At 36.4% G+C, this 57,671-nt stretch carries 61 protein-coding genes (1 of these 61 only partly in view); 7 read left to right on the top strand and 54 right to left on the bottom strand.

The window, feature by feature from the left end; all coding sequences use genetic code 11:
* The 27 genes from H624_RS0103255 to H624_RS0103385 form a co-directional block, all read right to left on the bottom strand.
* On the bottom strand, window positions 1-961 hold the 5' portion of the coding sequence (locus H624_RS0103255; protein WP_026866313.1) for a biotin--[acetyl-CoA-carboxylase] ligase. Its footprint begins 2 nt before the window's first position; 961 of the gene's 963 nt are visible here — the first part of the coding sequence; its start codon is at window positions 959-961; only part of the stop codon is in view: it crosses the left edge, with 1 base visible at window position 1.
* On the bottom strand, window positions 942-2,129 hold the full coding sequence (locus H624_RS0103260) for a CCA tRNA nucleotidyltransferase (protein ID WP_026866314.1): 1,188 nt from the start codon (window positions 2,127-2,129) through the stop codon (window positions 942-944). The genes H624_RS0103255 and H624_RS0103260 overlap by 20 nt, the downstream gene beginning before the upstream one ends.
* Entirely contained in the window at window positions 2,122-3,270 is a 1,149-nt protein-coding gene (gene bshA, locus H624_RS0103265; protein WP_026866315.1) for an N-acetyl-alpha-D-glucosaminyl L-malate synthase BshA, read from the bottom strand. The genes H624_RS0103260 and bshA overlap by 8 nt, the downstream gene beginning before the upstream one ends.
* A gap of 126 nt (window positions 3,271-3,396) precedes the next feature.
* Window positions 3,397-4,092 (bottom strand): zinc metallopeptidase, encoded by a 696-nt coding sequence (locus H624_RS0103270; protein ID WP_026866316.1) that lies wholly within the window; start codon window positions 4,090-4,092, stop codon window positions 3,397-3,399.
* Window positions 4,093-4,147: 55 nt separating this feature from the next.
* Window positions 4,148-4,729, bottom strand: coding sequence for a DUF1405 domain-containing protein (locus H624_RS0103275; RefSeq protein WP_035855865.1), 582 nt, complete (start codon window positions 4,727-4,729; stop codon window positions 4,148-4,150).
* Window positions 4,730-4,783: 54 nt separating this feature from the next.
* The gene (locus H624_RS11560) at window positions 4,784-5,584 is read right to left on the bottom strand and encodes a menaquinol-cytochrome c reductase cytochrome b/c subunit (RefSeq protein WP_051220459.1); all 801 of its coding nucleotides are present in this window, start codon (window positions 5,582-5,584) and stop codon (window positions 4,784-4,786) included.
* 18 nt (window positions 5,585-5,602) lie between these two features.
* On the bottom strand, window positions 5,603-6,277 hold the full coding sequence (gene qcrB / locus H624_RS0103285; RefSeq protein ID WP_026866318.1) for a menaquinol-cytochrome c reductase cytochrome b subunit: 675 nt from the start codon (window positions 6,275-6,277) through the stop codon (window positions 5,603-5,605).
* An 11-nt stretch (window positions 6,278-6,288) separates the two neighbouring features.
* Complete coding sequence (locus tag H624_RS0103290; protein WP_026866319.1) at window positions 6,289-6,789, bottom strand: QcrA and Rieske domain-containing protein; 501 nt, start codon at window positions 6,787-6,789, stop codon at window positions 6,289-6,291.
* Window positions 6,790-6,933: 144 nt separating this feature from the next.
* Window positions 6,934-7,362 (bottom strand): DUF2487 family protein, encoded by a 429-nt coding sequence (locus H624_RS0103295; RefSeq protein WP_026866320.1) that lies wholly within the window; start codon window positions 7,360-7,362, stop codon window positions 6,934-6,936.
* A gap of 5 nt (window positions 7,363-7,367) precedes the next feature.
* Window positions 7,368-7,844 carry a YpiB family protein gene (locus H624_RS0103300; RefSeq protein ID WP_026866321.1) on the bottom strand — a complete coding sequence of 159 codons (477 nt, stop codon included), beginning with the start codon at window positions 7,842-7,844 and terminating at the stop codon, window positions 7,368-7,370.
* Window positions 7,825-9,096 (bottom strand): tetratricopeptide repeat protein, encoded by a 1,272-nt coding sequence (locus tag H624_RS0103305; protein ID WP_026866322.1) that lies wholly within the window; start codon window positions 9,094-9,096, stop codon window positions 7,825-7,827. Before H624_RS0103305 ends, H624_RS0103300 begins: the two co-directional genes overlap by 20 nt.
* A 1-nt stretch (window position 9,097) precedes the next feature.
* Window positions 9,098-10,387 carry a 3-phosphoshikimate 1-carboxyvinyltransferase gene (aroA, locus tag H624_RS0103310; RefSeq protein WP_026866323.1) on the bottom strand — a complete coding sequence of 430 codons (1,290 nt, stop codon included), beginning with the start codon at window positions 10,385-10,387 and terminating at the stop codon, window positions 9,098-9,100.
* On the bottom strand, window positions 10,384-11,430 hold the full coding sequence (locus tag H624_RS0103315; RefSeq protein WP_026866324.1) for a 3-dehydroquinate synthase: 1,047 nt from the start codon (window positions 11,428-11,430) through the stop codon (window positions 10,384-10,386). Before H624_RS0103315 ends, aroA begins: the two co-directional genes overlap by 4 nt.
* A 1-nt stretch (window position 11,431) precedes the next feature.
* Window positions 11,432-12,598, bottom strand: coding sequence for a chorismate synthase (gene aroC / locus H624_RS0103320; RefSeq protein ID WP_026866325.1), 1,167 nt, complete (start codon window positions 12,596-12,598; stop codon window positions 11,432-11,434).
* 75 nt (window positions 12,599-12,673) lie between these two features.
* Complete coding sequence (gene ndk, locus H624_RS0103325; RefSeq protein WP_026866326.1) at window positions 12,674-13,120, bottom strand: nucleoside-diphosphate kinase; 447 nt, start codon at window positions 13,118-13,120, stop codon at window positions 12,674-12,676.
* 62 nt (window positions 13,121-13,182) lie between these two features.
* Window positions 13,183-14,136, bottom strand: a complete 954-nt coding sequence (locus tag H624_RS0103330) for a polyprenyl synthetase family protein (RefSeq protein ID WP_026866327.1) — start codon at window positions 14,134-14,136, stop codon at window positions 13,183-13,185.
* Complete coding sequence (locus H624_RS0103335; protein WP_026866328.1) at window positions 14,133-14,834, bottom strand: demethylmenaquinone methyltransferase; 702 nt, start codon at window positions 14,832-14,834, stop codon at window positions 14,133-14,135. The genes H624_RS0103330 and H624_RS0103335 overlap by 4 nt, the downstream gene beginning before the upstream one ends.
* Window positions 14,834-15,340: a hypothetical protein gene (locus tag H624_RS0103340; protein ID WP_026866329.1), complete on the bottom strand. Its 507-nt coding sequence runs from the start codon at window positions 15,338-15,340 to the stop codon at window positions 14,834-14,836. The genes H624_RS0103335 and H624_RS0103340 overlap by 1 nt, the downstream gene beginning before the upstream one ends.
* A 55-nt stretch (window positions 15,341-15,395) precedes the next feature.
* On the bottom strand, window positions 15,396-15,668 hold the full coding sequence (locus H624_RS0103345; RefSeq protein ID WP_026866330.1) for an HU family DNA-binding protein: 273 nt from the start codon (window positions 15,666-15,668) through the stop codon (window positions 15,396-15,398).
* Between the two features lie 116 nt (window positions 15,669-15,784).
* Complete coding sequence (locus H624_RS0103350; RefSeq protein ID WP_026866331.1) at window positions 15,785-16,504, bottom strand: hypothetical protein; 720 nt, start codon at window positions 16,502-16,504, stop codon at window positions 15,785-15,787.
* The gene (locus H624_RS0103355) at window positions 16,497-16,685 is read right to left on the bottom strand and encodes a DUF2768 family protein (RefSeq protein WP_245570564.1); all 189 of its coding nucleotides are present in this window, start codon (window positions 16,683-16,685) and stop codon (window positions 16,497-16,499) included. The genes H624_RS0103350 and H624_RS0103355 overlap by 8 nt, the downstream gene beginning before the upstream one ends.
* A 32-nt stretch (window positions 16,686-16,717) precedes the next feature.
* Window positions 16,718-17,770, bottom strand: a complete 1,053-nt coding sequence (locus H624_RS0103360) for an NAD(P)H-dependent glycerol-3-phosphate dehydrogenase (RefSeq protein WP_026866333.1) — start codon at window positions 17,768-17,770, stop codon at window positions 16,718-16,720.
* 11 nt (window positions 17,771-17,781) lie between these two features.
* A complete protein-coding gene (der, locus tag H624_RS0103365; protein WP_026866334.1) occupies window positions 17,782-19,095 on the bottom strand; it encodes a ribosome biogenesis GTPase Der in 1,314 nt (437 codons plus the stop codon).
* 102 nt (window positions 19,096-19,197) lie between these two features.
* A complete protein-coding gene (gene rpsA, locus H624_RS0103370; protein WP_051220460.1) occupies window positions 19,198-20,445 on the bottom strand; it encodes a 30S ribosomal protein S1 in 1,248 nt (415 codons plus the stop codon).
* A 67-nt stretch (window positions 20,446-20,512) separates the two neighbouring features.
* Entirely contained in the window at window positions 20,513-21,094 is a 582-nt protein-coding gene (locus H624_RS0103375) for a lysophospholipid acyltransferase family protein (protein WP_026866336.1), read from the bottom strand.
* The gene (gene cmk, locus H624_RS0103380; RefSeq protein ID WP_026866337.1) at window positions 21,095-21,748 is read right to left on the bottom strand and encodes a (d)CMP kinase; all 654 of its coding nucleotides are present in this window, start codon (window positions 21,746-21,748) and stop codon (window positions 21,095-21,097) included.
* Window positions 21,749-21,767: 19 nt separating this feature from the next.
* On the bottom strand, window positions 21,768-22,856 hold the full coding sequence (locus H624_RS0103385) for a LysM peptidoglycan-binding domain-containing protein (RefSeq protein ID WP_026866338.1): 1,089 nt from the start codon (window positions 22,854-22,856) through the stop codon (window positions 21,768-21,770).
* Window positions 22,857-23,034: 178 nt separating this feature from the next.
* Between H624_RS0103385 and H624_RS0103390 the strand changes: the two genes are divergently transcribed.
* Window positions 23,035-23,289, top strand: a complete 255-nt coding sequence (locus H624_RS0103390; RefSeq protein WP_026866339.1) for a ferredoxin — start codon at window positions 23,035-23,037, stop codon at window positions 23,287-23,289.
* 56 nt (window positions 23,290-23,345) lie between these two features.
* Here H624_RS0103390 and H624_RS0103395 read toward each other — a convergent pair whose 3' ends face one another.
* The 9 genes from H624_RS0103395 to H624_RS0103435 all read right to left on the bottom strand — a co-directional run bounded on the left by H624_RS0103395 (window position 23,346) and on the right by H624_RS0103435 (window position 31,825).
* A complete protein-coding gene (locus H624_RS0103395) occupies window positions 23,346-23,909 on the bottom strand; it encodes an ECF transporter S component (protein WP_245570577.1) in 564 nt (187 codons plus the stop codon).
* Window positions 23,906-25,600: a HAMP domain-containing sensor histidine kinase gene (locus H624_RS0103400; RefSeq protein WP_026866341.1), complete on the bottom strand. Its 1,695-nt coding sequence runs from the start codon at window positions 25,598-25,600 to the stop codon at window positions 23,906-23,908. Before H624_RS0103400 ends, H624_RS0103395 begins: the two co-directional genes overlap by 4 nt.
* Window positions 25,597-26,307, bottom strand: a complete 711-nt coding sequence (locus tag H624_RS0103405) for a response regulator transcription factor (RefSeq protein ID WP_026866342.1) — start codon at window positions 26,305-26,307, stop codon at window positions 25,597-25,599. The genes H624_RS0103400 and H624_RS0103405 overlap by 4 nt, the downstream gene beginning before the upstream one ends.
* An 18-nt stretch (window positions 26,308-26,325) precedes the next feature.
* Window positions 26,326-27,531, bottom strand: coding sequence for a c-type cytochrome biogenesis protein CcsB (ccsB, locus tag H624_RS0103410; protein WP_026866343.1), 1,206 nt, complete (start codon window positions 27,529-27,531; stop codon window positions 26,326-26,328).
* Between the two features lie 10 nt (window positions 27,532-27,541).
* Window positions 27,542-29,206, bottom strand: a complete 1,665-nt coding sequence (locus H624_RS0103415; RefSeq protein ID WP_051220461.1) for a cytochrome c biogenesis ResB family protein — start codon at window positions 29,204-29,206, stop codon at window positions 27,542-27,544.
* Window positions 29,207-29,216: 10 nt separating this feature from the next.
* On the bottom strand, window positions 29,217-29,747 hold the full coding sequence (resA, locus tag H624_RS0103420) for a thiol-disulfide oxidoreductase ResA (RefSeq protein WP_026866345.1): 531 nt from the start codon (window positions 29,745-29,747) through the stop codon (window positions 29,217-29,219).
* 109 nt (window positions 29,748-29,856) lie between these two features.
* Window positions 29,857-30,579 carry a pseudouridine synthase gene (locus H624_RS0103425; protein WP_026866346.1) on the bottom strand — a complete coding sequence of 241 codons (723 nt, stop codon included), beginning with the start codon at window positions 30,577-30,579 and terminating at the stop codon, window positions 29,857-29,859.
* Between the two features lie 5 nt (window positions 30,580-30,584).
* Window positions 30,585-31,112: an SMC-Scp complex subunit ScpB gene (gene scpB / locus H624_RS0103430; protein WP_026866347.1), complete on the bottom strand. Its 528-nt coding sequence runs from the start codon at window positions 31,110-31,112 to the stop codon at window positions 30,585-30,587.
* 2 nt (window positions 31,113-31,114) lie between these two features.
* Complete coding sequence (locus H624_RS0103435; protein ID WP_026866348.1) at window positions 31,115-31,825, bottom strand: segregation and condensation protein A; 711 nt, start codon at window positions 31,823-31,825, stop codon at window positions 31,115-31,117.
* A gap of 21 nt (window positions 31,826-31,846) precedes the next feature.
* Between H624_RS0103435 and H624_RS0103440 the strand changes: the two genes are divergently transcribed.
* Window positions 31,847-32,380: a DUF309 domain-containing protein gene (locus H624_RS0103440; RefSeq protein ID WP_026866349.1), complete on the top strand. Its 534-nt coding sequence runs from the start codon at window positions 31,847-31,849 to the stop codon at window positions 32,378-32,380.
* A gap of 522 nt (window positions 32,381-32,902) precedes the next feature.
* On the opposite strand, the gene deoB is transcribed toward H624_RS0103440, so the two are convergent.
* The 4 genes from deoB to H624_RS0103460 form a co-directional block, all read right to left on the bottom strand.
* Complete coding sequence (deoB, locus tag H624_RS0103445) at window positions 32,903-34,075, bottom strand: phosphopentomutase (protein WP_026866350.1); 1,173 nt, start codon at window positions 34,073-34,075, stop codon at window positions 32,903-32,905.
* A 9-nt stretch (window positions 34,076-34,084) separates the two neighbouring features.
* Window positions 34,085-34,972: a site-specific tyrosine recombinase XerD gene (gene xerD / locus H624_RS0103450; RefSeq protein ID WP_035855877.1), complete on the bottom strand. Its 888-nt coding sequence runs from the start codon at window positions 34,970-34,972 to the stop codon at window positions 34,085-34,087.
* On the bottom strand, window positions 34,965-35,423 hold the full coding sequence (gene fur / locus H624_RS0103455) for a ferric iron uptake transcriptional regulator (protein WP_026866352.1): 459 nt from the start codon (window positions 35,421-35,423) through the stop codon (window positions 34,965-34,967). The genes xerD and fur overlap by 8 nt, the downstream gene beginning before the upstream one ends.
* Window positions 35,424-35,504: 81 nt before the next feature.
* Window positions 35,505-36,050, bottom strand: a complete 546-nt coding sequence (locus H624_RS0103460) for an NUDIX hydrolase (protein ID WP_026866353.1) — start codon at window positions 36,048-36,050, stop codon at window positions 35,505-35,507.
* A 120-nt stretch (window positions 36,051-36,170) separates the two neighbouring features.
* Here H624_RS0103460 and H624_RS0103465 point away from each other — a divergent pair, with 120 nt between their 5' ends.
* On the top strand, window positions 36,171-37,115 hold the full coding sequence (locus H624_RS0103465) for an alpha/beta hydrolase (RefSeq protein ID WP_051220463.1): 945 nt from the start codon (window positions 36,171-36,173) through the stop codon (window positions 37,113-37,115).
* Here H624_RS0103465 and rnz read toward each other — a convergent pair.
* On the bottom strand, window positions 37,066-37,992 hold the full coding sequence (gene rnz, locus H624_RS0103470; protein WP_026866355.1) for a ribonuclease Z: 927 nt from the start codon (window positions 37,990-37,992) through the stop codon (window positions 37,066-37,068). The two genes, H624_RS0103465 and rnz, sit on opposite strands and share 50 nt — an antisense overlap.
* A gap of 95 nt (window positions 37,993-38,087) precedes the next feature.
* Between rnz and H624_RS0103475 the strand changes: the two genes are divergently transcribed.
* Window positions 38,088-38,933 carry a helix-turn-helix domain-containing protein gene (locus H624_RS0103475; protein WP_026866356.1) on the top strand — a complete coding sequence of 282 codons (846 nt, stop codon included), beginning with the start codon at window positions 38,088-38,090 and terminating at the stop codon, window positions 38,931-38,933.
* A gap of 75 nt (window positions 38,934-39,008) precedes the next feature.
* Here H624_RS0103475 and H624_RS0103480 read toward each other — a convergent pair whose 3' ends face one another.
* Window positions 39,009-40,133 (bottom strand): M20/M25/M40 family metallo-hydrolase, encoded by a 1,125-nt coding sequence (locus H624_RS0103480; protein WP_026866357.1) that lies wholly within the window; start codon window positions 40,131-40,133, stop codon window positions 39,009-39,011.
* Between the two features lie 83 nt (window positions 40,134-40,216).
* On the opposite strand from H624_RS0103480, the gene prli42 reads away from it, so the two are divergent.
* Entirely contained in the window at window positions 40,217-40,318 is a 102-nt protein-coding gene (gene prli42, locus H624_RS12540; RefSeq protein ID WP_156889134.1) for a stressosome-associated protein Prli42, read from the top strand.
* Between the two features lie 46 nt (window positions 40,319-40,364).
* On the opposite strand, the gene H624_RS0103485 is transcribed toward prli42, so the two are convergent.
* From H624_RS0103485 to H624_RS0103520, 8 genes are all read right to left on the bottom strand, one after another.
* The gene (locus H624_RS0103485) at window positions 40,365-40,802 is read right to left on the bottom strand and encodes a BrxA/BrxB family bacilliredoxin (RefSeq protein WP_026866358.1); all 438 of its coding nucleotides are present in this window, start codon (window positions 40,800-40,802) and stop codon (window positions 40,365-40,367) included.
* Between the two features lie 76 nt (window positions 40,803-40,878).
* Complete coding sequence (locus H624_RS0103490) at window positions 40,879-42,126, bottom strand: dihydrolipoamide acetyltransferase family protein (RefSeq protein WP_026866359.1); 1,248 nt, start codon at window positions 42,124-42,126, stop codon at window positions 40,879-40,881.
* Window positions 42,127-42,140: 14 nt separating this feature from the next.
* A complete protein-coding gene (locus H624_RS0103495) occupies window positions 42,141-43,124 on the bottom strand; it encodes an alpha-ketoacid dehydrogenase subunit beta (RefSeq protein WP_026866360.1) in 984 nt (327 codons plus the stop codon).
* Window positions 43,117-44,112, bottom strand: coding sequence for a thiamine pyrophosphate-dependent dehydrogenase E1 component subunit alpha (locus tag H624_RS0103500; RefSeq protein ID WP_026866361.1), 996 nt, complete (start codon window positions 44,110-44,112; stop codon window positions 43,117-43,119). The genes H624_RS0103495 and H624_RS0103500 overlap by 8 nt, the downstream gene beginning before the upstream one ends.
* Before the next feature lie 14 nt (window positions 44,113-44,126).
* Window positions 44,127-45,542 carry a dihydrolipoyl dehydrogenase gene (lpdA, locus tag H624_RS0103505; protein WP_026866362.1) on the bottom strand — a complete coding sequence of 472 codons (1,416 nt, stop codon included), beginning with the start codon at window positions 45,540-45,542 and terminating at the stop codon, window positions 44,127-44,129.
* Entirely contained in the window at window positions 45,542-46,618 is a 1,077-nt protein-coding gene (gene buk / locus H624_RS0103510; RefSeq protein WP_026866363.1) for a butyrate kinase, read from the bottom strand. Before buk ends, lpdA begins: the two co-directional genes overlap by 1 nt.
* Window positions 46,618-47,718 carry a Leu/Phe/Val dehydrogenase gene (locus H624_RS0103515; RefSeq protein WP_026866364.1) on the bottom strand — a complete coding sequence of 367 codons (1,101 nt, stop codon included), beginning with the start codon at window positions 47,716-47,718 and terminating at the stop codon, window positions 46,618-46,620. Before H624_RS0103515 ends, buk begins: the two co-directional genes overlap by 1 nt.
* Before the next feature lie 19 nt (window positions 47,719-47,737).
* Window positions 47,738-48,646 carry a phosphate acyltransferase gene (locus H624_RS0103520; RefSeq protein ID WP_035855882.1) on the bottom strand — a complete coding sequence of 303 codons (909 nt, stop codon included), beginning with the start codon at window positions 48,644-48,646 and terminating at the stop codon, window positions 47,738-47,740.
* A gap of 207 nt (window positions 48,647-48,853) precedes the next feature.
* Here H624_RS0103520 and H624_RS0103525 point away from each other — a divergent pair, with 207 nt between their 5' ends.
* Together H624_RS0103525 and H624_RS0103530 are read left to right on the top strand one after the other, a co-directional pair.
* Window positions 48,854-49,114: a DUF2627 domain-containing protein gene (locus H624_RS0103525; RefSeq protein WP_026866366.1), complete on the top strand. Its 261-nt coding sequence runs from the start codon at window positions 48,854-48,856 to the stop codon at window positions 49,112-49,114.
* Window positions 49,115-49,274: 160 nt separating this feature from the next.
* Window positions 49,275-52,697, top strand: a complete 3,423-nt coding sequence (locus H624_RS0103530; RefSeq protein WP_026866367.1) for an LPXTG cell wall anchor domain-containing protein — start codon at window positions 49,275-49,277, stop codon at window positions 52,695-52,697.
* An 88-nt stretch (window positions 52,698-52,785) separates the two neighbouring features.
* Here the strand turns inward: H624_RS0103530 and recN are convergent, their stop codons facing one another.
* The 4 genes from recN to dxs form a co-directional block, all read right to left on the bottom strand.
* Window positions 52,786-54,450 carry a DNA repair protein RecN gene (gene recN, locus H624_RS0103535; RefSeq protein ID WP_026866368.1) on the bottom strand — a complete coding sequence of 555 codons (1,665 nt, stop codon included), beginning with the start codon at window positions 54,448-54,450 and terminating at the stop codon, window positions 52,786-52,788.
* A gap of 14 nt (window positions 54,451-54,464) precedes the next feature.
* The gene (gene ahrC, locus H624_RS0103540) at window positions 54,465-54,917 is read right to left on the bottom strand and encodes a transcriptional regulator AhrC/ArgR (RefSeq protein WP_026866369.1); all 453 of its coding nucleotides are present in this window, start codon (window positions 54,915-54,917) and stop codon (window positions 54,465-54,467) included.
* A gap of 88 nt (window positions 54,918-55,005) precedes the next feature.
* Window positions 55,006-55,794: a TlyA family RNA methyltransferase gene (locus H624_RS0103545; protein ID WP_051220464.1), complete on the bottom strand. Its 789-nt coding sequence runs from the start codon at window positions 55,792-55,794 to the stop codon at window positions 55,006-55,008.
* A complete protein-coding gene (gene dxs / locus H624_RS0103550; RefSeq protein ID WP_026866371.1) occupies window positions 55,775-57,664 on the bottom strand; it encodes a 1-deoxy-D-xylulose-5-phosphate synthase in 1,890 nt (629 codons plus the stop codon). The genes H624_RS0103545 and dxs overlap by 20 nt, the downstream gene beginning before the upstream one ends.
* Window positions 57,665-57,671: the final 7 nt, after the last annotated feature.

Consider the following 57,671-nt stretch of genomic DNA (forward strand, 5'->3'; position numbering starts at 1 on the left):
AAATTTCAATATCTGCACTGATTACCTGATGTATATTTTGTTCTTCATCAATAATGATTAGGTAACCCTCATCATTTACATCAAGTGCCTTACCTTTAATCATACCATTTGAACTGCTAATCTTTAATTGACGATTAAAGATTATGGAATGCTCTATCCATTCATCTCTAATTTCTGAAAAAGAAGTTGACATAAATTTGTTATAGTAAATTTCTATATTCTTAAATAACTCACTTAAAAATGAATCGATATCTAACTGCTTTTCAGATGGTAGTTCAGCATTAAGAGCAGTAGCAGTCGACAATGATTCGATATCTGTTGAGGGTTCAATATTGATACCCACACCACATATAATGGTTTGAACGGTGTCTTCTTCAGAAACAATTTCTGTTAAAAAGCCGCATACTTTCTTATCACTGATATAAATATCATTAGGCCATTTAATTCCACTTTTTAAACCTGTGTTCTTTCTAATCGTTTGACTAATTGCTAATGACATGAATAAGTTGAATGTAATCATATCACTATGTTTTATATTCGGCCTTAAGACGAGTGACATGTAGAGACCAGTTTCTTTAGGAGACAGCCATTGCCTTTTAAACCGTCCCCTACCTTCCGTCTGTGACTCACTTACTATTACTATGTTATCATCATTTTTATGTAAAATGTTAAAGGCTGTATTTTGTGTAGAGTCAACAGTCTTTTTATAGATGAGTTGATCAAATAGTGTGGATTTGTCAATAATCGATAGCAGTTTGGCTTGATTAATATTTTGAGATGCTCCGACTAATGCGTAGCCCTTATTCTGAACAGCTGCTATTTGATATCCCTCATTTTTCAAAGCTTGTATATTTTTCCAAATCGCTGTTCTAGAAACATTCAGTTGTTCTGCAAGTGAATTACCAGAAACAAATGTTTCACTTTGTAAACAATCTAATACTTTACTCTTCGTACTTTGCATGATTTTTCACCCAGTTAATTATTTCGTTTTGGTCATTTTCCAATTGACCGAGCACGACTTGTTTTTCTATCTCTGATAATAGTGTTTTTAACCATGGTCCGCCTTGTCGTTCTAGTACCTGCATTAAAACTCGACCATCAACATATAGGTCACTACGACTGTTTATAACAAGTTTGTCTCTCAGTGTGATGGCATTTAAAAGTATGTCGACTGAATCTGTACTTAGTACGTCATTCTTTTGATTTAAGTGAAGGACTAAATCCATAATTTCCTTGTTATAATAGTAGGCAATTAATTTAGAATTTACATTCATGGACAAGTCATCCATTAAAGATAAGCTATCACGTATCTGATTTTTTAAGTGGTTCGATGGCTTGAGCTCATTTAGGAACCTTAACAAGGATTGGTCATGGTAAACGTGTATTACGAGTGCTTCTTCAATATTTGATACGCATGCACTAAGATATGTGTCTTTATGGACATGCTTAAAGAAAGGGATATATTCCAGTAAGCCAGTTTCAACTATAATATTTTGTGCGGCCGACGGATTTAAGCCTGCATACATTTTCTTAAGTTCTGTAAAAGTACGCTCACTCGCAATATGAGCAAGTAAAGCCTTATTTTTATGAATCGCTGCCTTTACATTTTCAGTTAGTTTAAAGTCTAATTGGGACATAAATCTAACAGCTCTCAGCATGCGAAGTGCGTCCTCACCAAACCGTTCATCTGCCTCGCCTACTGTATTAATAATATTTTCTTCTAGGTCATCTTGACCGTGATAAGGATCAAAGAGTATCATATTTTTCATCATTGCCATTGCATTGATCGTAAAATCTCGGCGACTTAAGTCATCTTGAAGATTTTCTGTGAAGAATACTTTGTCTGGTCGTCTAAAATTACTGTAGGTACCTTCTGTACGGTAGGTCGTTACCTCAAAAGGTGTATCTTCTATTAGAACAACAATCGTGCCATGTTCTTTACCCACATCAATCGTCCGTTCGAATAGCCGTTCAATTTCTTCAGGTAAGGCATTTGTTGTTATATCTACATCGTTAATTGGCCGATTCAATATATAGTCACGCACTGCCCCGCCTACAAAATAGCCTTCATAGTCGTTTTTCTCTAAGATGTCTAAGATCAAGCCTGCCTGCTTAAACAGTTTATTCATGTGCATCACCAGAGATTAAATGGTTATATAAATTCTCATATTGATCAACAATTTCTTCCATATTAAAACGTTCTTTTATATCTTTTAACATAGCACCTTGCATAGTTTTAAATTGGTCTTCATGGGTTAACAATTGAACAATACGGGCTGCTGCTGTTTTATAATCACCAATTTCAACTGTATAGCCTGACTCATTATCTTGAATTACTTCAGATATCCCACCGGCAGTTGAACCTATAGGTACAGCACCACAATACATTGCTTCTAGCATCGCTAGGCCAAAGCTTTCTTTTCTGCTAAGTAAAAGGAAAATATCTGCGAGTTTATAGTAGTCTGTGATATCAGAAACTTGGCCTATGAAATGAACGCGGTCTTCTAAATCTAATGATTTTACAAGTTGTTTTATAGAGAAAAGCTCTGGTCCATCTCCGACATATACTAAGTGACAATCGACTTCTTTTAAAGCTTCGTTAAATGCATATAAGACATGATCGACATTTTTAATCTTTCTGAAGTTTGAACTATGAACAAGCACCTTTGCTTCATCTGGAATGCCGAGCTTAATTTTTGTTTCAGCTTGAATCTCTAAACGACTCTCTGTATTAAAACGAGTATCGTCAACAAAGTTATAGACGGTCTCTATTTTAGTTTTTGGCTTAATAAGGTCATAGGTCTGCTCTCTTAGACTATTCGACACCGATGTCGTTAAATCAGACTTATCAATCCCAAAACGAATCGCATTTACCAATGACATATCGTGACCGAGTACAGTAATGTCAGTACCATGTAAGGTTGTTATTATACCCACATCTTTTTTCTTAGACATTTCACGAGCCAAGATGCCACATACAGCATGAGGAATCGCATAGTGCATGTGAATAACATCTAAATCAAATTCATCTATCACTTCGGAGATTTTACTAGATAAGGTAATGTCATAAGGTGGATACTTAAAGACACTGTAGTCGTTAACTTCTGTCTTATGGGTATATATATTATCGTGGTTTGCTCCAAGTCTAAATGGCACACTGGATGCAATAAAATGGACCTCATGACCTCTATTTGCCATTTGTATGCCAAGCTCTGTTGCAATGATGCCACTCCCACCTACACTTGGATAACATACAATTCCTAACTTCATACCAATGCACCTCAACTACTTATAATTTATATCAGTCTTAATTATAGAGAAAATTTATCGATAAAGGAAACGAATATTACTACAAATAAAAAAACGACCGAATAAACGGTCGTCTATAATCTAATTCTAATTGTTTCTTGCAATCATAATAAAGCGTAGAAGTTCAGCCACAGCGACTGCAGTTGCTGCAACATAAGTCATTGCTGCTGCATTTAACACTTTCTTAGCATGACGATACTCTTTACTATTAACAATATTTAATTCTTCGATTTGATTCATGGCACGTTTAGAAGCATCGAATTCCACTGGTAAAGTCACCACTTGGAATAATACTGCAAAGGCCATTAAACCGATCCCTGACCATAAAAGAATTTCGCCTAGTCCCCCACCTGCTGCACTTTGTGCCGCAGTTAAGATAATACCAGCGATAATTAAGAAATACGAGAAGTTAGAGCCTAATGTCGCTAATGGTACCAGTGCTGAACGGAAGCTTAGGAATTTATAGCCTGTTGCATGTTGAATTGCGTGACCAACTTCGTGTGCGGCAACTGCTGTACCTGCAACACTTGGATTGTCGTAGTTACCTGGAGATAATACGACTTTTTTGTTTTTAGGATCATAGTAATCAGTCAAAGTACCTTGTCCACGTTCGACACTTACATCGTAAATACCATTCTCACGTAAGATATCTTCAGCGACTTGTTTACCAGTCATACCACTAGTCGAACGCACTTTAGAATACTTGTTAAATGTAGATTTAACATTCATCTGTGCAAGCATTGGTACTATCATTAAAATTATAAAATAGATTATCAGATACACATTTGTCCCTCCGTCTTGTTCATAGTTATATTTTACTAAAGTGATTTTACATAAGTCAATTATTACGTCTATCTACAAGCTTCCATAATAGTATAAGCACGATTATTGTTAACCAAAAAGCCAAGTATCCTATTTGATTTGCAAATACATGCAAGTTTCCGTATCTTGGATACTGCATAAAAACATAATCGATGACGTCATTATGAAATAACCATAAGGCAGTCACACCAAAGTGCCAAATTTTTATTTTCATATGGGGAAGAAACAAGAACGCTTGAATCGCCATTGCCAAGTGGGATGCAATCAGCATCAAGCCAACTAATGAGACAAAGCCCATGTCAATAAAGTTCCAAATGTTCATAATCACTGCCCAAACACCATACTTAATCAAGGTTGTAAATGCTAGAGCATCAACCAACCCTGAATGCTTATTAAACAAGATTAAGACAATAAGTACACATAAGAACAAAGTTGCAGTCGGGCTATCTGGTACAAATGGGTAGAAATACCACGGTGTAACGGAAAGTTGTCCACCATACCAAATATAGCCATAGACTGTACCTAAAAAGTTTGAAATCAGCAATAAGACTAAGAATTTTCTGTTAAACATTAAGTTATATATGTAGTTAAATAGCATAGTTTCTCCTACAAGAAGACCCCTCTGTTACCAGAAGGGTCGTTATTATTTGTATTATTCAGCTGATTCTTCAACATTGCTTGCTTCGTCTTTACTTGTTAGTTCAAGTCCAGCAACATATTCAGAAATCGCAGTGATTTCTTCGTCTGTTAATTGACCTTCAAAGGCAGGCATTTCACCACTACCACTTCTAACAAAAGCTTCAACCATTTCAGGTTGTAAATCAGGTTCAATTAAGTTCGGGCCTGATCCACCAGCAAGTTCCCCACCGTGACAACTTGTACAGTTTGTACGGATTAAGTCATTGAAGACAGGATCTTCTGCATCTAAGTTAGAGAAAACAATCTGACCTTGTTGGTTTTGTTGTTCCCAATCATGGTAAGCAACTGATTCCCAAGTTGTGTAGAAGATAATACCTACAGCTATGAGCATCATACCTGTAGCAACTGGACGTTTTTTCCAGTGACGTTCTTTCTTACCGTCAAGCCATGGTGCGAGTAATAGAGCACCGAATGCGATACCAGGAATGATAATCGCACCTACTACGTTAAATGGACCAGACGCATAAGTGTATTTTAAAATCTGATAGAGGAAAAGGAAATACCAGTCAGGTAGCGGAATATAACCTGTATCAGTTGGGTCTGCCATGCGCTCTAATGGTGCAGGGTGTGCAACCGTTAAGCATAGGAAACCGATTAAGAATACTGCACCAGCCATCCATTCTTTAAGAAGGAAGTCTGGGTAGAATTCCTCTGTACGACCAGGGAATTCTGAATAATCACGATTTAATTTTGGTTTGTCATACTTTTGTACACGTGAATCACCTACAAAAGTTAGACCTTTACCGTGTTTCATAAATAGTCCCCCTCCTTCTTATAGTGGTCCTGCAATACCTTGTCTACGTATTAAGATAAAGTGAATAGCCATTAATACAAATAGCGCAGCAGGCAGGAAGAACACGTGGATAGCAAAGAATCTAGTCAGTGTTTGAGCACCGATAATTGTCGCATCACCTGCAAGTAGAGTCTTAATCCACTCACCGATAAACGGAACACTTTCAGCGATATCTAAACCTACTTTAGTAGCGAATAGAGCTTTCATATCCCATGGTAATAAGTAACCTGTGAACGCAAGGCCAAGCATAACTGCGAATAACAGTACACCGACAACCCAGTTTAATTCACGTGGTGACTTGTATGCACCTGTAAAGAATACTCTTAGAGTATGTAGGAACATCATTACTACGACCAAGCTTGCACCCCAGTGGTGCATACCTCTAACAATAACACCAGCTGCAACATCCTGTTGTAGGAAGTAAACAGAGTTCCAAGCGTTAATGATATCTGGTACATAGTACATTGTTAAGAACATTCCAGACAAGATCTGGATTACTGTAATGAAGAACGTTAAACCACCAAAACAATAGACGAAAGCTGAGAAGTGATAGGCAGGGTTAACATGCTCAGGCACTTCGTGATCTGCTACGTCTCTCCAAATTGGTGTGATGTCAATTCTGTCATCAATCCAATCATAAATACGATTCAGCATCAATTACCCTCCTATACTAATTCATTTTCTTTAATTGCACCGATAGTTAAGAATCCGTCAGATTCTCCAACTTCGTACATATCTAAAGGCCCACGTGGTGGTGTACCTGGTACATTCTCACCATTTTTCTCATAGAGCCCGTTGTGACATGGACAGAAGAAACGCTCTGGATTACTTGCATCGCTTGCCCATGATACAGTACAACCCAAGTGCTTACAAACCGGTGATAGCGCGATGATCTCATCGCCTTCTTTGTAAACCCAAGCGAAGTCTGTAACTTCACTCACATACCAGCCATCTGTTTGCTCGAATGTGAAGTCTACACTGACTGGTTCTTCGGTGATGTCAGCAACTTTTACACTTGTTGCAATCATGTCACTTGCAGATGATTCTTTAAATAGTGGATCTAGAGCAAAACGACCCATTGGAAGAATCATTCCTGCAGCCATAAATGAACCCACACCCATTAGAGAATAGTTCAAAAACTGGCGTCTTGTTACTTTTTGCGACATTAGTCTTTCCCCCCTCAAACGCACATACTTTTACAAATAATATAACTAGGACATTTCAATTTTAGCTCATTAAAACTGACTGGTCAATATGGTTTTCAAAGAATTGACACATCTAATAAATAGATTGTGTAATAATACTTCTAATTATTGATTCCATACACCAATAATTTGCTTGATAACAGATTTTACTTCGTCATTGATTATTGAAATTTTCATTTCATTATCCATATCGCTTATTGGAATACTATTAACCCTAATGTGATCCAAACCATCTAACTCAATATCTTGATAAGCAATGCTCACCACATTTTTAAAGCCATATGCTTTTAATTGATCTTTGTAAGCAATAAGGCTCGTATGGTCATCTGTTACAGTTGTAAAAGCAGGTGTAATCATCAATCTACCCTTCAGCTGTTTTTCTAACTGGATGGATATTAATTGCATGAGTTCTAAATTATTAGCATGTGTGAGAACTTCATTATCAAAAGCAATGCTTACCACTGGCACAATTGCAGTATCGATAAACTCAATTTCATCCTTTAAAACGCGAAGATCCTGTGTATTAAATAACACACTGACTACCCTCTTTCTTTTGTTAATTTTTGTAGCTCATCTGTCAGTTCATAAAATCTAACTTCATCTTTAGATAATAAGGCTTGGTCGATTAAATGTTCGAGTTCCTTTATATCTTCTTGAAGAATCTCATCATTTTTTGTTAGTTCTTCAGACCGAATTTGATTATAGCGAATATCATCTGTTGAGAGTATGAATTCTAAATAAAGACCGTCAGTTTTGTTCAAGTTCAATTCATGGAAGATTGTCTCACCATTGTCTGTGATGATACCGTCTTTTTCGAACATTAAGGTTGGTCTATTTACATTTTTTTCTGCAATCCTTAACTTTCTACGTATAGAAGAATCCGTAAAGGAAATATTATGGGTAATCAGTGGGTGAGATTTAATAAAATTCAAGATCCAAACTGCAGTATGGTCCTTAAAATCATAGTTATAGAGACAATAGTTAATAAAATCTTTTTTAAAGCTCGTCTTCCTCACCTGCTATCTGCTCATAATCCATCTGCCAGTCCGGATTGTCAGGTTCTAGTTGCATCAGTTTCTCTAGGATTTGTTTTTTGTCTGGATGATTAATTTCTCTTAAGTAATAGTAATAATCTACATAGAATTCAAGAGAATCATCTAACAGTGCTTGGGCATCCTTGTAGTATTTTAAGGCTTGACTGTCATTTTCATTTTCTGCTTCTATTTTAGCAAGTAAGTAAATCGATTCACCACTTAGGGCATTGATGTCTAAATGTTTAACATAGTCATCGATTGTGTCTGTTTCACCTGTTTTTAAAATACTTTCAAAGAGCATTAGATATGCATCATCGTAGTCTTCATCCAGTTCAGTTGCGATTCTGAAATGTTCAATGGCTTTGTCCGCTTGGTTTTGTCTAAAGTACAAGCGACCAAGATGGAAGTAAATAAGCGAGTTTTTATCATTTTCTTTAAGATAGGTTAAAAGTGTTTCTGTCGCGTCTTCTAAATTATGTTCAGTTTCATAGATGTTCATGAGTAAAATATAGGCATTGATAAAGTACGGTTCATTGTCGAGTACTTTTTCAAGTAAGCTTTTAGCTGCATCGTAATCTTTTAAATTATATTCGAGTAAGGCTTTTTTGTAGAAGTCTTCATTTGAATAATGATCTTCTGAAATACTATCGAAATATGCACGTGCATCTTCAAAGTTTAAAAGATTGACGTTGATATCCGCTAATCTTAAACCAAGTAATATACCATTTACTTCCTCGAGCCCTTCGTTTAAAACATCTTCATAAAATCTGACTGCTTCCTCAAGGTCACCATTTGAGTAGTATAACTCGGCAATTGCAAAGTCGATAATGATGTCATCAGACATATTTTTTGCCTCAAATAACAATCTTAATGCGACGTCGTTTAAGTTCATCTGTTGAAAGATTTCTGACTTCAACATTAGTACTGTTGGCGTTTCAGGGCTAGAGTTAATCAGTTCAAGGGCATCATCAAGGCGCCCTTCACTGATATAAGATTCAACGATATATGAAATGACGTAATCGTCATGGTCTACGTTATTATTTAAATGTAGGAAAATCTGTCTTGCTTGATATTCTAAACCTGCATTTTGTAATGCATCTCCCAAAACAAAGAGTGCTTCTAAAGACTCATCTGAGTGAAATTGGTCTAGACTATTTAAAATATTGTTTAAATCACTTTCAGGGTATGTTCCCTGTCTAAGTTTATCGATTATTTGAAGAATTTCTTCGTGCATATTATCGATCCTCTCGTAAACTATTAAGGTCTTCAAGGAAGCTTGGGAATGACACATCTATGGCACTGATATCATCAATGTTGATTTCTTGATTCGTTGCAATGGCCATAATGATCAGCATCATTATAATTCTATGGTCATGATAACCCTTAAAGATTTCGTTTGCTGTGACTGAGCCATAGCCTGGATTGACTTCAAAACCGTCTTCAAAAGTGTTAATGTCAACACCAAACTTCTTCAATTCATCTTCAACAGCACTAATTCTGTCAGTTTCTTTATAGCGAAGTTCTTCTGCATCTCTAACGGTTGACGTTCCATTAGTAAATGCAGCAAGTACCGCTAAGATTGGAATCTCATCAATTAGACGTGGGATAATTTCGCCATCAATAGAGAATGGTTTAAGATTTTTTGTGTATTTGACATGAATGTCGCCAAAAGCTTCTCCATCTGTCGTTTTCTCATCAATCGTAATATTAGCGCCCATGGTTTTCACAACATCAATAATTCCCGCTCGAGTATCATTTAAGGATACGTTATTAATAGTAATATCAGCACCTGGTGTAATCAAGCCGAGGACGATGATGAAGGCAGCTGAAGAAATATCTCCTGGAACAACGACATCGGATGATGTCAGTGCTTGCCCTCCATTTAGTACTACGGTCTTATCTGCTACATTAATGTCAGCACCAAATTGTGCCATCATTATTTCAGAATGATTTCTTGATGGATGCGTTTCGTGAATAATTGTTTGACCTTCTTGAAAAAGCCCAGTGAATAAGATGGCACTTTTAACTTGTGCTGAGGCAATCGGCATATGATATTCAAGCGGTTTGATTTTAGCTGGTTGAATTGAAATCGGTGGGAACTTATCTTCTTTTAAGTTGATCTTTGCACCCATTTCACTTAGCGGGATGACTACCCTATCCATGGGGCGTTTAGCAATCGTTTCATCACCCTCAATCACTGCATTAATCTGTTCTAATCCTGCGACTAAGCCAGTTAAAAGACGTGTCGTTGTACCGCTGTTTCCTGTGTAAAGAATATCTGATGGAGATTGAAGCGATTGATGACCACTAGAAGTCACTTCAAAGTCAGCTCCGATTCTCTTAACGTCAGCGCCAAGTTGTCTCATGTTTTCAAAAGTTCTTAAAGTATCCGCACTAATCAGAGGGGATTTTATAAAGGTTGTTCCCTCTGCTAAAGCACCTAACATCAAAGCGCGATGGGTAATCGACTTATCTCCTGGAACAGTAATGTTACCGGTAAACTTACTATTTAAAAGTTGTTTCATAGGCACTCCCTTAACTCTAATAAGTATTCTTTTAAGGTCTCTATCTTTAAATCTGTCACAACAAGTTGTGAATCCTGATTAAATAATACGTAACTGATTACACCTGAGAGATGGTTCTTTTTATCTTTTTCAATTAATTTTAGCATAACATCAATTTCCATTTCTTTTAGAAGATGGACCGGATAGCCATGATACTTCATATAGCTATAATAAGCATCTAAATCAAATTGCGTATTATGAACTTTGTTTGAGAGATGGAGACTCGCAATTATACCAAGCATGACTGCTTGCCCGTGTGGAATTTTGTAGCTATATTCTAAAGCATGTCCAAGTGTATGACCAAGGTTTAAAAACTTTCTCCTACCGCTCTCATGCTCATCTTCAATCACAAATTGCATCTTAGTTTGAATACCCTGAATAATATAAGGGGTTAAAGTCTCTACTCGAATCTCATCTTTCGTATCAAGCATTAATTGGTTCGCATCAGCTTCTGAACTTAACAATGCATGTTTAAATACTTCACCAAAGCCACTTAATTTTTCACTTTCACTTAATGAATCTAAAAATTCTAAGTCGTAAATGACAGCCTTAGGTCGATAAAATGCACCGATTAAGTTTTTACCGTGTTTAGAATTAATGGCCGTCTTACCACCAATTGCAGAATCGTGAGCGAGCAGTGTTGTTGGAACGTGAATGTAATCTACACCACGGAGGACCATACTTGCAATAAATCCGCCTGCATCTCCAGTTGCCCCACCACCGATAACGACGAGTAGAGAATTTCTCTTAATATCTCTCTCTAATAAAAGCTCTACTGTTTCCATTAAAGGAGAAGCGTATTTAAACGATTCTCCTCCAGTGACAGTTATAGGGTGCTTGATATTTTTTAATTTACTATTTTTATATAGTGAATAGACGTTCTCATCGATGATATAAAACACCGATTCGTATTGATTAGTCAAAGATTCTAAATGAGTATCTAAGACACCGCGTTCAACATAAATTGGGTAGTTATTTGTTGGATACGTTGTAATGATATCCATATTAAAATTCTCTTAAGCGTTTTTGATAGTCACTTAAGGCAGCTTTTAACTCAGAAAAATCATCACTTGGGAATTTTTCTAGTATGGAATCAGCTACTTCAATCGCAACCATATGTTCTGCAACTATTGATGCTGCTGGTACAGCACTTGGATCACTACGTTCAATCGTTGCAGTAAATGGTTCTTTCGTCTCAATATCCACGCTCATTAAAGGCTTATAAAGTGTAGGGATTGGTTTCATAACACCTCTAACTACGATTGGCATACCTGTTGTCATACCGCCTTCAAAGCCGCCAAGATTATTACTACTTCTGTAATATCCTTCTTCTGTAGAATATTTAATTTCATCTTGAACTTGTGAGCCAGGTGTAGAGGCCATTTTAAAGCCCATGCCAAATTCCACACCTTTAAAGGCGTTAATACTAACAATAGAACGGGCAATTTTTGCATCTAATTTACGGTCATAGTGTACATGAGAGCCGAGTCCAGCTGGTGGGTTTTCAACGATAACTTCTACTACTCCGCCGATTGTATCCCCGTTTTTCTTAGCAAGATCAATTGTCTCTTCTGCGGCTTTAACGACATCTGTCGATACCATACGTACACTGGAGCTATTAGTGTTTTCTACAATTGTATCGAAGTCATAAGAGCCTTCATCTATTACTTTACCAATCTGTGTCACACGAGAAGTAATTTTAATATCTAGACTGTGTAAGAGTTCCTTACATAGTGCACCAACAGCTACGCGTGCTGTCGTCTCTCTTGCTGAAGAGCGCTCGAGTATATTTCTAAGATCACGATGGTTATACTTCATGCCACCGACTAAGTCTGCATGACCTGGGCGAGGTTTTGTTATAACACGCTTCATTTCTTTTTCTTCATCTTCTGAAATAGGTTCTGCACCCATGATGCTGACCCAATGTTTAAAGTCATCGTTATTGATCTCCAACATGATGGGACTGCCGAGTGTTTTACCATGTCTTATACCTGCACCAAACTGGAAGGTATCCTTTTCAATTTGCATGCGACGACCTCTACCGTACCCACCTTGACGTTTAAAAAGTTCCTCTTGCATGCGGTCCTTATCAATTGGAAGATTGGACGGAAAGCCCTCGACTATAGCGCTGACCTTAGGACCGTGTGATTCACCTGAAGTTAAAAATCTCATAGTAAGCACCTCTGTTAATTTTTTTGTATATGAAAAAAAGACTGAGTAATTTCTTACCCAGTCCGATTGATCATTTTAGTAAATCCAAGCGCTATTAGATAGGTTGTAATCAACTAATTCAGATTGGTCAAAGAATAGATTGATTTCTCTTTCTGCACTTTCTGGTGAATCTGAACCGTGTATGATGTTTTTTCCTACAGTTAAACCGAAGTCGCCACGGATAGTACCGGGTGCTGCTTCTTGTGGATTAGTTGAACCAACAACTAAACGTGCTGTTTTAATGACGTTCTCGCCTTCAAGTACCATAGCAAATACAGGACCAGAAGTGATGAAGTCTACTAACTCACCAAAGAAAGGTCTTTCGCTGTGTTCACCGTAGTGTGTTTTAGCAAGCTCATCAGATACTTGCATTAATTTAGCACCAACGATTTTAAAGCCTTTGTTTTCAAGTCTTTCAACGATAGGTCCGATTAGGTTTCTTTGGACACCATCAGGTTTAATCATAAGAAATGTTTTTTCCATTATAATAGCTCCTTAAAAATGTTTTCGTCTTATTTTATCACTATCTATAGGCGGTTTACAAACTAATTACGCCTATTTTTTAACATATCTGCGATTTCTAAAAAATATTCCTTAATTGGAGTCTCAATCTCAGCAACAGCCTCTGTAGCTTGGGTAATGTGATCATGACTAATATCTAAGGCCTTGTTTATGGCATCTGTTTCTAATAGATAGTTTATTAATTTATTGTCATCAGTCTTATAGTTGGAATATGATTCGAGCATCGACTTAAAGGTGGGATCACTGTCCCTTAAAAGTAAGACTGGTAAAGTATAATGACCATTTTTAATATCAGCAAAACGCGGTTTACCGAGCACCTTACTAGATCCTGTAAAGTCTAGACAATCATCAGTAATTTGAAAGCTCATACCGATATGGTAGCCGTATGTGACGAGTTTTGAAATCGTCTCATCATCAACCTTACCTGCATAGGCACCAAGTTCAATACTGAGTACGATTAATAAGGCAGTCTTTCGATATATTTTTTTATAATATTCATCTAAGGTTTGATAAGCATCGAACTGACTATCAAATTGAATCAGTTCCCCTCTAACAATTTCTCGAATTCCTGTGGAATATGTTTCATGAAATTTTGAGCTCTCAATTCTCGCAACAAGTTGTAAGGCAGAAGATAACAAATAGTTTCCTGTATTGACCGCCTGGAAATAGCCGTGATTATGATAGACCGTCGGTTTACCTCGGCGTAAGGCGCTATCATCAATAATGTCATCATGAACAAGGCTCGCCATATGAAGTAATTCTAAACTTGCCCCGGTTTTTAAAACATCACTATATGCATCTGCATCGCCAAGTTGTCCTGATAGAATTGTAAATAAGGGTCTGAGTTTTTTGCCCCCAGAATTAAACAATTCAAAGCTTTGATCGTTGACTAAGATTCCATTAGGCTCAAGCTCTTTCTTTACAATCTTTTTAATTTGAGACAGCTCATCAGACATGAACTTCCTTAAACTTTTCACTCGTCTTCACCCAAAGGTTTATATCCGATGTGGGTTGCGGCAGTGCCAAATGTATGAGGGATTACTTTAACACTGATGTAACCACTATCAAAGAGCATGTCTTTTAATTGAGCTTTTGTTAAAAATTGACTCGTAGACTCGTATAACCATTCATATTCCTTACCACTTCCAGCAATTTTCTGGCCAAGGAATGGCATAATCTTACCAAAGTATATATTAAAGCCAAAGTTCATAAAGGCATTCTCAGGATTAGAAGTTTCTAAAATAACGAGCTGACCACCCGGTTTTAACACTCGGTAAAATTCTTTAATACCAACTGCATAATCCGGGAGATTACGGAGTCCAAAACCGATAGTGATGATATCAAAACTATTATCTTCGTAAGGTAGATTTAAGGCATCACCTTGAACAAGAGAAATATTATTAAACTGAGCTGTTTTTTCATCAGCAACTCTCAGCATATTTTCACTAAAATCAAGGCCGATGACATTGGCATTAGGATTTTCTGCAAGTTGGATTGTCCAGTCGCCAGTACCACAGCAAAGGTCAAGAACTTGTTGATTGTCTTTAACGAAAATCTCCTTATTTGTTTTGTTTCTCCAAATGTTATGTTGATTAAAACTTATGACGTCATTCATGTGATCGTAGTCATCAGAGATTGTATTAAATATATTTTGAATTCTGTTTTCATTTTGCATTAGTCTTCACCTTTAATATTTGTTATGTATGTTAATGCAGTCTTATCGAGTGATTTATAATATTTATCTATCACCTGATAAAGCGTTGATGAGACATAACCATTATCTATTAAATAGAAAAGCGGTGCAAACAACAGATATTTTAATTCATGTTCATCAATCATTCTTGTATTTGCATAGATATCAGATTTTTTTGAGGCAAGGTCCTTTGATATCGTGACCATATCGTAAACGATGTCCATGTGACCACCCTGTGATAAGGCGAAATAGAATTCAGAAAAATAATAATCACCCATCAAAACATGTTTCTCTCGTGCTTGGTTATCTGGTATCATATCGAGCGTATTTAATGCGTATGTAAATAAGAGGACAGCTTCAGCTATATATGTTTCACCGATAATATTATTATCGTCGATAAAGAAGTCTGTGATTTCGTTCGCTTCGAGTGCTTTGACGAGATCGGACAGCGTCTTATAGTCATTTTGCTGTTCCTTTAAATATTTCATAAATATCACCTTATAAATGAATAGACCTAACTCGCGTTAGGCCTAGTAAATGGAATTATTTAACTGCGTCTTTAAGTGCTTTACCAGCTTTAAATGCAGGTACTTTTGATGCTGGAATTTCAATTTCTTCACCAGACTGTGGGTTACGGCCTTTTCTTGCAGCACGTTCACGTACTTCAAAGTTACCGAATCCAATTAATTGTACTTTTTCACCTTTAGAAAGTGAACCTTGAATTGATTCGAAGACTGCGTCTACAGCAGCTCCTGCTTCTTTTTTCGTCAAATCAGCTTTATCGCTGACAGCGTTGATTAAATCTGTCTTATTCATCTGATAGACCTCCTATAATCTGTATAATGATTTTATCATTATGTTTTGACTTTACCATACGACACTAGTGACTGCAACGCATTTAAGTTATTTTTCCTGTAAAAGACACCGAGAAATCAGTTTTTATGAACACTTGTCATGAAAATAGCCTCGTTGTTTTCATCGACAGTCATTTCTGGCGAATAAATCGGCACTATTGGTGTATATTCATATAGGATTTCTCTGATGTCATCGCCTGTTTCAAAGTCTAAGTTTTCATTTTCTATCATCTTATCTAAATCGGGGCGATAATCGATTACAAACTCTTGTCCCCCACTGTAGTATACATTTAATTCCTCACCTGTATAGGGGCTGATTACTGTTGGGTTTTCCTGCAAATTATAAAAGTCTAAATCGAGCTGATAGACGTTTGGTCCAACCTGTTCACCGAGTTCTACATGTTCACCCATACCATTGATTCTTAGAGATAAAGAACGTAGCTCCTCTATTAAGGCAAGATCTGCAAGTTTAACTGTTGGGTTCTCTTCAGCATCTAAAATTACATATTGGAAATTACCCCCATTCTCATATGCAGTTGTGGGGATATCACTTAAGTATTCTGGAACTATACTATTGAAATCAATCTGATATTCAAGATATTCTGCTGTATCAGATTTTGTTTGTATAGGTAGTACCCCGCCTTCATTCTCACTGAAGTTCTCTACCGCACTTTGAACGTTTTGTATATCGGCTTCTGGTGGTATATTATGACCTGCTCTCTCTTCTTCAGGATACAAACAACCTGTTAAAACAAAGAGCGCAATAGTTAATGTGAAAATATAGCCGAACTTACGCATGGGACGATCCCCCAATGACAAGAATCATAAGTAAGAATGCAAGTATGAGAATGAGCCACGCAATAATAGAAACGATTACACTTATAAAGCGAATGGTGATGACAAATCTTGATAAGTAGATCAAAACTGCTGCAAGTGCCATGAAGCCCATTGAGACAAAGGACACCCACATTAAATCCATCCTGGAAATATCAAACATATTTATACCTCAACCTATTTACTATTTTTAATCTGATTTTCTAATAATTGTTTCAATCCTTCAGATTCAGATGTCTTCTCTCTTTGCATTAATGCAGCAAAAGCTTCATCTTCACTGATACCATCAAAGAGATAGCCGTATAAGGTCGTCGTTATCGGCATCTCGATATCTTCAGCAATTGCAAGTTCATGAGCGGCTCTAGTTGTGTTGACGCCTTCAACAACCATGCCCATTTTCTTAGTCGCTTCCTCTAGAGTTAAGCCACTTGCCAACATTTGACCACAGCGGTAATTTCTAGAATGTTGACTGGTTGCTGTAACAATTAGATCTCCCATACCTGTAAGGCCTAAAAAAGTTAATGGATTCGCACCTAATTTTGTGCCAAGACGTGCAATTTCGTGTAAGCCACGTGTAATTACAGCTGCCTTTGGATTGTCCCCAAAACCATAGCCAGATAAGGCGCCAACTGCTAAGGCAACGATATTTTTTAAGGCACCACCGATTTCTACACCGATTAGATCATGGTTGACATAGACCCTAAAGTATTCAGTCATAAAGACATCTTGAAGTAGCTCTGCACCAGTAGAATTAACTGAGGCAACACTGACAGTTGTCGGTTGCTTTTCTGCTACTTCTTCAGCATGGCTAGGTCCACTAAGTACACCGATGTCGGACACATTCGAGTCATCGAACACTTCTGTTAGTACTTCAGAAACACGTTTATAAGTATCTAATTCAAGTCCTTTTGCTACATGGACAACTAAGATACGTTTATTAAATGATTTTAGAAGTTCATGAATGTCAGTCGCCATTTTTCTCATGGCAATTACAGGTACTGCTAAAACGATAATTTCACAGTGTTCAACCGCATCACTTAGTGAGGTTGTCGCTTGGATACCATTATCGAGTTGAATATTTTTTAAATATTTCTCATTGGTCTTTAAGTCATTGATTTCCCGAACGGTCGCTTCATTTCTACCGTACATTAAAACATCATGTTTGTTGTCATTTAGTACGATTGCGAGGCTTGTGCCGAAACTACCTGTTCCAATAACCGATATGTTCATGTGAAAACCTCCTAATTTCTTCTACGACTGATGATGTGTATCGGCGTTCCTTTAAAACCAAATGCTTTTCTTAACTGGTTTTCAATATAACGACGGTAGCTAAAATGCATCAGTTCAGTATCGTTAACAAATAATACGAAGGTCGGTGGTTTAACACTAACCTGTGTACCGTAGTAAATACTTAAACGGCGACCAGCTGAATCTGTTGGTGTTGGATTCATGCTGACACTATCAACAAGTACCTCATTTAATGTACTTGATTGAACGCGTTTAATACTCTGATCATATGCTTCCTTGATAAGTGGGAATAAGGTCTTCAATCTGACTTTAGTCATCGCAGAAACAAAAGTAAGAGGTGCATAGTCTAAGTATTGGAAGTTATCCTTAATATCCAGTTCAAACTCACGCATAGTTTTTTCATCTTTTTCAACTGCATCCCATTTATTAACTACAATGACAATGGCCTTACCTGCTTCGTGTGCCAGGCCAGCAATTCTCTTATCTTGCTCACGAATACCCTCTTCACCATTTAAAACAACAAGTACAAGATCTGAACGTTCAATGGCACGGCTCGCTCTTAAGACAGAATATTTTTCAGTCGCCTCATAGACTTTACCGCGCTTTCTCATACCTGCAGTGTCAATAAGTGTATATTCTTCATCTTCATAAGTATATTGGGTATCAACAGCATCTCTTGTAGTACCTGCAATATCAGAAACAATGACGCGCTCTTCACCTAGGATAGCATTTACAAGACTAGATTTACCGACGTTTGGCCGACCAATTAGTGAAACTTTTATTGAAGTATCTTCTTCTAATTCAGCTTCAATATCTTTAAAGTGTTTAACAACTTCGTCCAATGCATCACCTAAGCCTAGGCCATGACTGCCTGAAACAGGCCATGGATCGCCTAAGCCGAGTTGATAAAATTCATAGATTTCATTTCTCATTTCAAAGTTATCAATTTTATTAACGACTAAAACAACAGGTTTATTAGATTTTTGGAGAATCCTAGCGACGAACAGGTCATCGTTACTCACAGTTTCACGTCCATCGACGACCATCATGATAACGTCTGCTTCTAATATTGCGATTTCAGCCTGCATTTTAATTTGTTGTTGGAAAGGTTCATCTTTAATTTCAATTCCACCAGTATCGATTAAGTTAAAGGTATGGTTTAACCACTCACCTTCTGCATATAATCGGTCCCTTGTGACCCCTGGTGAATCTTCAACTATAGCTTTTCTTTCACCGATAATTCTATTAAAAAGCGTGGATTTCCCCACGTTTGGTTTACCCACTACTGCGATTGTTGGTTTATACATTGTTACCCTCCCTGTATGCACATTTATTTTAACACAAATAAAATAAAGAGCGATAGTAACATCGCCCTTTAGTCATAGAACAAAATTTTATTAATCTACTTATTATAAGTCTAAATTTTTGAATCGATCGCCAAAAACATCACCAAGTGTTGGTGCATCATCTTCGTCATTGTCAGTATAAACTTGAGTATTCTCTTCTTTTCTAGCTTGTTTAGGTTTAGCAGGTGCTTCCTCTAGTGCCTTAATAGAAAGTGAGATTTTTTCATTATCCTTATCTAAGCCAATAATTTTAACTTCAATTTCCTGATCTTCTTTTAGGACATCTTGTGGTACGTTGACGTGGTCATGTGAGATCTCTGAAATATGTACAAGACCTTCAACACCAGCTTCAACCTCAACAAATGCACCAAAATCAACAAGGCGTTTAACTGTTCCACTCAATGTATCTCCCACATCGTGGTTATCGATGAATGTATCAAATGGTGATTCTCCAGCTTGTTTAAGGGATAAGCTTATACGCTCTTCATCTGGATTAACGTCAAGTACTTTAACTTTAACTTTTTGACCGATTTCAACGGCATCTTCAACACTTTCAACACGGCTATAGCTTAGCTCAGAAATGTGAGCAAGGCCATCTACGTTACCAATGTTAATGAAAGCACCGAATGAGGTTGTACGTACAACTTCTCCGTCAATAATACTGCCAATTTCTAAATCTTCTAACTCAGCTTGGCGTTGTTTTGATTTTTCACCTTCAACAATGCGTTTTCTATTTAAGATGACTCTGTTCTTCTCTTGGTCAATATCTTCAACTTTAACATCTAAGGCTTGACCAGTGAACTGTTCTAAATCTTCAACGTACTCATCAGATAATAGTGATGCAGGGATAAATCCTCTAACACCTACGTCTAATACTAAACCAGCTTTAACTGCTTCTACTACAGTACCTTGAAGTGTCTCGTCATCTGCTTGTTTTTGTTTTAATTCATCATATGCCTTTTGTTCATCAAGTTTTCTAATTGAAACAATGATGTTTTTAGCATCGTTTTCCACTTTGATTACTACTGCTGTAACTTGATCATCTAAAGCGATGATATCGTTTGGATGTTCGATGCGTTTATTTGTAAGCTGACTAATTGGAATAATGCCTTCGTAGTCAGAATTATCCACCTGAACTTTGACAAACTTATCTTCGATGCTAGAGATAGTACCAGTTACTTCATCACCGACTGCGAATGGACCATCTGCAGTCTCAATATCATTCTGTAAATCATCGTTGTTGTCTGGTGTATCATTAACCTGAGTTTCTTCGATGTTTGAATCTTCGTTCTTAATGTCTTCTGTCGCCATGTGCTTGCCTCCAATTACTTTACAATATATATTTAACTTCTTATAATTCGATCGTTTTGTCAAGTGATTATTCTGAAAATAGTAAATTCTTTAGCTGATTTTCTATTTTCAAAGTTAAATTTTTACGATTATTGCCTTCTTCTAAAAATGCTTTAGTGTCAATCGGTTTACCAAAAATGACCGTGACACCTTCTTTTTTATTATAGCTTCCTTTAATGACACATGGTACTATAGGTGCTTCTGATTTTGAAGCAATAAAGCTTGCACCTTCTTGTAAAGGCTGTAATTGAGTCTTGTCCCCTTTATTACGATGACCCTCGGGGAATATTAAAAGACAACGACCATCTTCTAATGCCTTAATTGAAGTTTTTAATGCAGCGCGATCACTCTTTCCTCTTGATACAGGAATGGCATTGAATTTAGGGAAAATCTTCCCGATTACGGGTAAGTCAAACAATTCTTGTTTTGCAAAGAAAGATAGCTCTCTTTTAAGACTTACACCGATTAATGGAGGGTCGAAATCATTGATATGGTTTGAACAAATCATTACAGGTCCACTTTGAGGAACTCTGTCTTGTCCAATAACCTTCACTTTAAATCTGAATTTGTAAAATTGATGGACCACAACTTTTGCAATGTTGTATAACATTTATCTAGCCTCCATTTTGATGTTTACGAGTTCTATAATATACTTTTCGACTTCATCAATTGTTAAATCGCTCGTATCTAAAACAATCGCATCATCGGCTTTAACAAGTGGTGATATTTCTCGAGTACTATCGATTTCATCTCTCGTAATAATCTCTTGTGTGAGTGTTTCGAGGCTAACATTGTTCCCTCTAACTTGTTCTTCTTTTAAACGTCTTTCTGCACGCACTTTTGGATCAGCCTGCATGAAAACTTTAATTTCTGCATCTGGTAGTACTGTTGTACCAATATCTCTACCATCCATAACGACGTTAGCATTTTCACTTATCTTACGTTGCATGTTTACAAGATAGGTTCTCACCTTTTCTAAACTTGAGATTCGGCTAACATTTTGGGTCACTTCTTTCGATCGAATTTCTTTACTTACATTAACGTCATTTAAGTAAACTTCATCATTCTCATCGAAGGTTATCGTGACATCTTCTTCAATATTTTCGATTGAATCATCGCCGTGTTTTAAAGTGTGTAAAGTGACTGCACGATACATGGCACCAGTATCAATGTAGAGGTACCCTAGTTTTTTTGCGACGCGTTTTGCAATCGTGCTCTTACCAGCAGCAGCTGGGCCGTCAATGGCTATTCTTAACGTTGTCATGTTGTGTCCTACTTTCATATTACGGTATTATCAATTGTTGGCCGACAGAGATTTCATTTTCACTTATGCCATTTGCCTCTCTAATTCTCTGAACGTTTTCTGAACTACCATCACCATAGTATTGAATGGCAATTCTATAAAGGTTATCCTCAGTGGTTACTGTATGGGAGGCATTGGCATTAGTTGTCTGATTTTCTTCTGTTTCTTGGTTGGCTACTTCTGTTTCTTGATTTGCTTCTGTATTTGCTTCAGTCTGGTTCTCATTGTTTGTTGAATCTTCAGTTTGAGTATCTTCGCTCGCTGACTCTGACTCATTTGAGTTTTCTTCAGTATTACTATCTTCTGTATTCTCCTGGTCGTTACTGCTTGACTCATCAGACTCTTTGTCTTGAATCGCATTTCTAGATTCACTTTCGAGTGCTTCTAGCTCTTCTTCAGAATAATTGACTTCTAAGTCTTCGGAACTTGAAGTATTATTTCGACCTTCGGCTAATCGTCTTTCATGTTCTTTCTTTTGTTCTTCAAGTTCTGCATTGAACTCAGCTGTGTTATTATTTTCTTCGGCTTCATTCGTCTCTTCTGATTCAGAACTTGCGAGCTCAATTTCATCATCTAATGATGGCCAGAAGTTAGAAAATATTAAGAATGCGAGTAATAAAGTAATTGGAATCAATACTAAGAGACCGAGAATCCAAGGTAATTTTCTACCTTCATTGTTATCACTTTTCTTTTTAGTATTCGCTTTTGCTTTAGTTTGGTTACCGATGCCACCTAATTTTTCTTTTGACACTTTAAGCTCGTTCTTAATACGATTTTGATAGCCTTTTAACGTGCCGATAAAAGCAGCTTTTCTCTTTTGATTATTTTCCGAGCTGAAATAAGCCTGAATTTTATCAGTGAGGCTATCTTCATTCTTGTTCTTTTTTTCTTTTGCAGAATTATTTTTCTTTGGATTTCCTTCTTTTTGATTATCTTTATTTTTGTGGCGTGCACTACGACTGAGCGTTTGTCTTTCGCCATCCTTGTTACCATTTTTAGAATCGGTCTTGTCAGGCTTTTCTTCATCTGCCCGCTTATGGTTCATATCTTTATAAAAATCATCTTTCATACCGCATTCTCCTAGTCACAGAATTCTAATTTTAATTATATATTGTTTGTACCAACATTTAAAGAGTTATCAGTCTTTAGTCGTATTGTTGTATGTTCAATTATTGTTCATTGATATATTTTTGATTTTCTCTTAAAATAACAATGAACAATCGTAAAGGTTAAGAGGTGAAATTTTTATGTGCGCTAAGAAATACACAATCGTTGACCAAGATACTTGTATCGCATGCGGCGCCTGCGGAGCAGCAGCACCAGATATTTATGATTATGATGATGACGGTATTGCTTATGTTATCTTAGATGACAATAAAGGCATTACTGCTGTACCAGAAGATCTTCTGGAAGATATGGAAGATGCATTTGATGGCTGTCCGACAGATTCAATTAAAGTTGAAGAAGAACCATTTGATGGTGATCCATTGAAGTATGAATAGATAATATTAAATAAGGATGAGAAATCAAAAGATTTCTCATCCTTATTTTTTCTTTCTTAATTTTGTCTTTGAATTACTGGAATCACCTTAATGTAGATGATATAACATATAATACTCAAAATAATTCCTTTGACTAAGTTGAATGGAATTATTCCGGCAGTAACGACCACTCTTAAGTTATTTATGATGTCTGTTTGATCGACAATCAGACCATAAGCAGGGAGTAGTACAAAATAGTTCAACACTGCTAAAGAAAGAATGAGCATTAAAGTACCTGTTACAAAGCCGTAAATGAGGCGTTTGACTGTTTTCTTCTTGTAGTAAAAAAAGAAGACAGGCAGTAAAAATGAAAATGCTGCTAAAAGGTTCGCAATTGGGCCTATTGGCTCACTGGCAACCAGCAAACTGTACAGCACAATTTTCATAATAATAATTAATGAGCCGCCTAAACCACCAAAAAGTATGAAGCCTATAAAGGCAGGTATATCTGACAAATCAAGCATCAGAAATGGTGGTAGGAATGGTAAAGGAAACTGAATGAGCATTAATATAAATGATAATGCACTCAGGATACTAATATTGATGATTTTTCTTAGTCGTTGTCTATCTATTGATATCAATCCCTTCTAGTTTTAGGCATAGTAATAATAAATGTTGTACCTTTTCCGAAATCGCTCTCTACTGATATTTCACCACCGTGTTTTTCGATGATATTTTTTACAATATACAAGCCTAAGCCGGTTCCGTGTTTACCTCTTGTACGTGCTTCATCGACCTTATAGAAACGATCAAATATATGTTTTATGTTTTCACGTTTAATGCCAGTTCCCGTATCTGATAGCTTGATGGTAACATGGTTTTCACTATTCTGTTTTGCAGAAATAGTAATCGTATCATTAGCTTTAGTGTAACGGATGGCATTGTTTAATAAATTTGTCAGTACTTGATTCATCTTATCTGCATCGTGTGGGAAAATAATCGGCCCATCTTCAACATCGAAAAGTAGTTTAGTTTCTTTTTCTTTTAATTCGTAGTCAAAGCGGTGACGTAGTTTATCGAGAAGTGGTTTAAAGTCCTGATCGACAATATCATAAAGGACTTCGTCCGAATCCATTCTCGCTATAACTAAAAGTTCGTTTACGAGTTTGTTCATGCGGTCCGACTCATCTTTAATAATCGACACCATTTCTTTTACTTCCTCCGGATCAGTCACGATGTCATCTAAGAGTGCTTCAGAGTATCCACTAAGCATGACCATTGGTGTTTTTAATTCATGGGAGACATTGGAAATAAATTCTGAACGCATCTTCTCTGTGTTAATTTCATCTGTAATATCCCAAATCAAGACCGTTACACCACTTTGTTCCTCGTTTGATTCCACTGGAGACATAGCAAGTTGTAAGTGCATATCATCTATGTCGAGACGTTCTAAATGTGGTCGATTGTCTCTCGCAACAACTTTAATTAAGGATGAAAAATAACCATTCTGCTCATTCTCTTCGAATAGGCTATAATAATTTAATCCTGCCTGATTACTATAGATTAATTCCGCATTGGTATTTAAGTAAAGAATACCATTCGTTAGTGATGAGAACACATTCTCTCTTAAATTTTTCTCATGTGTCAGCTCTGAAATGGTGCTTTTAATATTATCATTCATCTTATTAAATGCGAGTGTTAACTCCCCTATTTCATCTCGAGATGTTACTTTTAAATTATTGTATTCACCAGTAGCCGTAGAAAAAGCTGAGTTCTTTAAGGCGATTAGCGGCTTGGTAATCCTAGAAATCAAGAAAAATGCAAAGAAGGTTGTAATCAAGAATAAGGTAATTGCACTGATTAGAATAATCATTAATACGGTAAAGAATGACTGATTCAAGGCATCTAAATCACTAAACATAATGATCGCTGTGTCTTCATTAAAATACCGACTTAGATCAGAAACTTTTACCATGAGTTCGTGATTATCTTCATCTCTAAAAATAAAGGTATTTTCTGCAGAGTCTGAATTAATGATTTCTTCATAGATGTTTTCAGCAGTAGATTGGTCTCCAGTAATAACCTGACCATTAGAGTAGATGATTAAATTTTCCTCTGCAGCTAAATATGTTTCTTGTGAGGTTAGAGAATGATTACTTAAGATGACATTCTCTACTCGGCTCACTTCTTTTTCTAATTGTCTCTCTGTAATATCTAAAGAATAATTTCTAAAAAAAAGACTTAAAACGATGGACAATATAATTAAAACTGTAGTCACTATCATTAAGATAGTAAACCACAGTTTTGTTACGACACTGGAGAAAAAACTCATTTGTCGTTTACCCCAAATTTATAGCCGATTCCCCATACTGTATGAATCATCTGGCTTGCCTCTGGAGATACTTTATTCAATTTCTCTCTCAGTCTCTTGACATGTGTATCTACAGTTCTTAAGTCACCGTAGAAATCGTAATTCCAAACTTCTTTAAGCAGTTCTTCACGATTGAACACCTTATCTGGACTTTTAGCCAGGAATAATAGGAGTTCATACTCCTTAGGTGTTAAGTTTACACGCTTATTATCAGCTAATACTCTGTGTGCATCATTGTCGATGACCAAGTGTTCAAAGACGACAATATCCTTTGCAGAAGTATCTTTTTCGATAAAGGCAGTTTCTGAAGAACGTCTCAAAATCGCTTTGACTCTAAGCACAACTTCTCGTGGTGAGAAAGGTTTGACAATGTAATCATCAGCACCGACTTCTAAACCTTCAACACGATCTGCTTCTTCCCCCTTAGCTGTTAGCATAATAATAGGTGTAGATTTTTCCTTACGAAGCTCTCTTGCAACTTCTATTCCATCCATCTCAGGCATCATTAAATCCAATAAGATAACATGGAAATCTTCATTCATTGCAATTGACAAGGCATCTTTACCATTGTCAGCTTCAACTATTTCATAATCTTCTCTTGTTAAATATAGGTTCAGTAACTTTCTAATCCGTTCTTCATCATCAACAAGCAATATTTTTTCTGTCATTGTAACCCTCTTTTCGTATTATGCATATGAATGTAGGCCGGACACAATCATATTGATTGCAATTAAGTTAAACAGAATAAGTAGGAAACCGCCCACTGCTAACCATGCAGATTTTTCACCTTCATAACCTCTGTTAATTCTTAAGTGAAGGAAAATCGTATAGAACATGAAAGTAATAAAGGCCCATGTTTCTTTCGGGTCCCAGCCCCAGAATCTACTCCATGCCATCTGTGCCCAAATTGCAGCGAAGAAGATGCCACCTAAAGCAAATAGTGGGAAGCCGATAATAACCGAACGATATCCAATCTCATCCATTAAGATAAGATCGACCTTCTTAGTTAATGGTTTAAAGAGTGAAAAGATTCGTCTTCTGAGTATTAATCGAACGATTCCATAGACGACGATACCTAAAATAATTGACCATAGGACAGTATTAAGTGAGTCCGCTTTAATTACTGGAGGTAAATCAATACCTAGATGGAAATGTTCAGTTGGTTCAAACTCATTGTTTCCAAGGTGTTCTACAGGAATTGCGTCCTGGTAGTTAATTAAACTTGGTAAATGATATTCGGCAATTACTTGTTGTCCAGTTTGATCTGTGTAGTAAAATTCATCATTGTAACCGACGACTTCTTTCATCACGAGTGTTGTCACAATATATGTTGCAACAATTACTAATCCGACCATTATCATTTCTAAACATCTTGCGCGCCATGATTTTTCATCTGCAGGAATGGCTTTAAGTAAGTAAATCAATCCTGCTACAGCACTCATTGAAAGTATACCATAGGATAAGGTTACAGTAATAACGTGAATGGCTAGCCAGCTACTCTGAAGTGCTGGTATTAATGGTTGAACATCTGTTGAGAACAGACTACCGTATCCAAGTAATAATAAGGAAATCGGTATTGCAAATAAACCGAATATTTTAGTTTTAAAGTAATGGTACGTAATTAGATAACCACCGATGAGCATGATTGAGAACATGGCAATAAATTCATACATGTTCGATACCGGTGCATGTCCCGTCGCCATCCAACGGAAAGCGAAATAGCCTAATTCTAAGATAAAGGCAATAATAATCATCCAAAGCGCAATTTTTTCATACTTTTTGGTCTTTGACTTTGACTTGATACTGATACCGAGTGGAATCAGTGCGACGAGTAGCATGATAAACGCGATGAATATGAGTGTATTACTTATTGATAAAAATGTTGCATCCATATATTAAACACTATCCTTTCGAATTCGATTCCTCTTCTTCTTTATCTTTCATAGCCTCGAATTCATATGATTCTAATATTGTATTCATTTCTTTCTTCATACCGTAATAGTTTTTATTCGTATGTGCAGCGATGTTCATTGTGTCACCTTCTGCATTAATCCAAATTCTACGGTGATTGATATATGAACCAATAAAGAGTCCGATTAAGAAGATGATAAAGCCAGCTGCCATATAAGGCATTGCTAAGTCTTTTTTCAAGGTCAGTACACTTGCCATATGATCTTCTGCTTCTACAAAGCGAATGTTGTACTCATTATCTTGTGTAATATCAGTCGAATTCATAATTTGAAGTAGGCTCAGCTCTTGTTTTTCACCATCATCTACTTCAAATACAAAGGCAGGGTTTGTAGGTACAGGTGTTGCCGTAATCAATGTACCGTTGTCATCTATTTCTAAAAAATCTGGTGCATAGGCACGCATATCGATACTAACGTCTTCGGTAATTTGATAAGAATCTTCTGGGTCATCAAGTTCTACCGTGAAGTTGTCACCTAGCGTGTTACCTTCACTATCTTCTAGTCTAAAGGTCATCGATTTCATCTGTGAATTATCGTAAGAAGATTGATAAAGTTGATAATCTTCAAATACATAAGGATGGTTTACTCTAATACTATATTTGTCAACCTCTTCTAGCTCAGGAGATGATCCTACAACATCAGCTGTTTGGTTTTCATAAAATGTAATGTCTGTTTGGAAGTTACTGATGGTCATTTCCATGTTGTTTTGTAGAGATTCATCAAATACTGTTCCACTTTCCTCATCATACGTATCGATTGTGAAACTTTCGTTTTTGACGTAATATTTACCGTTCGTTGTCGGGACACTTACAGTCTCACCTTCTTGAGCGTAGATAATTTCATCAACATATACCCCTGGGAAGAATCTAAGCATACTACCGATGAGTAAAATAATTAAACCAGTATGGTTAATGTATGGGCCCCATCTAGATAAACGACCTTTTTCTAATAGGTAATGATTCCCGTCCTGAGTTAATTTGTATTTTTTGTTTTCAAACGATTTAACAATTTCAGGTGCTTTACTAACATTGTCATAGTTGTTGTTTAAACGTTGGCGTCTAAAGAATGAATCGTGTTTTTTCGCACGTTGATTTTTTAATGATTTGTATAGAGGTACACCTCTATCGACACTCGCTGCAATAATAGATAAAGCCAATAGACCGTTAAGTAAAACAAACCACCAAGAGGAATACAGCTGAGTAAAGCCAAGTTTGTAATACAACATACCAAATGTTCCATATTGTTCGGTGTAGTGCTCTAGTGGGTCTGCACCAATCGGAATAAAGTATTCCTGTGGTAAGATTGTTCCAATAGCAGCAGCAATTGCGATTATTGCAATGATACCGACACCCACCTTAATGGATGTGAAGAAGTTCCAAATCTTATCAAAGATACTTTTAGACTTCACTTTGGAACGTACTGCACTACCGTCATAGCGCATTAAATCTTTAATTTTCTTCTTGTCATAGTTTTCATTAATCATCTTACCGCAGGACTGACAAAGTTGCGTCCCCGGTGGATTGACATGGCCACAATGACTACATGTAATATCATTCTTATTTTCTTTTACTTCTTCATTATTATCTTTAGTGTTCATTAAGTTCATCCTATTCTACAGAAGACTCTATAAAGGCATGTATGTCCTCTTTAGTTAGTTGATACTCCTGTTTTTTCACAACTTCACCATCTTTATTAATCGCTATTGTTGTTGGTAAAGGGCCGATATTATAAGCCTTTGTGACACTACGATTTGGATCGAGTGCAATCGGATAATCCAAGTCTTCAGATAAGCCTGAAATAAATTGTGAAATTTGCTGAGGATTTTCAGAAACGTTGACAGCAATTATTTCATAGTCTTCATGGCCTTCATTATATACTTGGTTCATATCGGGCATTTCTTCGCGACATGGTTTACACCATGTGCCCCAGAAATTTAAGATAACCCCTTTTTCATCAGTAAGTTGTGATAGTTGAATTTCATCCCCATCTAGCGTCTCAAGCTTGAAATCCACTGCTTCGTCACCAACATTTACTGTTTGGGAACCATCTCTTAAGTTTAGGTAAAGTGTTAAACCTAATAGTGCTGCTATTGTAATAATCGTTCCTGTACGAACGACTTTCCTTGTACTTTTTTTCAAAGTTAGGCTCCTTTCAATATATTATAAAACCGCTATAAAATGCGTGCATAGTGCCAATTATAACACAACTCATTTTATGGCGGTTTGACATTATTATGACATTTACGACTTACTTTTTACTGTTAGCGATGAGCTTTTTAACTTCATGTGGTTTTAAGTAGCGATAGTCGCCTTCTTTCAATCCTTCAAGTGTTAGAAAGTCAAAGCGGATACGAGTGAGTTTTGTCACGTTTAAGCCGAAATGTTCGAACATACGTCTTACCTGTCGGTTACGTCCTTCGTGGATAGAAATTTCTAAAATCATGTCCTTACCACTCTTATCTCTGATCACTTTTAAGTCACACGGTGCTGTCTTACCATCACTTAAACGTATACCTCGTCGCATTTCATCTTGTTGATGACGAAGTAAAACGCCATCTATTTTTACTCTGTAAGTTTTATTCATTTCATATTTAGGATGTGTCATGTGTTGGGTAAACTCACCATCGTTAGTGACGAGTAAGATTCCAGAAGTGTCATAATCTAAACGACCAACTGGGTAGAGTCTCGCATCAATGTCATCAAAGGCATCAATGACAGTTTCACGGTCTTTATCGTCTTCGGCAGATGAGATTTCACCTGTTGGCTTATAGTATAAAATATGCACAGGTTCTTCTTTAGTAATGATGACACCATCGACTTTCACCTGGTCCTTATCTGTTACCTTTATACCAGGTTCTGTAATTTTTTTACCGTTGATTGTTACTCTACCTTCTTCAATTAGATTATCTGCTTTTCTACGGGAAGTAATTCCAGCATCAGCAATTTTCTTATTAATACGTGTACTTGTCATGTGTTTTACTCCTTTAGACTATTGAAGAATAAGTCAATCTCTTCTTGTTCACTAATCATATCATCACTAGGTAAATCACTTAAAGATTTAAGGCCAAATACCTCTAGAAAGTGTTGGGTGGTTTCAAAATGACTAGCGCGTTCATCTTGAATGTTCTTCTTTTTCACTAGTCCCTTATTAATCAATGTTGAAATTGGTCCATCTGACGCAATGCCACGTACAGTTTCAATACCATTTCTTGAAATTGGCTGGTTGTAAGCAATAATAGCTAGAACTTCGAGAGATGCTTGGGACAATTTCTTTTGAGGACGATCGGCAAGTACCCGGCTAATATATTTCTCCATTTCTGGACTCGTCTTCAAATAGTACATATCCCCATGTCTTTCAATAACATACTGTTCTTTACTATATGCATTTACTTCATTTTCAAGTTGGATCTTTGTGATTGGCACGTGCATGATTAAAGCTTCTTCACTTAAACCTAAGTCACCTGCGATATATAAGAGCCCTTCAATAATGTTAATTTTCTCCAAGCTTAAACCAACCTTTCAAGTTCAAAATCATCACTCGTAATCGTGTTGATACGATATAAGTTCTGACTGATGTATTCTAAAATTGTAATAAATACTTGTACAACCTTTGTTTTCGGTTCGTTAAAAGTAAGCAATTCAGTCATTTTTAGTATTTTACGACCACTAAAACTTTTATCGATAAAAGCGACAGCATCTTCTTTTGAATACTCATCAGGACTGACCACAACATATGCGTCTTCAGAAAGGCTCACGCGAGACTTTACTTTGTTATAAGCGTCTAATAAGTCATTCAAGTTAAATGTTAGGTCTTCCCTTTCGTCCATATCATCTGAAAAATCATGCGGTGCTTTGATGAAATACTTACTCTGTTCTTCTTTCATCTTGTTCAATTCCTCTGCATATTGCTTATAGTTTTGATATTCTATAAGTTGAGTCATCAAGGGACCACGTGGATCCTCATATTCCTCGTCAACATACTGAGGTTCAGGTAGTAGCATATGACTTTTTATTTTAACAAGCTCACTTGCCATAACTAAATAATCACTGGCAACATTGAGCTCTAGTACTTTCATCTGATTGATATATTCCATATACTGTTCAGTAAGAAGTTTCATAGGAATATCGTATATATCAATTTCTAATTCTTTAATAAGGTGTAAAAGTAAGTCCAAAGGACCTTCAAAAACATCCAATTCCACTTTATATGATGACATTATATAACCTCTATTTCAGGAGTGATACCAATTAATAAAAACACTATCATTGAATTCTTTAACGAATTAATTATAAAGCAAGATTACTTTGAATGCCATGAAATCATGGAAGATGTATGGAAAGATAAAGAAAATTTCACAAAAACGGATGCTGAAGTATTCATTGTCTTGATTGTTACAGGTGAATATCACTACAGAAGAGATAATGTAATCGGCGCCACAACGTCATATAAACGCGCATTAAAACTATATGAAGATAATCAATATGATTTGAGTGTATTCGGATTTGAAGATGGATTTATCAATAAAATAGAGAGGCGCTATCAAGAGATCCCCAATAAATCTTTTGTGCCCATGCAATTTCCTGTTCAAGACTGGGTCTGGGAGGCATTATACAATGCGCATGAGAACGAGTTCGATTCCTTTAGTCAATTTATGACAACAATGCTGGCAAATTTCGAAACCAATGTGCAGATCACACACAAACACAGCATGCGAGATCGATCAGACGTGATCCAAAAACGCTTAGAAGCACTGAACAATAAGGTGAATTGAGTTGATTTGATTTTGAATGGTGATGAAGGATCGTCGTCCCTATCCTAGAGTGTTTGAATGGTGATGAGAACTCAACGTCCCTATCCTAGAGTGTTTGAATGGTGATGAGAACTCAACGTCCCTGTTATACTTGTTAATCATCAATAATTATCTTTAGGAGGACAGTATTTTTAGTTTTTAGAACAATTATACATATAATTCTAACACCAGAATTGAAAAATAGTGCTATTAATATATCAAGTCATAAGTTAAAATTTAATTGAGTCATTTCATATCTCTCCCATCAATGTTTGTCTGGTAACTACATTGTACTATAGAGATCTGATTTGACTCTTTTTCTTTATTACACAAAATTATGGACTTAATCCAAAAAAAGAGGAATCTCATATACAAGATCCCTCCCTGACTAAAAACCAAAATCAAAAACCAATATTATCTATACAATTACAAACCAGTAAACAAATCCCCAGATTAGACACATCAATAGTATGCCAAAGAAAATAATGTATTTTGCCTTGTTCATTATTTCAGTTCCCCAAGGAAGCTTTTACCGTGTGTTTTATAGTCAACATCGAAATTATCTGCAATCGTTGCAGCGATGTTAGAAAATGTTTGACACTGATTAATTTCACCGTAATTCAAGTCTTTACCTGAAGTGATTAATAGTGGTACATATTCCCTAGTATGATCTGTACCAGTATAAGTTGGATCATTACCGTGGTCTGCAGTGATGATGAGTAACTCATCTTCACCTAATTTAGAAGTAATTTCAGGTAAACGATCATCGAATTCTTTTAAGGCATTACTGTAACCTACTGGATCTCGTCTATGACCATACTCAGCATCAAAATCCACTAAGTTTAAGAATGATAAACCATCAAAATCTCTATCCATAACAGAAAGTAGCTTATCGACACCGTCATCGTTGCTTTTAGTACGCACAAAGTCAGTGATACCGCTACCTGTGAAGATATCGTTAATCTTACCGATCGCAATGACATCCTTGCCTTCATCTTTTAGGGCATTTAAGACTGTTTGTCCAAAAGGTTTAAGGGCATAGTCATGGCGATTTTCTGTGCGCTTGAACCCACCTTTTTTCTTGCCAACAAATGGACGTGCGATGACTCTGCCGACTAAGAATTCAGGATCTTTTGTCATCTCACGTACCTTTTCACAGATATCATAGAGTTCTTCAAGTGGAATCACTTCTTCGTTTGCTGCAATTTGAAGTACTGGGTCATTTGAAGTATAGATAATCAGGTCACCTGTTTCAATTTGATGTTCCCCAAACTCTTCAATAATATCCGTACCTGAAGCAGGCTTATTACCCACAATGCCACGACCTGTTGCTTCTTTAATCTTGTCTAGTAATTTGTCAGAGAAACCATCTGGATATACTTTAAAGGCTGTATTAATATTTAAACCAGCGATTTCCCAGTGGCCAGTCATTGTATCTTTACCTTTTGAAATTTCCTGCATTTTTGTGTAAAAACCTGTTGTTTGATCAACTTGATCTACGCCTGGTAAGTCATCGATATTACCTAAACCAAGTTGTGCGAGGTTTGGCAAAGTATTTGGATGAGATTCTAAAGTGTGACGTAAGGTATGTGTACCCTCATCTCCAAAGTCTTTAGCATCTGGTGCTTCTCCAATTCCAACTGAATCTAGCACGATTAAATGAATTCTCTTAAACATAAAATTTACCTACTTTCTTGGATGAAACTGCTTATACATCTCTCTAATTTTACCTGCAGAAATTTGAGTATAGATTTGTGTTGTTGAAATGTCAGAGTGTCCGAGCATTTCTTGAACCGCTCTTAAATCCGCCCCATTTTCAATTAAATGTGTTGCAAAGGAATGTCTAAAAGTATGCGGTGTTATATTCTTATCAATACCGCTGTCTCTGACATACTTTTTAATTGTTTTCCACAAGCCTTGTCTCGTGAAACCTTTCCCACGATTCGTTAAAAAAAGTGTATCGATATTTTCGTCTTTTAGCAACTTAAGTCTGTAATTTTTTATGTAATTCGTTAATTTTTTTGCAACATATTCTGTAGTGGGTACAATTCTTTCTTTTTCACCCTTACCATAAACATGTATAAAGCCCATCTCTAAATTTAAATCAGATATATTCAAATTAATCAGTTCACTGACTCTGAGTCCACTAGCGTACAACAGCTCCATCATCGCATTATCTCTAATATCTTGAGTCGTTTGGTCTGGTGACTGCAATAAACGTTCCATCTCTTCAATCGTTAAGACGACTGGCAAAGCTTTTTCTTCTTTTGGTGTTTGTAAGCGGAGTGCCGGATTATTTTCAGTGATGCGTTCAATTTGTAAAAACTGATGAAAATTCTTTAAGGTCGATTGCATGCGTCTGATTGTTTTGGCACTCTTATTTTCTGAAGTCAAAAACTGCAAAAAAGTTACGAGAGTCTCTGCAGTAATTGATTCTACCCTCGTAACATTTTGATCTTCTAAAAATTGACTATACTTTTTTAAATCTTGATTATAGGAAGATATAGAAGCATCACTAAGTCCTTTTTCTATTTTCAAATACCTTAAATATTCGTCAATATGCGTTTTAAACATGACTATTGCCATCTCTCTCTTGACAGTTTCTGCAAATACCATGGAAAGTTAAACGGTGATCGATAACATGGAAGTTAAATTCATGAGCGATAATCTTCTCCACCTCTGGTAGTAAATCTTCTTCTACTTCTTCCACTGAACCACATTGTGTACAGATTAAGTGATGATGAAAATGTTTCGCACCTTCTTTACGAAGATCATATCGTGCGACACCATCTCCAAAATTCACCTTATCTAGTACATTTAATTCATTTAATAATTCTAAGGTACGATAAACTGTCGCTAGTCCAATTTCAGGGTACTTATCTTTTACTTTCATAAATACATCTTCAGCACTTAAATGTGAGCTTTCGTTTTCTAATAAGACTCTCACAGTCACTTCACGCTGTGGAGTCAATTTATAGCGAGCCTCATGCAATGCTTCTTTAATTCTCTCTATTCGTTTTTCCACAACAGCACCTACTTAATTTCAATTTCTTATTTATAACAATTATACATGATTGAGAAAGATTTTCAATACTATTTAGAATTATTATAAATAACCTTTTTCGGCGAGCACATGGTGAACTGCAACTAAAGTTTTTCCATCTCTAAATTCACCGTTATGCATACGTGTTTTTAGTTCTTGAAACGGTATTTTTACTAGGTCTAGAAATTCATCATCTTCAAGTTCCATATTATCAAATGAAACATTTTTTGTACTATATAAATGAATCAATTCATTAGAAAATCCAGGAGAGACATAAAATTCATATAATTTATCTAATGATTCTGCCGTTGCACCTGTCTCCTCTTTGAGCTCTTTTCTTGCTGTGTCGTCAGGGTGTTCGCCAGTTTCAACCTTACCAGCTGGGATCTCTAACAGTACTTCATCTGTCGATATTCTAAATTGGCGGACAAAGTACATTGATGTATCATCCTTTACGATTAGTGCAACAGCACCTTTATGATAGACGACTTCTCTAAAAGCCTCACTGCCGTCAGGAAGTTCTGCGGTTAGTTTTTTTACATCGATGATTTTACCTTGGTAGATATCTTCCGCTGATTTTGTTTTTTCAATTAAATGTTCATCCGTCATTATAATCCCTACCTTGTAAAAGTTATTATAAATATATCACAATCCCTGTCAAAAAATAAAAATTTATATTTCTAAAACTGATGATATAATAATTGTTGTGAAATGTGAGGAGGTAAGAATTTGAAACAGTATAAATCCTGGTTTTTTATATTGATCTTATCAGTGTTAACTATACTAACTTCTGTTGCTTATTATGCATCAAGTCAGATTATGTTTTTCAAATTAAGAGAAATTGAAATCATAATTAGAAGAGAAACACGCGGTAAGAGAATGAATTTAGAAGTCTTAAAGAATATGCCAAAGAATGAAGTGAAAATACCGTCTAAATTTGGTTACGACATTCACTCGACCTTTTACCATCCACATGAGACGAATCATTGGATGGTCCTCCTACATGGTGTATCTGAAAACAGCATAAGTTCAAGTAAGTATGTACATATGTTTACAGATATGGGCTACAATTGTGTGGTTTATGATGCTAGAAGGCACGGGAAAACTGGTGGAATAGATTCAACTTATGGGTATTATGAAAAATTTGATTTAGAATCTGTTATAGAAAGATTGAAGAAAACATATGGGTCAGATATTCGCTTCGGTATTCATGGTGAATCTATGGGTGCTGCAACAATGTTACTCTATGCAGGAGAGCTTTCTAATGAAGCAGAATTTTACATTTCAGATGCGTCATTTGCTCGCTTTAGTGAGCAATTAACATCTGTCTATCAATCAATATCTAAGACTGCCACCGCACCTGTCTTGTTCTTTACCTATCTGATACTTAAACTTAGAAGCCACTATAGTATTTATGAACTCTCACCTATTAAAGTCATCGATCAGATTGAGCAGCCCATTTTGTTCATTCACTCTAAAAAAGACAAATTCATTCCGTATGAATCTACCTTAGCCCTATATAAAAAGAAGAAAGGACCAAAAAAAGCTTGGTATCCAGAACGCGGCGATCATGTAGAATCATTTAACCGCAATCAAAAAAAATACCGCAGCACTGTTCAATCCTTTATTGAACAGTACGCGGGATGGGAAGTTCGAAGTAATCATGAGCAATAAAGACGTTGTCAGGTAATTGTGATTTAACAACTTCGATATCCTGATCGGTATACCGGCTGCTAATATGAACAAACACTAGCTGTTGATAATTTAAATCTTTAAAATTTTGGAGCACTTGATTTAATTCCGAATGGAAATAATCATGTGCTTTTTCTATTTCATTATTTAAAAATGTGGCTTCATGGACAATGAGATTTGCTTGGTACAAATCAGCTAAATAAAGTGGATTATTTATAAGTCTCGTATCCCCATGAACAGCGATTTTTATGCCTTTAATATCTTCGCCAATGAAATCTTTGGACTGATAAGTAACATCGTCAAAGGTGAACGTTTCACTAGCTTTTATGTGTCCATATATGGGGCCAGGTTTAATGCCAAGGTCAAGCAACTTATCCTTGTTCAAGCCGCCTAACTTGTCGTGCTCATTAAAGAAATAAGCGTAGGACTCAATGCCATGATCTAAAGCGTGTACAGTGACAGTAAAGCCATTTATATCGTAGTTAGCCTTATCTTCAACTTCGATAATCGTTAACGGGTAGTTTAAAGTGCTCTCAGACAATCTAAATGTAACTTCTAACCATTCAGCCAACCCTTTTGGTCCATAGATTGTTAAAGGAATATCTGCCCCACCCTGAAATGCCCTAGACGATAGAAAACCTGGCAAGCCGAATATGTGATCGCCATGTAGATGGGTTATAAAAATATTTTTGATTTTAGCGGGCTTTATATGTGTATGAAGAATCTGGTGTTGTAAGGCTTCTCCAGCATCGATAAGGATATATTCATTATATTCGCTAACACAGTTTATAATAATGCTCTGTGTATTTCTATCTTTTGACGGTAAGCCTGCACCGGATCCAAGAACAGTTAATCTCATTTTGACACCTCAATTTTTCTTGTTTAATTATATCACAATATGACTTGTGGTATGATATTAGGTGGTATGATGAGCAATTTAAAAAAGGTGATAATATGGAAACTATTAGATTTGTAGAAAGATTTATCGTATACATAGAAGATCATTTAAGAGAGAATATAGATTTTTCAGATGTACTAGATAAGATGGGGGTAGAACCAAAGTCTTTTCTCACCATTTTCACTTCCCTAGTTGGTATGACACCTGCTGAATATCAGGAAAAACGTCGTCTGACTGAGATTTCATTTGAAGTATATGAGGGCCACCGCCGGCTTATTGATATTATTAAGTACTATGGTTATAGAGATTTAGAAAAATTTAAAGCGATGTACAAAAAAACATTTGGGATATCAGTGCATGAAACAGATCGTTATTTTAAAGAGATGAATCAACTTGAGCAAATTGCTTTTGAGGTTGTACCATCAAAAAAACCAAAGTATCCATCATATCGAAGTTTTGTAGAAAGTTTTAGGCTCACTGGCATTGCTCAATATTTCGACCTAAATACCTACCGTCCGGAATATAAGCATAAATTTTTGAGAGTCCTAGAAAGAGATGGCTTAATTGATGAACTTTTGAAATACAATGATGGCTTTATAAAAGGTATTTTTGTTCAAGAAAGAACGATTGATGATGAAATGGAAATATTTGTCGGGGTCACAAGTAATCAAAATACACCGTTTGATGAAACTTACACTGAATCTATGAACTATGAGATTTTTGACACCAAAGGCTATCCTTCAACAGTAATTGGGGACGTCTATAAATACATCTTTCGACGTTGGCACTTTAAAGAAGATGTCAATTTGACTTGTGACTTCTCATTAGAATTAATCAAACATACTTATGAAATTGAGGATCCAACAACCAAAATTCAAGTTTGGCAAGCAATCGATGATTAAAATTAAAGAACCGTATATTAAGTTACTTGGCATCATTAACGGCCTATAAACTTAATGTACGGTGCTATTTATAATTTATTTACTTTCATTTTTATGATGAACTTTAACAATCTCAACAATTAAATCTGTCATTTTATAAAGTTCTTCTAATGGCATGCGTTCACTTGTTGTATGGATATATTCGTATCCAACTCCTAAAATAGCTGTCGTCACACCATTTCCATGGAAGATATTACCGTCACTACCGCCACCAAGACTGATGACATTAGGCGTACGGCCAATGTTTTTAATCGCTTCTGAAGCAGTTGTTATAACTACATCGTCTTCTTTTGCATATAGAGATGGATACATCAATTCAACATCAACCTCTGCACTACCACCAAGTTCTTTTGCGGTTTCTTCAAAAGCAGTTTTAATCTTATCTGTCTCACTCTGTAACTTCTCATCAGACAATGAACGAACTTCTGCTAAAATTTCGCAATGGTCACTGACAATATTTGTTGCTTGACCACCCGTAATTGTACCAATGTTTGAAGTTGTTTCTTCATCAATTCGACCTAGGTTCATCTTTGCAATTGCCTTAGCAGCAATGTTGATTGCACTAATACCCTTTTCTGGTTCAATTCCAGCATGTGCTTTTTTACCAAAGATTTGTGTTCTAACTTTTGTCTGTGATGGTGCACGGTTAACCACTGTACCTACTTCACCTGTGCCATCAACCGCATAACCAAATTTACTTTTTATGTTCTGAATGTCTAAAGCCTTAGCACCAACTAAACCAGTTTCTTCACCCACTGTAATGATGACTTCTACATCACCATGTGGAATGCCTTTTTCTTTTAGAACGCGAACAGCTTCTATAATAGATGAGACTCCAGCCTTATCATCTGAACCTAGTATTGTTGTACCATCACTGTAAACATAACCATCTTCAATATGTGGTTTAACACCATTACCTGGTGTTACTGTGTCCATGTGAACCATGAAAGCAACTGGTGGAATGTTACTGTCCCCTTTTAATGTATAAATCAGGTTACCAGCACCATAACCGGTTGTCTTTTGTGAGTCATCTTCAAAACCTTCAAGTCCAAGTTCGTTAAGAAGATTGATTAAATAATCTGCCACTTGTCTTTCTTGGCCAGATTCTGAATCGATTTGGACAATTTCTAAAAATTGCTCTGTAAGACGTTCTTTATTCATAAAATAATGCCTCCAAGTGTTGATATGTTGATTTACCTTCATGTATAGTTATTATAACAATAAATACCGAGGATGGTTGAATAATGCAAAATAAAAACGTTCAAAAATTCATCATATGGTTCATGATTATACTGATTGTTGTTTCAGGACTAATGATGGGCATCTCATATTTAACTTCATTTTAAAAATGAGAAACACCGGTTTGTATCCTAGGACACAAACCGGTGTTTTTTAAACTTCTTTACCGTGTTCTTCAAACCAAGCTTGAATTCCAGTCATTACACTCATTATTTCGTGACCTTCTATTTCATGTCTTTCAATCATATCGACAATTTTTCCATCTTTGAAAAATGCGAATGATGGTGAGGAAGGTAAGTAATCTGGTGCTCTATCTCTCATTTGTTCTGTTGCTTCCTTATCTTGACCAGCAAAAACCGTTAACAATTGGTCTGGACGTTTGTCATAGTTTAAGGAATGGATTGCAGCAGGTCTTGCGATACCACCTGCACAACCACAAACAGAGTTCACCATAACTAAGGCAGTACCTTCTTTATTTAAAGCTTGATCTACATCTTCAGGTGTACGTAATTCTGTGTACCCAGATTCAGTTAATTCATTTCTAGCATTTTGAACGAGATCTTGCATGTATAGGTTAAAATCTAAATCCATACTAAAACTCCTTTTTTGACTCAAGACGAGTCTAGTAATTACTTTTATTCTAGACCGCTAAAAGAAGTTTGTAAAGTTAATAAACTGACGAATGATCTGGGTCAATATTTTCAATTCGTTGTTTAACTGTTTGTAAGAAGTTTCCAGCCATGAGACCATCTAAAACTCTGTGATCAATCGATAGACATAGGTTTACCATGTGTCTTGCTGCTAACATATCATCTATGAAGACTGGTTTCTTTAATATGGATTCAACTTGTAAAATCGCAACTTGCGGTTGATTGATAATACCCATAGACTGCACAGAGCCAAAGGCACCAGTATTATTTACAGTAAATGTACCACCAGCCATGTCTTCACCCGTTAACTTTTTCGTTCTCGCCTTAGTTGCAAGTTCGTTGATAGACTTAGCGATGCCTTTTAATGAACGATCATCTGCATTTTTTATGACCGGTACAAAGAGCTGGTCTTCGTCTGCAACCGCAATAGATAAGTTGATATCTTTATGAACTGTAATTGTGTCACCGTCCCAAGAACTGTTTAACAGCGGGAAATCTTTAAGTACTTCAGAAACAATCTTAACGAAATAAGAGAAGTAAGTTAAATTAACACCTTCTGTTTCTTTAAATTTTGCCTTGTGTTTGTTACGTAAATTTACTAGATTTGTCGCATCGACTTCCATCATGAGCCAAGCATGTGGAATTTCAGTTTTTGATTGTACCATGCGTTTAGCAATTTCTTTACGAACACCTTTAACCTTGATTTTCTCACCAGCTGTTACGCCTGTTTCTTGTGTAGATATATGAGGCGTCTCTTTTGGTGCTGAATCAGTTTTATTTACAGTTTGCTGTTGGTTGTCAGAAGCAATGAATTTTTCTACATCTTTCTTAGTTATTCGTCCCTCAAAGCCTGAGCCTTCTATACTATTGGCATCCAAACCATGTTCACTCAACATTCTCATCACTACAGGTGATAGTCGTTTAGAAGAATTGTTATCTGAACTAGCTTTATCTGATTCTTTATTTTCTGAAGGTACATCATTTATCTCTGAATCATCAGTTTCTTCATCAACTTCTTCTTTAACTGCTGCATTGTCAGGTTCAATTTTATAGATTGGTGTTCCCACCTCTACAGTCTCACCTTCATTAATGAGGATTTCTCTAATTACACCGTCGTAAACAGAAGGAACTTCTGCAGTTACCTTTGCCGTGTTAACTTCACATACTGCATCATATTCATTGACATGGTCCCCAACTTTGACCAACCAATTTTCAATTGTACCTTCTGTGACACTTTCCCCTAATTTAGGCATCGTAATTTCAATCATTATTTCACTCCCTAGTATTCACTTAGTGTGAGCATTTTATTGTATATTTTTTCTGGGTTCATCATAAAGAAGTCTTCCATAGGTGGTGCATATGGCATAGATGGTACATCAGGACCAGCTAATCGCGTAATTGGTGCGTCTAAATCATAGAGGCAATTTTCACCGATGATTGCAGAAACTTCACTCATTACGCTACCTTCTAAATTATCTTCTGTTACAAGTAGCACCTTACCTGTCTTAGAAGCTGCTTTAATAATTGATTCCTTATCAAGTGGATACAATGTTCGTAAGTCTAATATCTCTGCTTCATATCCATCTTTAGATAACTGTTCAGCAGCTTGTACAGCATAATTAACACATAAGCCATAAGTAATGACGGTAATATCATCCCCGCTCCGGACAGTATTCGCTTGTCCAATAGGTACGATATACTCCCCTTCTGGCACCTCACCTTTTAAGAGACGATAAGCTTTCTTGTGTTCAAAATATAAGACCGGATCGTTATCTTTAATGGCAGCCATTAATAAACCTTTTGCATCGGCAGGATTCGATGGCACAACGACTTTTAGACCTGGTGTAGAAACAAAAATTGATTCGATGGACTGTGAATGATACAGTGCGCCGTGAATTCCACCACCAAATGGTGCTCTGATGACAAGTGGCGCATTCCAGTCGTTGTCTGAACGGTATCTAATTTTAGCAGCCTCGTTTAATATTTGATTGACTGCAGGTAAAATATATTCTGCAAACTGAATTTCAGCGACTGGTTTTTTGCCCACCATCGCTGCCCCAATGGCAGTTCCTGCAATATTACTTTCGGCAAGTGGCGTATCTAAAACTCTCATTTCACCAAATTTTTCTTGTAGGCCTTCCGTTACTTTAAAAACGCCACCTTTTTTACCTACATCTTCTCCAAGTACAAAAACATCATCGTCTTGTTCCATGGCAGTAAATAATGCATCTTTTATAGCATCGAGATAAGACAATTTAGCCATTGTTTACCTCCTCATAAACGTGTTTAAGCGCATATTCTGGTTCTGCATAAGGTGCAGCTTCAGCTCTTTTTGTTGCTTGATTGACAGTTTCTTTAATTTCTTTTTCTAATTCTTCTAACCAAGACTCATCTACGATAGATTCACTTAGTAAATATGTTTTAAACGAGTCTATACAATCATTTTTCTTATCTTTCTTTAATTCTTCTGGATCTCTATATTTATCATCATCATCAGAAGAATGTGGGGTTAATCGAATGGATAAGGCTTCGATTAAGGAAGCACCATCGCCGTTAATAGCACGTTCACGGGCTTCTTTCATTACTTTATATACCGCAATTGGATCGTTACCATCTACTTGTTCACCATGCATACCATAACCAATTGCACGGTCAGACAACTTTTCTGCTCCATATTGAAGGCTTGTCGGTACACTAATGGCATACTTATTGTTCTCAATTAGACATATAAATGGTAAATCGTGGACACCTGCGAAGTTTAAGCCTTCATGAAAATCCCCTTGAGAAGTTGAACCTTCCCCTAAAGTGGTTAAGGCAACTGCTTTTTTACCATCCATTTTAAAGGCGTAACTCGCACCTACAGCATGAATCACTTGAGTCGTTACGGTAGAACCTTGAGTTAAAATATTACTTTCCTTTTTAGAAAAGTGTCCAGGCATCTGACGTCCACCACTTTGTACATCAGCACCTCTTGCGAAGGCAGATAACATCGTTTCTTCTGGTGTAATACCGAAGTGTGTCACTAAGGCTAGATCTCTATAGTAAGGGCTTAGAATGTCAACTTCCTTATCTAAAGCAAAGGCAGTACCAGCTTGGGTTGCCTCTTGACCTTGACAAGAAATAACAAAGGGTAGCTTACCTGCACGGTTTAACAACCACATACGTTCATCTAGTCGCCTTGATAAGACCATTAATTTATACATTTCTTTTAAATCCGATTCAGTTAAATCTGTTTCTTTATGTGATAACAATATGTCTCACCTTCCTATACATGGATTGCGATGTCTTCTGCATCGAGTCCGACTTCTTTTATGATTTCACCAACTGATGGATGCGCAAATGTTGCACTAGATAATTCTAGCGTTGATGCATTCATAAATGCTGCAATAGATATACTGTTGATTAACTCAGTCGCATGTGCACCGACAATTGTCGCGCCTAAAATATCACCTGATGGTGAAACATTTAGCTTTATAAAACCTTCTCCACCATTTTCAATCACAGCTTTTGCGATTGTTTGTAAAGGTAACTTATGGCTTTTAAAATCTATTCCATTCTCTTTTAGAGCTTCAGTGGTCATACCAATTGATGCAATCTCTGGTGAGGTATAGACACATCTAGGGATTTTATTATAGTCCAAAGTCAGTAATTTCTGATCTGCTATATGCTCTGCAGCGATAACCGCTTCTTCAATCGCAACGTGTGCAAGTTGAGGCGTATTTATAACATCTCCGATGGCATAAATATGAGATTCTTTAGTCTGATAGTACTCATTAACCTCAATCGTACCTTTACCAGTCACTTGAGCTTTCGTATTTTGAATGCCGAGTTGATCTGTATTAGGTTGTCTTCCAACGGCAACGATAATTTTATCATAGCTTTCTTTTTCACCATTCACCACTATTTCACCATGGTCATCTTTAATCTCTATATCGTCTGGATCCAGTGTAAGACCGGTTAACACTCTGACACCTTTGTCTTTTAAGGATTTTTCAACTGCTTTTGAAGCATCTTTTTCTTCTTGAATTAAGAGTCGGTCAGCCGCTTCAATTAAAGTCACTTCACTACCGAAAGATGATAGGATAGTCGCAAATTCAACGCCTATGACGCCGCCGCCAATCAGTGCAACTTTTTTGGGTATATTTTCAAGATGCATTAAGTCGTTACTAGATAGGACAACCTTATGATCAAATGAAAGGAATGGTAATTCTATTGGCCTTGAACCACTCGCTATAATCACTTGGTCATTGACAAGGACTTCACTTTCCATAGATTCATCTTCATAGGATACGCTGACTGCACCGGCAAGCGGTGAAAAAAGTGAGGGCCCAAGAATCGTTGCCGTACCTTCAATTACATCCACCTTATTCTTATCAAGTAAGTATTTAATGCCATTTTGCATCTGGTTTACAACCTTGTCTTTTACACTATTAATATTTTTAATATCAAAAGATGGTGTATGATTCTCTAAACCAAAACGAGATGCTGTTTTCATATTCTCTATCATTTCTCCGCTCTTTAAAAAGCTTTTTGTAGGAATACATCCTTGGTTCAAACAAGTACCACCGAGCTTACTTTTTTCAACAACAGCAACACTCTGACCAAGTTGACTGAGTTTAATTGATGCCACATAGCCAGCTGTTCCACCACCGATTACGACGGTATCGTAATTTTTAGTCATTATTGACCACCTGCTTTATAGTATTTTAGCTTGTTATTATCTTGAATTACGGAGTATGCACCGTAGGCTAATGCATCCATCTCCAATTCACCTAGGTAAACGGTCACTGGTCCAATGTAGGCAATATATTCTTTAATGCCATTGATAACATAGTCACTATAACTGACTCCACCTGTTAAGATGATTTGGTCAACCTGCCCTTTTAGAATGGCAGCTTTTCCGCCGATTTCTTTGGCAATCTGGTAAATCATTGCATCAAGTACTTCTTTACTATGCTTATCTCCATTTTCAATATTTTGAACGACAGTGCGTACATCTTCTATACCAAGGTGGGATATTAAGCCACCTGCTTTAGAAGCAGTATAAATAATTGCTTCATCACTTAAATTATTATCGGCTTTATATTTCAATAGTGCATTGACTGGAACTGAACCGACACGTGTTGGACTCATTGGTCCGTCACCATTTAAACCATTATTAACGTCGATAACCTTGCCGTGTTTATGAGCACCAACAGTAATACCTCCGCCCATATGTACGACAATAAGCTTCAAGTCTTTGTAGTTTTTATCAATTGAATCTGCATATTTTCTGGCGACTGCTTTTTGATTAAGTGCATGGAAGATTGATGTTCTTCTAACACCTTTTAAACCTGTATATTTTGCTTCGTCACACAGTTCATCCACGACAACAGGATCAGTAATTACTGCCTTAATACCGTACTGTTTTGTAAATTCATTGGCGAGTATACCACTTAGATTAGAAGCATGATCACCGTATCTCTTAGAAATGAGGTCATCTAACATTTCTTCATTAATTAAATAAGTGCCGCCTTCAATGGGTCTTAATAGGCCACCCCGTGCTGAGACGATATCCAACTCTTCTGCAGTTACATTACACTCTCGTAAAAAGCCCATCACTGTGTCAAAGCGAACTGACTTTTGGTCTATGAGAGGCATTAAAATTAGAGCCTTGTCATGCGAGTAGGTCTTAACTTCTAGGCAAGATAAATCTCGGTAGAGCGCGACTTTTGTAGTCGTGCTCCCGAGATTGATTACTAATGTTAAAATAGACATTATTTTCTTCTACCACTTAGAATATTTTTATCTTTTTGAGTGAAGACACTTTTGACGTTTTGAATGGCTTCAATGCGACTCTCAGCAAGATGATCAGCTGCGTGTTGAGGTGAGATATTTTGCTCTTTTGCTATCGTAAAAATTTTGTCGATTTGATTGTATACATTGTTAACTTTAGATGTCGCACGTTCTTTGTCATAACCTTCTAGCTCATCAGCAACATTGATTACCCCACCAGAGTTAACGACATAATCTGGCGCATACATAATTCCTGCATCCGTTAACATTTGTCCATGTTTCTCAATGTCTAATAGCTGGTTGTTTGCACTACCACATACTGCTTTAACCTTCAGTTGTGGTATCGTGTCATCATTTAAAATTCCACCAAGTGCACACGGTGCAAAGATATCAGCATCTACACTATATATTTCATCTAAACCTACTGCCTTAGCACCGAAGTTATCTACAGCTCGTTGAACTGCTTTTTCATTAATATCTGTAACAATTAAATTTGCTCCTGATTCATGTAGTAACTCACATAAGCTGTAAGCAACGTTTCCGACGCCTTGAACGGAGATCGTTTTTCCTGAAAGATCATCACTACCAAATGCTTCTTTAGCAGTACGCTGCATTGCTCGGAATAATCCAAGCGCTGTAAATGGGCTCGGGTTACCAGATGAGCCGTATGCCTCAGAAATTCCGCAAACATAATCAGTCTCTTGGAAGATGTAGTCCATGTCTGATACTGTGGTACCGACGTCTTCAGCAGCAATATAACGACCACCAAGGTTTTCAATGTAACGTCCTAAAGAACGGAAGAAGGCTTCAGACTTATCTTTTGAAGCGTCACCGATTACTACTGTTTTACCACCACCGAGGTTTAAGCCTGCTGCAGCATTCTTGTATGTCATGCCCTTAGCAAGTCTTAACACATCAGTGATTGCATCTTCTTCCTTATCGTAGTTCCAAAATCTAATACCTCCAAGGGCTGGACCGAGTGTTGTATCATGTATACAAATGATCGCCTTTAAGCCACTTTGTTTATCCTGACAAAATACAAGTTGTTCGTAATCCCCATGTTCCATTTCCGTAAATATCATCTTAAACATCCTCCTAAATTTAGTTGAGCATTTGTAGTGCGAGTTTGATTGAATTGTATTTTTCTACTTTAGTATCTGCCCGAGATGTGAGTACAAATGGGACTTTTAAACCAGTAATTATACCCGCACTATGTGCACCAGCTGATACTGTTAATGCTTTAAATAAAACGTTGCCTGCATCAATGTGAGGCATGATGAGAATATCCGCATCACCTGCAACTTCAGATTTATAGCCTTTAATTTCACTAGCAGTAGCTGACATTGCTAAGTCATATGACATTGGTCCATCGACGATCGCATTTGAAAATAAATCAGCTTTTACAATTGTATCATTTGTGACTGTAGAATGAATCTTCTCATTCACTTTTTCAACTGCAGAAATTAAGGCTACTTTTGGTTTATTGATATTGAGATTTTCTGCGACCTCTATTGCATTCTCTATAATATTAACTTTCTTTTCATTGTCGACATCAATGTTCATAGCTGCATCACTGATAATAATAGGCTTGTGATACGTCGGTATGTCGAATAAGGCAACATGTGATAGTACCTTCTTATCTAATAAATCTAATTCCTTATTAAGCACTGCTTTGAGTATTGTTCCTGTCGATATTAATCCTTTCATTAACACACTGGCCCGACCACTGTGAATATCTTTAGCAGCTAGGCCAGCAGCTTCGGTGTCCTCTTTAACATCATGTAATTCTATGTCGTAGGACTGATAGTCAAAACCCATATCTTTAAATGAATTCACTAATAACGATTCATCATCATAGAGGTGCCATTTTATTTCATGTTTTTCGACTGTTTCTCTGACTATTTCTAAGAGCTCATTTGAGTTTGCACGAACCAAAGCTATAGACTGAGAAGGACTCCTGTTGTGATTTAACATGCTGTCAAAATTAATAAAAATCCCTCCTTCATTCATTATACAATATTTAAGATAAAACGCTTGTATCATCCATTGTTTTGTAAGCCTTTACATTAAGGATAACTTTAAAATATATAAAAGAAAAGTGTATTACGAATGTTTAATTATTAAGAATATTAGACCTAATAATTTCATAAATTCTTAAATTTTTAAGCCATTATTTAATGTATAATATAACTAGTATTTTAGATTAGGAGCATGTTAATGCAGAAAATTATCGCTTTATTAATACTTGTTATCCCATTTATAATTGCTGGGGTCGGAATCAAATTGATGCGAGACAGCATATTCGGTATCGTAATCGATCCCTTTACTTATACAGCCCTCCAATTTATAGTTGGTTTAATTATGACTATTGTTGGTGTTTGGTTCATTGGGGGTTACCTCCTTCACAGAGAAAGAAAAAATAAACGTGCACAAGAAAGATTTTTAAAAAAACGTAAAGAAAATGACGAGACAAATTAATAGTTTTTTATGGCCTCCAACGGTTACAGACGAGTATGTTAATTGTAACTTTTGGGGGATTTTTATATTACAATTGTATTAAATTCTGTAAATTTTGATAATTTTGTGACTTTACTCTTCTATAATTGCCTTATAAATTAATTGATGGAGGTTACTTTTAATGAAGTACAAGAATCGTTTAATTATCCCAACCCTACTTTCTACAAGTTTACTTGCCTCAACGATGGTCGCTAGTGCAGATGAGATTGATCAAGAAGAGAAAAGTTACGAACAAAATTTAGAAACTTACTATGAAGAAGACGGTGAAGTTGATAATTTAGCAGATGACGATACGGATGAAAGTGACGATTCTGAAGAAATTGTTGAAGAAGTAAATACAGAAGAAACTCTAGAATCAGACGAAGAAATCACATTTGAAGATGAAGAAAGTGAAGTTAATGAAGATGTTGACGAGTTAGAGTCAACTGAGTCAGAGACTAATGAGACAGCGGAAGAAGAAACGGTTGAAGAAGATGTCCAAAGTGAAGAAGAAACTGTTGAAAACACGGCGTCCACTAATGAAAATGTAACAGCAGCTTTTCAAGAATCAGAAGTGACTACTGAGGCAGTAACTGAAGTACCTTCACAAGAAGAAAGTAATCCTGAGACTGAAGAAGAAACGGATACTACATTAGAAAGTACAGAAACCACTGTTGAAGAAACCACAGAAGAAAACTCAGATTCAACGACTGTAAGTGAGCCAGTAGAAGAACCAGCACAAGATGTTGAAGAAGTGACATCAGAAATTGCTGATTCAGAAGCAACTTCAGAGGAAGTAAATGAAGCACCTTCACAGGAAGAAAATAATACGGAAACTGAAGAAGAAACGGATACTACAGAAGTAGAAATCGCTAATTCAACTGTTGAAGAAACTCTAGAAGAAAACGCTGAGTCTACCCCTGAAGTTAAAGCAGAAGAAAACGTAGAATCAGATGAATCTACTGAGGAAGAGACTGTAGAAACCTCAAAAGAAGAAAGTAATCCAGAATCAGAAGAAGCTACTGATGCTACAAAAATAGATGAAACTGATACAAATATTGAAGAATCAATAGAAGAAGCTGAAGAAATTGAAGAGACAGTTGAAGATGTAGAGATCAACAAATCAGCAACTGACGAATCAGAAGAAGCTACATATAAATATGATTCTGAAACACTTACGAATGAATTAGAAAATAAATCTGCTGAGGAACGTACAGCGTTAATAGAAGAAAATGCTGACAATATTGAAGCTGATGAAGAAACACTGAAGGAATTGACACAAGCCGTTGAAGATGAACATGGTGTTGAGATTGATGAGAATCAGGTCTTTAGCACAATGAGTGCAATGTCAATGTCTCAAGCAATTACGGATATTAATAGTTATATTGCAGAAAATAATTTTGAAGTAGCAGAAATTCAATACGATATTATTGATCATCTACCTCAATATGCTTATGAATCTAACATTGGATGGGAGGCTGAAAACGGTAAAGTTGGCCAACCTTCAGGTGTGGTGTTACATGATGTTGGTAATGATAACTCAACGATACATGGCGAGATTAGTTACATGTCCGAGAATTGGGAAAATGCCTTTGTACATGCCTTTGTAGATGCTGATAACATCATTCAAGTTGCAAATACAGATTATCTCGCTTATGGTGCGGGTCCTGTATCAAATGAAATTCATTTACAAGTAGAACTTGTACGACACGATAACCAACATGACTTCGCAAGATCAATTAATAACTACGCAGACTATATTGCTAATCTACTTTATAAATATAAACTTCCAGCTGAAAGAGCGGATAGTTCAGGAAATGGTACATTATGGTCTCACGTAGAAGTTTCAAACATTTTAGGTGGAACAGCTTCACCTGACCCATATGAATATTTCCAATCACATGGATATGCTTATGAAGATGTGATTAGCTTAATCCAAGGTCGTTACAACAACCTCTATAATAAAGTCACTACGCCAAGCATTTATATGCCTACTTTTGAAGGAGATAAATCAAATCTTGCCGGAAGTATCACTAACCAAAATAGAGGGATTTATGAAAGTATCACAGATGTTAAAACTGCCGATGCCAGCAACTACTTAGGAGAAGATGTTCGAGTGGTTCGCTCTGAAATTTACAATTATGAAGAATACTACCTACTTGAAAATGTCGCAGACGGGTCAACAATCGGCTGGATGTATGCAGGTGATGTTGCCACATCAGCACTACCAGAAGCACCAATTGAAGATGACGATGAAGGTACTGATAACTCAGATGATGATTCTACTCCAGAAGCACCAGTAGAAGATGACAATGAAGCTACTGATAACTCAGGTGATGATTCTACTCCTGAGTCACCTGAAGAAGATAACGATGAAGGTACTGATAATTCAGGTGATGACTCTATCCCTGAAGTACCTGAAGAAGATAACGACGAAGGTACTGATAACTCAGGCAACAGCTCTACACCCGAAGCACCAGTAGAAAATGACAATAAAGGTACTGATAACTCAGATGATGGTTCTACTCCAGAGGCACCTGAAGAAGATGACGACGAAAGCACTGATAAGTCAGGAGATGACTCTACACCTGAAGTACCAGTTGATGATGACGATGAATCTGCTGATGATTCGAATGAAGATACATCTACAGATGAGAATCAAAGAGACGATGATTCTGATGATAGTACTGAAGTAGATTCACCGAGTGATAGTAATGATGAAAATGGCTCAGATGACGAGTCTCCAAATGATTCAAATAGTGATAATATCTCTGATGACAGTACTGAAGATCAACCAGAACAACCAAGTAATGGAGATAATGAATCAGATGATGAATCTGAAGAAGTTGTAGGAAGAGATGAATCAACTGACTTAGATGATGATAATGGTGAAGCAACTGATGATGTTTCATCTTCATTAGAAGATCCAGATACTGCTATTAGAGTTTATAGTATGTCTGATGAGCTAGTTGGCAAGCAGTTAGAAGTAACTGTACTTAATCCTTCAAATGCCATTGATGCAACACATGATTTATATGATATTCATATTCTAAATAGTGATGGTTCATTATATAACTTGAACAACCCTGTTACAGTTTACCTACCTGCTAATGGATATGTATCAAATCTATATTATCTAGGGGATATAGGTGAAACGCTAGAGGCCATTTCATTCAGAACTGACGATGACTATGTCGTATTTGAAACTTCTAGCTTCAGTCAATATGCTGTAGTTTACGGTGAATCTAACAAAGAAAACACTATTATCCCACCAACATCTGAAAAACATGGTGGAGATCCATCTGATGGTACAAATACTCATTCTAAAGTCTACACAGAAAATGTAGGTCAAGTTGATCAGGCTGAAGGGTCTATATCTAAAAATGAAGTAAAAGAAAATACGCAGAAAGATAGTAATCCAGTGGTAGAAACTACAGATGATCAAGTAGCAGTGTTACCAAATACAGGTGTTAATGAACAAGGCACAACTGTATTTGCAGCATTACTTGCAGCACTAGGCCTAGGCTTCTTAGTTAGAAGAAGAAAATCTGGTGATGAGAAATAAATGTAGGTCTATGTGACTACAGCGTAAATAATAAAGAGGGTGGAAATCTAATTTTTAGATTTCCACCCTCTTCTATTTAGGAAGAAACTTATTCTTTTCCAGTTCTCAGCAATTCTTCTGCATTCAAACGTGCAGCTTCTGTGATCTTAGATCCACTAATCATACGTGCAATTTCTTCGACTTTCTCCTCTTCAGTTAAATAAGATGCTGTAGATTGTGTTCTGTCATCGACATTTGATTTCTCTACGTGAAGGAGGAAATCTGCAGTTGCAGCGGCTTGTGGTAAGTGTGAAATAGCGAGTACTTGTCTTTGCTTACTCAACAACTTCATCTTTTCTACCATACGCGCAGCAACTTGACCACTCACTCCAGTATCTATTTCATCAAATATTATAAGTGAATCATGTTCGAAGTCAGAGAAAATCGTTTTAATCGCTAAACTTACACGGGACACTTCCCCACCGGATGCAATTTTATTCAACGGTTTTAGTGGTTCACCTTTATTGACTGCGATCAAGAATTCAGCGTCTGTGTATCCTAAAGGATTAAATTGTGATTCTTTTAAATTGATTTCAAACTGTACATCTGGCATTTCAAGCTCTGACAATTCATGTCTTAATTTACTTTCAAGAAAATGTTTTCTGTCCAATCGATATTGATGCAATCGTTCTGCTGATGCTTCCATCTTGTCGTAAAGCATCTTTTCTTCTTTTTGAAGTCGATCAAATGACTGTGAAATATTCTCTAAATCATCAATATCTGATTTTAATTGCGTTTGAAATTCTAACAATCCTTCAAATGTTTTAGTATATTTTCTCTTTAATTGATTAATTTGATTTAATCTCGATTGGATTGCATTTAAACGGTCACTGTCATAATCGAGTGATGACAAATCATTTGATACTTGTGAATTCAACTCTGTCAGTAGGTAATATGCATCTGTCAATGTATCTTTATAAGAAATGTATGACTCATCATAACGAGTAATCGTTTCTAACGACTGATTGATATCGTAAAGCATACCTTGAGGTGGATATTCACTGACAAGTAAGGACTTAATCTGATTTAATGCGTCATTAATATTTTCATAGTTCGATAAAAACTCAAGCTCATTTTCTAATTCTGTCTCTTCGTCCTCTTTTAATTCTAATGTTGATAGTTCACTATATTGATGCTTTAACAATTCAAGTTGTGTCAGTCTATTTCTATCTTTATATTCTAACTCTTCCTTACGAGACTTTACAGATTGATAAGCTTGGTAATCATGAGTATATGTTGTGAAAATATCCTCCTTGACTAAACCAATATATCGATCCAAGTAATCCAACTGCTCGGACTTATCTAACACTTCTCTATGTGTGGATTGAGAATGTATGGATAAAACATGTTCCATAATGTTTTTAAGCTGATTTAAAGTGATCATCTTATTATTTATTTTAATCAAGCTTTTACTATTCGTCATAATTTCTCTACGAACAATATACAACTCATCTTCTTCAATACTTGAGTCAGCTAATAATTGATTTAATTTTTCATTACTTGGAAAATCAAATACACCCTCAATGACAGCACCGGACTTTCCATGCCTGATATCTTCTTGAGATGCACGTTTCCCCTCTAAGTATCCGATCGCTTCAATAATTTTTGATTTTCCTGCACCAGATTCCCCCGTCAATACTGTCATGCCCTTTGAAAAATCAACTTCTATATTTTCTAATACAGCAAAGTTCTGCACACTGAGTCTTAGTAACACATTCAACACTCCAATTAAATGAGATTAAAAATTCGATCTTTAATTAATTGCTGTGATTCTTCATCTCTACAAATGAGTAAGCATGTGTCATCGCCACAAATCGTACCAACGACCTCTTCCCACTCTAGTTGATCGATAATCGCACCAATTGATTGTGCATTACCTGGTAAGGTTTTTAAGACAAGTAAGTTACCAGTAAAATCCAACTTAACGAAACTATCCATTAGATATCGACCGAGCTTTTCTAGTGGATGATACTGTCTATCCTTAGGCATACTGTATACATATTCTCCGCCTGGAGATGGTACTTTAATTAACTGCAATTCTTTGATATCTCTTGAGACAGTTGCTTGTGTAACATTGAACTTGTGTTCATTTAACTTATCTACAAGCTCTTCCTGTGTTTCAATTTTGTTGTTAGTAATAATTTCTCTAATCTTTATTTGCCTGATTGACTTGTTCGACATTGAATATCCCCCTTGGTTAAAATCATGTGTATATTTATACATCATATTATCATAAGTTTATATTCTTGGAAAGCAAAAACAGAAGACATCAACTATTAACAATAGTAGTGATGTCTTCTGTTCTGACTTGATTATTATTTATATCTACATTGCTAAGGTAGCATAAATATTCTACATTACCTTTGGTACCTTTAATCGGTGATTTGTCAAGTGAATACGCATATAAACCAATCTTGTTCGCTTCATCAATCACCCGATTTATAACACTTTCATGGGTCTCTAAATTCGTTATAATCCCATGCGCTTCTCGCTCTTCAAGATAACTCTCAAACTGGGGCTTAATTAAGGCGACAATACTATAATCTTGTTTAAACAACACTTCAATATGTCTAAGAATTGGAACAATGGAAGTAAAGGAAACATCAATAGTAATCAATTCAGGTAAACGAGTGAAATCATTAATATCTGTATCTTTAAAGTTAGTCTGTTCCATGACCTTGACACGTTCATCTATTCTAAGGCTATAATCCAGTTGATTTGTACCTACATCCACAGCATAGATATATGAAGCCCCGTGCTTCAATCCACAATCCGTAAAACCACCCGTAGATGATCCAATGTCCAACATGATTTTATTGTTTAAATCGATATTAAAATGACGAATTGCATGTTGTAACTTCAAACCACCACGAGACACATACTCTTTAACATTTTTAAATCTAATATTTGCTTTAGCGGGATCTAACTTATCAGAAGCTTTATAGACTAACTCATTATTATTTAATACTTTTCCCGCCATAATCATACGCTGGATGTCTGTTAATGAGCCGATATTAAAATGTTCAAAAATATACTCATCAGTTCGCATTTTTTTCATGACTATCCTCAACAATACGACGACTTTTATTTACGATATTTTCAACACTGATTCCGATATCATTGAGTAGTAGATCAACATCACCATGTTCAATATATTCGTTATCAATACCTAATCTTTGAATAGTATTTCTATACTTATTATCAGTAAAATATGATGCAATCATAGAACCTAAACCACCTGTCAGCATTGCTTCTTCAATAACAAAGATTGGCATGCTGTTGGCACCTAATTGATCTAAGCATTCAAAATCTAAAGGCTTAATGAATCTAGCATTAATAACTTTAGCATTAATTCCAAGGTCTTTAAGTGTTGTCGCTGCTTCAGTGAGCATCTGTAAAGTTGGGCCGTAGGAAATTAAAACAATATCATTTCCTTCTTCTAACACTTCCCAACTACCGTATTTAATTGGCGCTCTTTCTTCACTTGGATCTAAACCAAGGACATTACCTCTAGGATACCTAATTGCCATAGGACCCTTAGTGTTGAATGATAAATCAATCATAGCTGCAGCTTCTATCTCATCTCTAGGCATCATTAACGTAATATTTGGTAATGGTGTAATGAAGCTAATATCAAAGACACCTTGGTGTGTTTCACCATCTGCACCAACTAAACCACTACGGTCTATACCAATTAAAACGTCTAAGTTTTGACGGTCAACATCATGTAAAAGCTGGTCGTAACCGCGCTGTAAAAAGGTCGAATAAATCGCTAGATATGGTTTTAAGCCTGCTGCAGCTAAACCACCTGCCATAGTTAAAGCATGTTGTTCAGCGATACCAACGTCAAAGAAACGTTCTGGTAATTCATTTTGGAACTTAGTAAGTTTACTACCAACAGGCATAGCAGGCGTTAAGGCAACAATACGTTCATCTTTTTTTGCATGCTCTAAGACAGTGTTCGACATAAAGCCACTCCAAGACTCCGTTTCCTTTTTACCAAGCACTTCTCCAGTTTCCATCTTATATGGACCTAAGCCGTGCCAAACACCTAATTTATCATGTTCAGCTGGGTGGTACCCTTTACCTTTTTTAGTAATCACGTGAATGATAACGGGGCCATCATACTCTTTTGAAGTTTTAATTGCGGCACCTAAGTCTTCGAAACTGTGACCATCGACTGGACCAATGTATTTAATGCCCAGTTCTTCAAAGAAGACGCCATCAACAAACATGTACTTAGTACTATCTTTTACGCGGTCTGCTAAATCTCTTAAAGTCGTTCCAACTTGTGGTAATTTCTCGATAAAACCTTCAGCACCGTGTTTTAATTTATTATACTGTGTATTCGTACGCATGCGTCCAAGCATGTTGTGTAAGGCACCAACATTTGGTGCAATACTCATTTCATTATCATTTAAAATAATCGTCATATTCGTCTTATCACTACCGATATGATTTAATGCTTCTAAAGCCATACCGCCAGTTAAAGCACCATCACCAATAATTGGGACGACATGACTGTTTTCACTTTTAATATCTCTCGCTTTGGCAAATCCCATCGCTGCAGATAAGGACGTTGATGAATGGCCCGCTTCCCATACATCATGTTCACTTTCTCGCATTTTAGGAAAACCACATAAGCCTTCGTATTGACGAAGTGTAGGAAACTTATCGATTCTACCCGTTAGGATCTTGTGTATATATGCCTGATGTCCGACATCGAAAATCAGTTTGTCAGTTGGCGAATCAAAGTACTTATGAAGGGCAATTGTTAATTCAACAACACCTAAGTTTGCTCCGATGTGGCCGCCTGTAATTGCACATGATTCTATTAGGAATTCCCTAATATCACTTGCAAGTTCTTCGAGCTCCTTATCATTTAAGTTTTTCAGAAATGAAGGCTCTTCAATACTATATATATTCATATAGCAA

Origin of the sequence: Jeotgalicoccus marinus DSM 19772 (genome assembly GCF_000425825.1) — a bacterium.
GTDB lineage: Bacteria > Bacillota > Bacilli > Staphylococcales > Salinicoccaceae > Jeotgalicoccus > Jeotgalicoccus marinus.

Bases quoted from the DNA above. Each gene is read 5' to 3' on its own strand.
- H624_RS0103260 (WP_026866314.1), bottom strand. From the start codon at position 2,129: ATGAATAAACTGTTTAAGCAGGCAGGCTTGATCTTAGACATCTTAGAG.
- bshA (WP_026866315.1), bottom strand. From the start codon at position 3,270: ATGAAGTTAGGAATTGTATGTTATCCAAGTGTAGGTGGGAGTGGCATC.
- H624_RS0103275 (WP_035855865.1), bottom strand. From the start codon at position 4,729: ATGCTATTTAACTACATATATAACTTAATGTTTAACAGAAAATTCTTA.
- H624_RS11560 (WP_051220459.1), bottom strand. From the start codon at position 5,584: ATGAAACACGGTAAAGGTCTAACTTTTGTAGGTGATTCACGTGTACAA.
- qcrB (WP_026866318.1), bottom strand. From the start codon at position 6,277: ATGCTGAATCGTATTTATGATTGGATTGATGACAGAATTGACATCACA.
- H624_RS0103290 (WP_026866319.1), bottom strand. From the start codon at position 6,789: ATGTCGCAAAAAGTAACAAGACGCCAGTTTTTGAACTATTCTCTAATG.
- H624_RS0103305 (WP_026866322.1), bottom strand. From the start codon at position 9,096: ATGCACGAAGAAATTCTTCAAATAATCGATAAACTTAGACAGGGAACA.
- aroA (WP_026866323.1), bottom strand. From the start codon at position 10,387: ATGAAACAACTTTTAAATAGTAAGTTTACCGGTAACATTACTGTTCCA.
- H624_RS0103315 (WP_026866324.1), bottom strand. From the start codon at position 11,430: ATGGATATCATTACAACGTATCCAACAAATAACTACCCAATTTATGTT.
- aroC (WP_026866325.1), bottom strand. From the start codon at position 12,598: ATGAGATTTTTAACTTCAGGTGAATCACACGGTCCTAAGGTCAGCGCT.
- ndk (WP_026866326.1), bottom strand. From the start codon at position 13,120: ATGGAAAAAACATTTCTTATGATTAAACCTGATGGTGTCCAAAGAAAC.
- H624_RS0103335 (WP_026866328.1), bottom strand. From the start codon at position 14,834: ATGCAAAATGAAAACAGAATTCAAAATATATTTAATACAATCTCTGAT.
- H624_RS0103340 (WP_026866329.1), bottom strand. From the start codon at position 15,340: ATGAAATATTTAAAGGAACAGCAAAATGACTATAAGACGCTGTCCGAT.
- H624_RS0103345 (WP_026866330.1), bottom strand. From the start codon at position 15,668: ATGAATAAGACAGATTTAATCAACGCTGTCAGCGATAAAGCTGATTTG.
- H624_RS0103350 (WP_026866331.1), bottom strand. From the start codon at position 16,504: ATGCGTAAGTTCGGCTATATTTTCACATTAACTATTGCGCTCTTTGTT.
- H624_RS0103355 (WP_245570564.1), bottom strand. From the start codon at position 16,685: ATGGATTTAATGTGGGTGTCCTTTGTCTCAATGGGCTTCATGGCACTT.
- H624_RS0103360 (WP_026866333.1), bottom strand. From the start codon at position 17,770: ATGAACATATCGGTTATTGGAACAGGTAGTTTCGGCACAAGCCTCGCA.
- der (WP_026866334.1), bottom strand. From the start codon at position 19,095: ATGTATAAACCAACAATCGCAGTAGTGGGTAAACCAAACGTGGGGAAA.
- rpsA (WP_051220460.1), bottom strand. From the start codon at position 20,445: ATGGCGACAGAAGACATTAAGAACGAAGATTCAAACATCGAAGAAACT.
- H624_RS0103375 (WP_026866336.1), bottom strand. From the start codon at position 21,094: ATGTTATACAACATTGCAAAAGTTGTGGTCCATCAATTTTACAAATTC.
- cmk (WP_026866337.1), bottom strand. From the start codon at position 21,748: ATGACAACGTTAAGAATAGCCATTGACGGCCCAGCTGCTGCTGGTAAG.
- H624_RS0103385 (WP_026866338.1), bottom strand. From the start codon at position 22,856: ATGAAAGATGATTTTTATAAAGATATGAACCATAAGCGGGCAGATGAA.
- H624_RS0103390 (WP_026866339.1), top strand. From the start codon at position 23,035: ATGTGCGCTAAGAAATACACAATCGTTGACCAAGATACTTGTATCGCA.
- H624_RS0103400 (WP_026866341.1), bottom strand. From the start codon at position 25,600: ATGAGTTTTTTCTCCAGTGTCGTAACAAAACTGTGGTTTACTATCTTA.
- H624_RS0103405 (WP_026866342.1), bottom strand. From the start codon at position 26,307: ATGACAGAAAAAATATTGCTTGTTGATGATGAAGAACGGATTAGAAAG.
- ccsB (WP_026866343.1), bottom strand. From the start codon at position 27,531: ATGGATGCAACATTTTTATCAATAAGTAATACACTCATATTCATCGCG.
- H624_RS0103415 (WP_051220461.1), bottom strand. From the start codon at position 29,206: ATGAACACTAAAGATAATAATGAAGAAGTAAAAGAAAATAAGAATGAT.
- H624_RS0103425 (WP_026866346.1), bottom strand. From the start codon at position 30,579: ATGACAAGTACACGTATTAATAAGAAAATTGCTGATGCTGGAATTACT.
- H624_RS0103435 (WP_026866348.1), bottom strand. From the start codon at position 31,825: ATGTCATCATATAAAGTGGAATTGGATGTTTTTGAAGGTCCTTTGGAC.
- deoB (WP_026866350.1), bottom strand. From the start codon at position 34,075: ATGTTTAAGAGAATTCATTTAATCGTGCTAGATTCAGTTGGAATTGGA.
- xerD (WP_035855877.1), bottom strand. From the start codon at position 34,972: ATGTTTAAAACGCATATTGACGAATATTTAAGGTATTTGAAAATAGAA.
- H624_RS0103460 (WP_026866353.1), bottom strand. From the start codon at position 36,050: ATGACGGATGAACATTTAATTGAAAAAACAAAATCAGCGGAAGATATC.
- rnz (WP_026866355.1), bottom strand. From the start codon at position 37,992: ATGAGATTAACTGTTCTTGGATCCGGTGCAGGCTTACCGTCAAAAGAT.
- H624_RS0103475 (WP_026866356.1), top strand. From the start codon at position 38,088: ATGGAAACTATTAGATTTGTAGAAAGATTTATCGTATACATAGAAGAT.
- H624_RS0103480 (WP_026866357.1), bottom strand. From the start codon at position 40,133: ATGAATAAAGAACGTCTTACAGAGCAATTTTTAGAAATTGTCCAAATC.
- prli42 (WP_156889134.1), top strand. From the start codon at position 40,217: ATGCAAAATAAAAACGTTCAAAAATTCATCATATGGTTCATGATTATA.
- H624_RS0103485 (WP_026866358.1), bottom strand. From the start codon at position 40,802: ATGGATTTAGATTTTAACCTATACATGCAAGATCTCGTTCAAAATGCT.
- H624_RS0103495 (WP_026866360.1), bottom strand. From the start codon at position 43,124: ATGGCTAAATTGTCTTATCTCGATGCTATAAAAGATGCATTATTTACT.
- lpdA (WP_026866362.1), bottom strand. From the start codon at position 45,542: ATGACTAAAAATTACGATACCGTCGTAATCGGTGGTGGAACAGCTGGC.
- buk (WP_026866363.1), bottom strand. From the start codon at position 46,618: ATGTCTATTTTAACATTAGTAATCAATCTCGGGAGCACGACTACAAAA.
- H624_RS0103515 (WP_026866364.1), bottom strand. From the start codon at position 47,718: ATGATATTTACGGAAATGGAACATGGGGATTACGAACAACTTGTATTT.
- H624_RS0103520 (WP_035855882.1), bottom strand. From the start codon at position 48,646: ATGAATGAAGGAGGGATTTTTATTAATTTTGACAGCATGTTAAATCAC.
- H624_RS0103525 (WP_026866366.1), top strand. From the start codon at position 48,854: ATGCAGAAAATTATCGCTTTATTAATACTTGTTATCCCATTTATAATT.
- H624_RS0103530 (WP_026866367.1), top strand. From the start codon at position 49,275: ATGAAGTACAAGAATCGTTTAATTATCCCAACCCTACTTTCTACAAGT.
- ahrC (WP_026866369.1), bottom strand. From the start codon at position 54,917: ATGTCGAACAAGTCAATCAGGCAAATAAAGATTAGAGAAATTATTACT.
- H624_RS0103545 (WP_051220464.1), bottom strand. From the start codon at position 55,794: ATGAAAAAAATGCGAACTGATGAGTATATTTTTGAACATTTTAATATC.
- dxs (WP_026866371.1), bottom strand. From the start codon at position 57,664: ATGAATATATATAGTATTGAAGAGCCTTCATTTCTGAAAAACTTAAAT.